This window comes from Methylobacterium sp. C33D (genome assembly GCF_053345825.1).
The window spans coordinates 163,474-219,401 of sequence record NZ_JBKFAV010000001.1; the positions used below are offsets into that span (position 1 = coordinate 163,474).

Annotated in this window: 50 protein-coding genes and 1 tRNA gene (1 of these 51 running past the window's edge); 27 read left to right on the forward strand and 24 right to left on the reverse strand. The window is 71.6% G+C overall.

From position 1 onward, the window contains the following. The 3 genes from bchC to ACLBXO_RS00880 all read right to left on the reverse strand — a co-directional run. Nucleotides 1–402, reverse strand: the beginning of a protein-coding gene (bchC, locus tag ACLBXO_RS00870; protein ID WP_447684180.1) for a chlorophyll synthesis pathway protein BchC. Its footprint begins 537 nt before the window's first position; the window shows 402 of its 939 coding nt (coding positions 1–402); it begins with the start codon at nt 400–402; its stop codon lies beyond the left edge, outside the window. 94 nt (nt 403–496) lie between these two features. After that, nucleotides 497–1,624, reverse strand: coding sequence for a methyltransferase (locus ACLBXO_RS00875; RefSeq protein ID WP_447684181.1), 1,128 nt, complete (start codon nt 1,622–1,624; stop codon nt 497–499). 29 nt (nt 1,625–1,653) lie between these two features. Beyond that, a complete protein-coding gene (locus ACLBXO_RS00880) occupies nt 1,654–2,523 on the reverse strand; it encodes a polyprenyl synthetase family protein (RefSeq protein ID WP_447684182.1) in 870 nt (289 codons plus the stop codon). A 106-nt stretch (nt 2,524–2,629) separates the two neighbouring features. On the opposite strand from ACLBXO_RS00880, the gene crtD reads away from it, so the two are divergent. Together crtD and ACLBXO_RS00890 are read left to right on the forward strand one after the other, a co-directional pair. After that, nucleotides 2,630–4,165, forward strand: coding sequence for a 1-hydroxycarotenoid 3,4-desaturase CrtD (crtD, locus tag ACLBXO_RS00885; RefSeq protein ID WP_447684266.1), 1,536 nt, complete (start codon nt 2,630–2,632; stop codon nt 4,163–4,165). Next, entirely contained in the window at nt 4,162–5,022 is an 861-nt protein-coding gene (locus tag ACLBXO_RS00890) for a carotenoid 1,2-hydratase (protein ID WP_447684183.1), read from the forward strand. The genes crtD and ACLBXO_RS00890 overlap by 4 nt, the downstream gene beginning before the upstream one ends. Here the strand turns inward: ACLBXO_RS00890 and ACLBXO_RS00895 are convergent. Continuing rightward, nucleotides 4,982–6,316: a glycosyltransferase family 87 protein gene (locus tag ACLBXO_RS00895; RefSeq protein WP_447684184.1), complete on the reverse strand. Its 1,335-nt coding sequence runs from the start codon at nt 6,314–6,316 to the stop codon at nt 4,982–4,984. The genes ACLBXO_RS00890 and ACLBXO_RS00895 overlap by 41 nt on opposite strands. 148 nt (nt 6,317–6,464) lie before the next feature. On the opposite strand from ACLBXO_RS00895, the gene ACLBXO_RS00900 reads away from it, so the two are divergent. From ACLBXO_RS00900 to ACLBXO_RS00935, 8 genes are read left to right on the forward strand one after another with little or no spacing between them, the layout of a single operon-like run. Next, a complete protein-coding gene (locus tag ACLBXO_RS00900; protein ID WP_447684185.1) occupies nt 6,465–7,715 on the forward strand; it encodes a glycosyltransferase family protein in 1,251 nt (416 codons plus the stop codon). Beyond that, nucleotides 7,712–8,992, forward strand: coding sequence for a glycosyltransferase family 4 protein (locus ACLBXO_RS00905; RefSeq protein ID WP_447684186.1), 1,281 nt, complete (start codon nt 7,712–7,714; stop codon nt 8,990–8,992). Before ACLBXO_RS00900 ends, ACLBXO_RS00905 begins: the two co-directional genes overlap by 4 nt. Beyond that, nucleotides 8,980–10,932, forward strand: a complete 1,953-nt coding sequence (locus ACLBXO_RS00910) for a glycosyltransferase (protein WP_447684187.1) — start codon at nt 8,980–8,982, stop codon at nt 10,930–10,932. The genes ACLBXO_RS00905 and ACLBXO_RS00910 overlap by 13 nt, the downstream gene beginning before the upstream one ends. Beyond that, nucleotides 10,929–12,770 carry an ABC transporter ATP-binding protein gene (locus tag ACLBXO_RS00915; RefSeq protein WP_447684188.1) on the forward strand — a complete coding sequence of 614 codons (1,842 nt, stop codon included), beginning with the start codon at nt 10,929–10,931 and terminating at the stop codon, nt 12,768–12,770. The genes ACLBXO_RS00910 and ACLBXO_RS00915 overlap by 4 nt, the downstream gene beginning before the upstream one ends. Continuing rightward, nucleotides 12,770–13,636: a hypothetical protein gene (locus ACLBXO_RS00920; RefSeq protein WP_447684189.1), complete on the forward strand. Its 867-nt coding sequence runs from the start codon at nt 12,770–12,772 to the stop codon at nt 13,634–13,636. The genes ACLBXO_RS00915 and ACLBXO_RS00920 overlap by 1 nt, the downstream gene beginning before the upstream one ends. After that, nucleotides 13,633–15,600 carry an ABC transporter substrate-binding protein gene (locus ACLBXO_RS00925; protein WP_447684190.1) on the forward strand — a complete coding sequence of 656 codons (1,968 nt, stop codon included), beginning with the start codon at nt 13,633–13,635 and terminating at the stop codon, nt 15,598–15,600. Before ACLBXO_RS00920 ends, ACLBXO_RS00925 begins: the two co-directional genes overlap by 4 nt. Beyond that, nucleotides 15,597–16,613 (forward strand): ABC transporter permease, encoded by a 1,017-nt coding sequence (locus ACLBXO_RS00930; protein WP_331317950.1) that lies wholly within the window; start codon nt 15,597–15,599, stop codon nt 16,611–16,613. Before ACLBXO_RS00925 ends, ACLBXO_RS00930 begins: the two co-directional genes overlap by 4 nt. Before the next feature lie 11 nt (nt 16,614–16,624). Then, on the forward strand, nt 16,625–17,773 hold the full coding sequence (locus tag ACLBXO_RS00935; protein WP_331317949.1) for an ABC transporter permease: 1,149 nt from the start codon (nt 16,625–16,627) through the stop codon (nt 17,771–17,773). A 52-nt stretch (nt 17,774–17,825) separates the two neighbouring features. Here the strand turns inward: ACLBXO_RS00935 and ACLBXO_RS00940 are convergent, their stop codons facing one another. Both ACLBXO_RS00940 and ACLBXO_RS00945 read right to left on the reverse strand, forming a co-directional pair. Beyond that, entirely contained in the window at nt 17,826–19,991 is a 2,166-nt protein-coding gene (locus tag ACLBXO_RS00940; protein ID WP_447684191.1) for a sensor histidine kinase, read from the reverse strand. A 106-nt stretch (nt 19,992–20,097) separates the two neighbouring features. Continuing rightward, a complete protein-coding gene (locus ACLBXO_RS00945; RefSeq protein WP_447684192.1) occupies nt 20,098–20,439 on the reverse strand; it encodes a SelT/SelW/SelH family protein in 342 nt (113 codons plus the stop codon). 259 nt (nt 20,440–20,698) lie between these two features. On the opposite strand from ACLBXO_RS00945, the gene ACLBXO_RS00950 reads away from it, so the two are divergent. Beyond that, nucleotides 20,699–20,773, forward strand: a tRNA-Val gene (locus ACLBXO_RS00950). A gap of 157 nt (nt 20,774–20,930) precedes the next feature. Beyond that, nucleotides 20,931–22,463, forward strand: a complete 1,533-nt coding sequence (locus ACLBXO_RS00955) for an acyl-CoA carboxylase subunit beta (RefSeq protein WP_020091972.1) — start codon at nt 20,931–20,933, stop codon at nt 22,461–22,463. A gap of 35 nt (nt 22,464–22,498) precedes the next feature. On the opposite strand, the gene ACLBXO_RS00960 is transcribed toward ACLBXO_RS00955, so the two are convergent. From ACLBXO_RS00960 to ACLBXO_RS00970, 3 genes are all read right to left on the reverse strand, one after another. Then, nucleotides 22,499–22,960: an ABC transporter ATPase gene (locus ACLBXO_RS00960; protein WP_331317944.1), complete on the reverse strand. Its 462-nt coding sequence runs from the start codon at nt 22,958–22,960 to the stop codon at nt 22,499–22,501. Nucleotides 22,961–23,036: 76 nt separating this feature from the next. Continuing rightward, a complete protein-coding gene (locus tag ACLBXO_RS00965) occupies nt 23,037–23,594 on the reverse strand; it encodes a tellurite resistance TerB family protein (protein ID WP_447684193.1) in 558 nt (185 codons plus the stop codon). A gap of 200 nt (nt 23,595–23,794) precedes the next feature. Continuing rightward, complete coding sequence (locus ACLBXO_RS00970) at nt 23,795–24,709, reverse strand: metallophosphoesterase (RefSeq protein WP_331317940.1); 915 nt, start codon at nt 24,707–24,709, stop codon at nt 23,795–23,797. A 185-nt stretch (nt 24,710–24,894) separates the two neighbouring features. Between ACLBXO_RS00970 and hemC the strand changes: the two genes are divergently transcribed. Next, entirely contained in the window at nt 24,895–25,818 is a 924-nt protein-coding gene (gene hemC, locus ACLBXO_RS00975) for a hydroxymethylbilane synthase (protein ID WP_447684194.1), read from the forward strand. A 238-nt stretch (nt 25,819–26,056) separates the two neighbouring features. Here the strand turns inward: hemC and ACLBXO_RS00980 are convergent, their stop codons facing one another. The 4 genes from ACLBXO_RS00980 to ACLBXO_RS00995 form a co-directional block, all read right to left on the reverse strand. Next, nucleotides 26,057–26,185, reverse strand: a complete 129-nt coding sequence (locus ACLBXO_RS00980) for a hypothetical protein (protein WP_447684195.1) — start codon at nt 26,183–26,185, stop codon at nt 26,057–26,059. A 22-nt stretch (nt 26,186–26,207) separates the two neighbouring features. After that, nucleotides 26,208–27,278 carry a phytoene/squalene synthase family protein gene (locus ACLBXO_RS00985; protein ID WP_447684196.1) on the reverse strand — a complete coding sequence of 357 codons (1,071 nt, stop codon included), beginning with the start codon at nt 27,276–27,278 and terminating at the stop codon, nt 26,208–26,210. Next, nucleotides 27,259–28,782: a phytoene desaturase gene (locus tag ACLBXO_RS00990; RefSeq protein ID WP_447684197.1), complete on the reverse strand. Its 1,524-nt coding sequence runs from the start codon at nt 28,780–28,782 to the stop codon at nt 27,259–27,261. Before ACLBXO_RS00990 ends, ACLBXO_RS00985 begins: the two co-directional genes overlap by 20 nt. Before the next feature lie 75 nt (nt 28,783–28,857). Next, nucleotides 28,858–30,456, reverse strand: a complete 1,599-nt coding sequence (locus ACLBXO_RS00995; protein ID WP_447684198.1) for a hypothetical protein — start codon at nt 30,454–30,456, stop codon at nt 28,858–28,860. 280 nt (nt 30,457–30,736) lie between these two features. Here ACLBXO_RS00995 and fcl point away from each other — a divergent pair, with 280 nt between their 5' ends. The 3 genes from fcl (at nt 30,737) to ACLBXO_RS01010 (ending at nt 33,510) form a co-directional block, all read left to right on the forward strand. Next, on the forward strand, nt 30,737–31,708 hold the full coding sequence (fcl, locus tag ACLBXO_RS01000; RefSeq protein WP_447684199.1) for a GDP-L-fucose synthase: 972 nt from the start codon (nt 30,737–30,739) through the stop codon (nt 31,706–31,708). Nucleotides 31,709–31,785: 77 nt separating this feature from the next. Continuing rightward, a complete protein-coding gene (locus ACLBXO_RS01005) occupies nt 31,786–32,808 on the forward strand; it encodes an SGNH/GDSL hydrolase family protein (protein WP_447684200.1) in 1,023 nt (340 codons plus the stop codon). 3 nt (nt 32,809–32,811) lie between these two features. Beyond that, a complete protein-coding gene (locus ACLBXO_RS01010) occupies nt 32,812–33,510 on the forward strand; it encodes a GDSL-type esterase/lipase family protein (protein ID WP_447684201.1) in 699 nt (232 codons plus the stop codon). On the opposite strand, the gene ilvD is transcribed toward ACLBXO_RS01010, so the two are convergent. Continuing rightward, nucleotides 33,511–35,340, reverse strand: a complete 1,830-nt coding sequence (gene ilvD / locus ACLBXO_RS01015; RefSeq protein WP_447684202.1) for a dihydroxy-acid dehydratase — start codon at nt 35,338–35,340, stop codon at nt 33,511–33,513. Between the two features lie 127 nt (nt 35,341–35,467). Here ilvD and ade point away from each other — a divergent pair, with 127 nt between their 5' ends. Both ade and ACLBXO_RS01025 read left to right on the forward strand, forming a co-directional pair. Then, on the forward strand, nt 35,468–37,189 hold the full coding sequence (gene ade / locus ACLBXO_RS01020; protein WP_447684203.1) for an adenine deaminase: 1,722 nt from the start codon (nt 35,468–35,470) through the stop codon (nt 37,187–37,189). Nucleotides 37,190–37,276: 87 nt separating this feature from the next. Continuing rightward, a complete protein-coding gene (locus ACLBXO_RS01025) occupies nt 37,277–37,702 on the forward strand; it encodes an organic hydroperoxide resistance protein (protein ID WP_331317920.1) in 426 nt (141 codons plus the stop codon). 147 nt (nt 37,703–37,849) lie between these two features. Here the strand turns inward: ACLBXO_RS01025 and ACLBXO_RS01030 are convergent, their stop codons facing one another. The 6 genes from ACLBXO_RS01030 to ACLBXO_RS01055 form a co-directional block, all read right to left on the reverse strand. Next, nucleotides 37,850–38,683: an FAS1-like dehydratase domain-containing protein gene (locus ACLBXO_RS01030; protein ID WP_331317919.1), complete on the reverse strand. Its 834-nt coding sequence runs from the start codon at nt 38,681–38,683 to the stop codon at nt 37,850–37,852. A 1-nt stretch (nt 38,684) separates the two neighbouring features. Further along, nucleotides 38,685–39,833: an acyl-CoA dehydrogenase family protein gene (locus ACLBXO_RS01035; protein WP_447684204.1), complete on the reverse strand. Its 1,149-nt coding sequence runs from the start codon at nt 39,831–39,833 to the stop codon at nt 38,685–38,687. A gap of 9 nt (nt 39,834–39,842) precedes the next feature. After that, nucleotides 39,843–40,592, reverse strand: a complete 750-nt coding sequence (locus ACLBXO_RS01040) for an SDR family oxidoreductase (protein ID WP_447684205.1) — start codon at nt 40,590–40,592, stop codon at nt 39,843–39,845. 34 nt (nt 40,593–40,626) lie between these two features. Continuing rightward, nucleotides 40,627–41,772, reverse strand: coding sequence for a CaiB/BaiF CoA transferase family protein (locus ACLBXO_RS01045; protein WP_447684206.1), 1,146 nt, complete (start codon nt 41,770–41,772; stop codon nt 40,627–40,629). A 233-nt stretch (nt 41,773–42,005) separates the two neighbouring features. Further along, the gene (locus ACLBXO_RS01050; protein WP_447684207.1) at nt 42,006–45,170 is read right to left on the reverse strand and encodes an efflux RND transporter permease subunit; all 3,165 of its coding nucleotides are present in this window, start codon (nt 45,168–45,170) and stop codon (nt 42,006–42,008) included. Nucleotides 45,171–45,231: 61 nt separating this feature from the next. Further along, nucleotides 45,232–46,485, reverse strand: coding sequence for an efflux RND transporter periplasmic adaptor subunit (locus tag ACLBXO_RS01055; RefSeq protein ID WP_447684208.1), 1,254 nt, complete (start codon nt 46,483–46,485; stop codon nt 45,232–45,234). 255 nt (nt 46,486–46,740) lie between these two features. Between ACLBXO_RS01055 and ACLBXO_RS01060 the strand changes: the two genes are divergently transcribed. Both ACLBXO_RS01060 and ACLBXO_RS01065 read left to right on the forward strand, forming a co-directional pair. Then, nucleotides 46,741–46,968, forward strand: coding sequence for an HOOK family protein (locus tag ACLBXO_RS01060; RefSeq protein ID WP_331317913.1), 228 nt, complete (start codon nt 46,741–46,743; stop codon nt 46,966–46,968). Nucleotides 46,969–47,418: 450 nt separating this feature from the next. Next, nucleotides 47,419–47,598 (forward strand): hypothetical protein, encoded by a 180-nt coding sequence (locus tag ACLBXO_RS01065; RefSeq protein WP_447684209.1) that lies wholly within the window; start codon nt 47,419–47,421, stop codon nt 47,596–47,598. On the opposite strand, the gene ACLBXO_RS01070 is transcribed toward ACLBXO_RS01065, so the two are convergent. The 3 genes from ACLBXO_RS01070 to ACLBXO_RS01080 are packed head-to-tail and all read right to left on the reverse strand — an operon-like array spanning nt 47,599 to nt 49,542. After that, nucleotides 47,599–47,814, reverse strand: coding sequence for a hypothetical protein (locus ACLBXO_RS01070; protein WP_447684210.1), 216 nt, complete (start codon nt 47,812–47,814; stop codon nt 47,599–47,601). Then, nucleotides 47,807–48,421 carry a cysteine hydrolase family protein gene (locus ACLBXO_RS01075; protein ID WP_331317910.1) on the reverse strand — a complete coding sequence of 205 codons (615 nt, stop codon included), beginning with the start codon at nt 48,419–48,421 and terminating at the stop codon, nt 47,807–47,809. Before ACLBXO_RS01075 ends, ACLBXO_RS01070 begins: the two co-directional genes overlap by 8 nt. Beyond that, entirely contained in the window at nt 48,418–49,542 is a 1,125-nt protein-coding gene (locus tag ACLBXO_RS01080; protein WP_331317909.1) for a GNAT family N-acetyltransferase, read from the reverse strand. The genes ACLBXO_RS01075 and ACLBXO_RS01080 overlap by 4 nt, the downstream gene beginning before the upstream one ends. A 226-nt stretch (nt 49,543–49,768) precedes the next feature. Between ACLBXO_RS01080 and ACLBXO_RS01085 the strand changes: the two genes are divergently transcribed. The 7 genes from ACLBXO_RS01085 (at nt 49,769) to ureG (ending at nt 55,620) form a co-directional block, all read left to right on the forward strand. Continuing rightward, entirely contained in the window at nt 49,769–50,782 is a 1,014-nt protein-coding gene (locus ACLBXO_RS01085) for a LysR family transcriptional regulator (protein WP_447684211.1), read from the forward strand. 126 nt (nt 50,783–50,908) lie between these two features. Next, nucleotides 50,909–51,529 carry an urease subunit gamma gene (locus tag ACLBXO_RS01090; RefSeq protein ID WP_447684212.1) on the forward strand — a complete coding sequence of 207 codons (621 nt, stop codon included), beginning with the start codon at nt 50,909–50,911 and terminating at the stop codon, nt 51,527–51,529. A gap of 2 nt (nt 51,530–51,531) precedes the next feature. Continuing rightward, nucleotides 51,532–53,259, forward strand: a complete 1,728-nt coding sequence (ureC, locus tag ACLBXO_RS01095) for an urease subunit alpha (protein WP_447684213.1) — start codon at nt 51,532–51,534, stop codon at nt 53,257–53,259. A 32-nt stretch (nt 53,260–53,291) separates the two neighbouring features. Next, complete coding sequence (locus ACLBXO_RS01100; RefSeq protein ID WP_447684214.1) at nt 53,292–53,771, forward strand: DUF29 domain-containing protein; 480 nt, start codon at nt 53,292–53,294, stop codon at nt 53,769–53,771. Between the two features lie 33 nt (nt 53,772–53,804). Next, nucleotides 53,805–54,317, forward strand: a complete 513-nt coding sequence (locus ACLBXO_RS01105; protein WP_331317902.1) for an urease accessory protein UreE — start codon at nt 53,805–53,807, stop codon at nt 54,315–54,317. Then, nucleotides 54,259–54,993, forward strand: a complete 735-nt coding sequence (locus ACLBXO_RS01110; protein WP_447684215.1) for an urease accessory protein UreF — start codon at nt 54,259–54,261, stop codon at nt 54,991–54,993. Before ACLBXO_RS01105 ends, ACLBXO_RS01110 begins: the two co-directional genes overlap by 59 nt. Nucleotides 54,994–55,002: 9 nt before the next feature. After that, nucleotides 55,003–55,620, forward strand: a complete 618-nt coding sequence (gene ureG / locus ACLBXO_RS01115; RefSeq protein WP_273558523.1) for an urease accessory protein UreG — start codon at nt 55,003–55,005, stop codon at nt 55,618–55,620. A 42-nt stretch (nt 55,621–55,662) separates the two neighbouring features. Here the strand turns inward: ureG and ACLBXO_RS01120 are convergent, their stop codons facing one another. Then, a complete protein-coding gene (locus ACLBXO_RS01120) occupies nt 55,663–55,893 on the reverse strand; it encodes a hypothetical protein (RefSeq protein ID WP_331317900.1) in 231 nt (76 codons plus the stop codon). Nucleotides 55,894–55,928: the final 35 nt, after the last annotated feature.

The following is a 55,928-nucleotide window of genomic DNA, read 5'->3' on the forward strand; positions in this document are numbered from 1 at the left end:
CGTCGCAGCGAGGGCCAGGAGACAGGCCTGCTCGCCCAGTGCCTCGTCGACCGGCACGAGGCGCGCGGCGGGGGCGACCAAGTGGGACGCCGCGCCCCCGAACAGGCCGCGGACAGCGCCGAAGCAGCGGGCTCCTGGGATGTAGACGGTCTGACCGACGCGGACCGTGGCGCCGGCATCGGCCGCGACGACGGTTCCGACGGATTCGTAGCCCGGCACCAGCGGGTAGCCCATGCCCGGGAAGGGCGGCATCCGTCCCGACCAGAGCAGGCGCTCGGTGCCGGTGCTGATCCCGCTCCACGACACCGCCACGACCGCGTCAGTGTCGCCGGGCGGCGTCAGGGCCAGGCGCTGGACCGAGAGGTGCTCCGGGTTTTCCAGAATGACGGCCAGAGCGTCCATGGCTGGAAGTGTCCACCCCTTGCCTCGCGACTCTCTCTGGTGCGAAGCCGCTATGTGTCATCCTAGATAGACACAGACCAGCGTCAAGTCACACTTACTTTGCCGCGCTCGATTTTTGGGCTGTCAGTACCCGTGCGAGCAGGGGGCGCCGTGTCGGATGCTCGTGCGTGGTGGTGAAACCGGCGGCGGCCAGCATCGCGCGCAGCTCCTCGGACCGGCGCGGACGACCGGAGCCCATCGCCAGGAGGTAGAAGCCGAAATAGGCGTCGCCGACCGGCTCGGCGCCGGGCGTCCCGGCCATCGGTTCCGCAATCAGGAGCATCCCGTCAGGTGGGAGCGCCGCGTAGACAGCCTTGAGCAGCTCCTGGGCCGGCGCGTCGTCGTGATCGTGGACGATCCGTACCAGGGAGATCGTGTCGGCGCCCGCCGGCAAGCCGCCATGGAAGTCGCCGCCGCGGCAGGTGATCCGCTCGCCGAGGCCGGATTGGCGCAGCCGCGCGGCGGCGCGGTCGGTGACGGCCGGCAGGTCGAACAGGGTCAGACGGGGCGCCGCGTGCCGCGCCGCCACGGCCTGCAGGAAAGCGCCCTCCCCGCCACCGACATCCATGAGGTGCCGGACACGCGACAGATCGCAGGCGTCGAGCACGTCCTCCGCGATCAGCGCCTGCGAGACGCCCATCAGGCCGCTGTAGGGGGCCACGGCCTGCGCATCGCCGGCCGCGCCCGCCGCGTAGGGCCAGTAACCCGCGAGGCGGGTCGGCTGGGCCTGCCCGCGCAGCAGGGCGACCGGGTCCGCGAGGTCGGCGTAGAGCAGCGCGTGATGCTCGATCATGGCGGCGACGCCGGGATTGCCGACGAGCGCGGCGCCCAGGTCGGCGAGCCCGAATCGGTCGCGCGACAGGGCGCGCAGCAGCCCGAGGGACTCGGCGGCGCGCAGCAGGCGTCGGGCCGCGTCCGGCGAGAGGTCGAGCCGCCGTGCCAGCACGTCGACTGTGAGCGGGCCCTCGGCCAGGATCGCGAACAGGTCGAGGCGGACGCAGGCGGTCAGGACCTGTGCGTAGACGAAGCCGGCGCAGAGATCGAACAGCGCGCGCGTGTTGCGCTGCGCGACCCGGCGGGTCAGCGGAAACCCGGCCGCCCAGCGCTGGAAGCGTGGGTTCGCGACGAGGCGGTTGCGCCACGCGAGCCATCTGTCCGCCCAGGCGGGCGGCACCGGCGGCACCGTGCCGGTTCCGGGGAACGATCCGGCGCTCAGGCCATCACCGCCCGCAGGCTCGCGGGCAGGAACAGCCGCGCCTGCGCCTCGATCTCGGCGGTGAGCGCGGCTGCGCCCGGACAGGCCGGGATCGCCGCGACCGCCTCGCGCGTCAGCCGGGACAGGCGTTCCATCGCACCGCCAGTCCCGAGGAGGGCGGCGGCGTTGGGACGGCCCAGCGTCGCGTCTCGCCCGGCCGGCTTGCCGATCTCCTCCTGCCGGCAGGCGACGTCGCGCAGGTCGTCGGCGACCTGATAGGCCTCGCCCAGGCACTCGCCGAGGCGGCGCCAGGGCTCGGGCTCCGCCCCCGCCGCCGCGGCGCCGGCCACGGTGGCGGCGGCGAACAGGGCGCCCGTCTTCGCCTGCTGGTAGTCGCTAAGGCTGATATGCGCCTCCGATTCCCAGGCCTGCCCGGCCGCGATGCCGGACGGCGAACCGGCGGCCCGGCCGAGCAGCCCGACCAGATGACCGAGGCGCGTCGGATGGCCCCCGGCGGACCGCGCGAGGGTCTCGAAGGCGAGGACGATCAGGGCGTCGCCGGTCAGGACGGCGATCGGCTCACCGAAGGCGACGTGGACGGAGGGCTTCTGCCGCCGCATCGGCGCGTCGTCGAAGCACGGCAGGTCGTCGTGGACGAGCGAGGCGCAGTGCAGGAGTTCGATGGCGGCGGCTGCGGCGACGGACCCGGCCGGGTCGTCGTCCCCGCAGGCGCGGGCCACAGAGAGGCACAGGCGCGGCCGGATCCGGTGGCCGCCGGGAAACACCGCGTAGCGGAGGGCCTCCGCCAGAAGGGGCGGCGCGCCGGGCGCCTCCGCGTGCGCAACGGCGCGATCCAGTGCCATCTCGATCCGCCGACCGGACTCCATCGCGTTGCCTCCCGTGTTGTATGCGGTTGTCAGCAACAGGTGTCATTTCTTATTGACACTTTGCAGAGGGGAGATCAATCCCGTGGCGGGGGAGTTCGGAGCGGCCGTGGCGCAGGAGCGCGTCGTCGTGATCGGTGCCGGGATCGGTGGCCTCGCCGCCGCCCTGCGGCTCGCCCATGCCGGTTTCGACACCACCGTCCTCGAGCGCGCGCGGGCTCCCGGCGGGAAGATGCGCGCCGTCCCGGTCGGGGAACGCGCCGTCGAAGCTGGCCCGACCGTCTTCACGATGCGCTGGGTGTTCGAGGAGCTGTTCGCGGAGTGCGACGCGGAGCTCGGAGATCGGGTTGCCCTCGCGCCGGCGCGGCTCCTGGCGCGCCACGCCTGGAGCTTGGACGAGCGTCTCGACCTCTTCGCGGATATCGATGCGTCGGCGGACGCGATCGCGGCCTTCGCGGGAGGGCGCGAGGCGGACGGATACCGGCGCTTCTGCGCCCGCTCGGCCGAGGTCTACCGCACCCTCGAAGGACCCTTCATCCGCGAGGGAAGGACGGGCCCGGCCGGCCTCGCGCAGCGGGTCGGGCTGTCGGGCCTCGGCGATCTCTGGCGGATCCAGCCGTTCACGACCCTCTGGTCGGCCCTCGGCGCGTATTTCCGCGACCCGCGGCTCCTGCAGCTGTTCGGCCGCTACGCCACCTATTGCGGCGCCTCGCCCTTCACCGCCCCGGCGACGCTGATGCTCGTCGCCCACGTCGAGCAGGCCGGCGTCTGGACCGTCGCGGGCGGGCTCAGCGGGCTCGCGCGGGCGGTGGCCGATCTGGCCGCGGAGCGCGGCGCGACCTTCCGCTACGGCGCGGAGGTCGCGCGGATCCTCACGGACGGCGGCCGCGCGACCGGTGTGCGCCTGACCGACGGCGAGACGGTGCGCGCCGATCACGTCGTCTGCAACGCGGACTGCGCAGCCCTCGGTGCGGGCCTGCTCGGGCCCGAGGCCGCCACGGCCGGCGAGCGGCTCGCGCCCGGCGAGCGCTCGCTCTCCGCCGTGACGATCTGCGCTGAGGCGGTGCCGGCGGGTTTCCCGCTTGCGCACCACACGGTGTTCTTCTCGCGCGACTACCGGGCCGAGTTCGACGCGCTCCTGCGCGCCCGTCGCCTGCCCGACGATCCCACCGTCTACGTCTGTGCCCAGGACCGGGACGCGGCGGGTGCCGCGCCGCAAGGCGCGGAACGTCTGCTCCTGCTCGTCAACGCTCCGGCGGATGGCCGGGAGCGACCGCTCACGCCGTCGGAGACCGAGAGATGCGCGAGGACCTTGATCCGCCGGCTGGAGGCCTGCGGCCTCACCCTGGAGTTCACGTCGTCGGCGGTCACGACGACGCCGCGGGACTTCGACGGGCTCTTCCCCGGGACGGGGGGAGCCCTCTACGGACGGGCGGCGCAGGGCTGGGCGACGACCTTCAAGCGCGCGGGCGCGCGGACGGCGCTTCCGGGCCTCTATCTCGCGGGGGGCTCGATCCATCCAGGCCCGGGCGTGCCGATGGCGGCGCAGTCGGGGCGGCTGGCAGCGGCAGCGATCCTGGACGACCGCGATTCGATGGCGCGGTCGCGCGGGGCGGCTACGCGTGGTGGTACGTCGATGCGGTGAGCGATGACGGCCGGCAGGGCCTCACGATCATCGCCTTCATCGGCAGCGTGTTCTCGCCCTACTACGCCTGGAGCGCCGAGAAGGACCCCTTCGCCCACTGCGCCATGAACGTGGTGCTCTACGGCGACCGCGGCCGCTTCGCCATGACCGAGCGACGCGCCGCGAGCCTGTCGCGGAGCGCCGACCACATCGCCGTGGGCCCGAGCGCCATGCACTGGGACGGCACGGCGCTGACGGTGCGGATCGACGAGCGCGGAGCTCCCCTGCCCCGCAGGATCCGCGGCACGGTGCGCCTCGAGCCGCGCGGGTTCACGGCGGGCCCGTTCCATCTCGACCGGGCCGGCCGCCATCGCTGGTGGCCGATGTCGCCGTCCTCGCGGGTCGAGGTCGCGTTCGACCCGCCGGACCTCCGCTGGAGCGGCAGCGGCTACTTCGACACCAACGACGGTGACGAACCGCTGGAGGCCGCGTTCTCGCGGTGGACGTGGTGCCGGGCCGACCTGCCGGACGGCGCGGCGATCCTGTACGACGTCCATCACCGCGACGGCGGCGGCCAGAACCTGTCGCTCCGGTTCTCCGCCGACGGCAGCCGTCGCGAGATCCGGCCGCCGCCCGGCGCCGCGCTTCCGGCGACGCGTTTCTGGCGGATGCCGCGCGAGACCCGCAGCGACGGCGGCCGGTCGCGGGTGCTCGCGACCTACGAGGACACGCCGTTCTACGCCCGCTCGCTGCTCGCCTCGACGCTCGGCGGCGAGCCCGTGCGTGCCATGCACGAGAGCCTGTCGCTCGACCGCTTCCGCAACCCGATGGTGCGGCTCATGCTGCCCTTCCGCATCCCGCGGCCACTGGTTCCGTGAGAGCCGGGGCGTCGATGCTGCCCGAACCGGATCGCTGCCGGTCCGGATAGGCATGCGACGGCCGCACCCGTCGGGCGATGCAGGCGAACGTCGCGAGGCTCAGCACGAGGCCGAGGGGAAAGCCCCCGAGCCCCGCCGCCTCGCGGACCACCGCGAAGAGCGGAACCGCGCAGATCAGGGCCCGCTCGTGGGACCGCAATCCGCCCGCCCGGTGCGCCGCGAGCGCCAGCAACAAGGTGGCCGGTACGAGGGGCGCGAGGTCGTAGACAGGGAGGTAGGGCGACAGCAGCGGCGCGGAGACGACGAGCGCGGCCGCGCGCAGCGTCGGGTCCGTGGGCCGGCACCAGGCGCGGCCGGCGAGGCCGAGCGCCAGCGCGGCGACGATCCCCTGCGCCGTCCAGGCGGCCACCATCGAGCCGCCGAGCAGGCGCACCGCGCCGAACGCGCTGGCATTGAGATCGAGACCCGCCGCCGCGTTCTGGAGGATGATCCGATTCGTGTCGCCGAGCGTGCCGAGGAAGCCGATCCAGGGCGCCGTCCCGAACAGCGCGAGCGATCCGAGGCACAGGGCCAGCACCGTCGACGCGCAGGCGGCCAGACAGTCTCGCCGTCCCGTCACCAGCAGGAGCAGGGGGGCCAGCGCCGCGAAGTGCGGCTTGTAGGCCAGCAGTCCGAAGCACAGCCCGGCGAGCCGCGGGCGGCGATCGACGAGCACCGCGCCCAGGGTCAGCAGCGACGCGGTGAACAGGCCGTTCTGACCGTAGGCGAGGTTGCAGAGCACCAGCGGGTGCGCCAGCGCGACGAGGGTCGCGTCCCACCGGCCGGCCGCGACCCGCATCGCGAGCGCGAACACGGTCAGCGAGAGCGCTGTCCAGAGCAGGTAGGCCGCCTGCAGGTCCAGCTGCCCCACGGCGGCGGCCGGCAAGAGGAACACGGGGGGATAGTGCCAGGCGAATCGGCATTCCTGCCCGCACGCCGCCTTCAGGTTCGCCAGATGGACCGGGAGGTCGTAGGGGTCCTGCGCGCGCCCCTCCAGCGCCGAACGGCCCGCCACCCAGACTGGCACGAAGTCGTTGCCGAGGGGGTCGCCGTACCGGTTGTGCCGCGGCTCCGGACCGGTCCCGTAGACCAGGAGCACCATCGCGAGTCCGAACGGGACCAGCACCCAGGCCGCCCGCTTGCCGAAGGCGAACAGACGGGTATCGCTGCTCAGGAGGGTCGCGAGATCCGACCAGAGCGCGGCGGCGCGCGCTGTCGGTGAGCCCGGCGCGCGGGTCTGGAGGGGCGCAGGCATGACGGAGGAGTTCCGCGTCCGGATTCCGCGGCAGCCTAGGCGCGCGGGGTTCCGGGCCCGTTAACGGAGGTGTTTGCGGCCCGGCCCGGCTTGTGCAAGAGGGCGGCGGCTGCGATCCTCGCGCCGTCAAACCGGGGCGATCACATCGATGCGACTGGACGAGGCGTCATCGGCCCCGCGCGTCCTGATCTACAGCCACGATACCTTCGGGCTCGGGCATCTGCGCCGCTCGCGGGCGATCGCCAACGCGATCGTGGCGTGCAATCGGGGCGCCCGGGCGATGATCGTCTCAGGCTCGCCGGTGGTCGACCGCTTCGCCTTCGCGCCGGGCGTCCGGACGGTCCGGCTGCCGCCGGTGACCAAGTTCGCCGACGGCGGCTATGCCAGCCTGGACGGCGCGACACCGCTGGCGCGCACCGTCGAGCAGCGCGCCGCGATCATCGCCCAGGCCTGCGCCGCGTTCCACCCCGACCTGATCATCGTCGACAAGGAGCCGGCGGGCTTCCACGGCGAGCTGCTGCCGGTGCTGGAGCAGGCCGCCGCCCGCGACATCCGCCTCGTCCTGGGCCTGCGCGACGTCCTCGACGATGCCGACCGGCTCGTCCCCGAATGGGAGCGCAAGGGCGCGGCCGAGACGATGGCGCGGTTCTACGACGAGATCTGGGTTTACGGCCTGAGCCGTATCCACGAGCCCCTGGCGGCGCTGCCGATGGACCCCGAGATGGCAGCCCGCATCGACGGGCGCCTGATCTACACCGGTTATCTCCGCCGGGATCTCCCAGAGCGGCGCGCCGGCCGCGAGGAGCCCCCGATCGCCGCCGGTCCCTTCATCCTGGTGACGCCCGGGGGCGGCGGCGACGGGGCCGCCCTCATCGACTGGGTGATCGCCGCCTACGAGGCCGATTCCGCGATCCCGCTGCCCGCGCTCATCGCCTTCGGCCCCTTCCTCGATGCCGCGACCCGGGACGCGTTCGCGGCGCGCATCCGCCGCCTCGCCGGCCGGATCGCGGCCATCACCTTCGACAGCGAGATCGAGTTCCTGATGCGCAAGGCCGCCGGCGTCGTTGCCATGGGGGGCTACAACACCTTCTGCGAGATCCTGTCGTTCGACCGTCGGGCGATCCTCGTGCCTCGGACCGAGCCGCGGCGGGAGCAGGCGATCCGGGCGCTCGCGGCCGAGCGGCTCGGCCTGACGCGGGTGCTCATGGAGGCGGATGGCCGGGCGCCCGCGCGCATGGCGGCGGCGCTCCGTGACCTGCCGGGACAGGACCCGCCGTCGCGGGTGCTCGTGCCCGGTCTGCTCGACGGCCTCGACGCGGTCGCGCGCCGCGTCCGGGCGCTGACCGCCCGGGGCAGCGTGGACGCCGCCGCCCGCCCTTACCTGCAGGCCTATTCGTGAGCGCCAAGCGCGTCGCCGTGGTGCTGAAGGGCTATCCGCGGCTGTCCGAGACCTTCATCGCGCAGGAGTTGCTGGCCCTGGAGCGGTGCGGCCTCGACCTGGAGATCTGGTCGCTCCGGCGCCCGACCGACCGGGCGCGGCATCCGATGCACGCGCAGATCCGCGCGGCGGCCGCCTACCTGCCCGAATACCTGCGCGACGCGCCGCTGCGGGTGCTCCTCGGGCTGGGCGCCGCGCTCGGGCGGCCGAAGCTGCCCGCGCTCCTGGCGCTGTTCGCCCGCGATCTCCGGCGCGACCCGACCGCGTCGCGGCTGCGGCGCCTCGGGCAGGCCCTGGTCCTCGCCCGCGAATTGCCGGTCGAGGTCGCCCATATCCACGTGCATTTCCTGCACACCCCCGCCAGCGTCGCCCGCTACGCCGCGCTCCTGACCGGGCGTCGGTGGAGCTTCTCGGCGCATGCCAAAGACATCTGGACGACCCCCGACTGGGAGCTGGCCGAGAAGCTGCGCGACGCCGAATGGGGCGTCACCTGCACCCGCGACGGGCTCGCTCGCCTGCAGGTCCTCGCGCCGGGCCGGACCCAGCTCGCCTATCACGGCCTGGATCTCGCGCGCTTTCCCAGCCCGCCGCCGCTGCGCGAGCCGCACGACGGGACGGATCCGGACCGGCCCCTCCGACTCCTCTGCGTCGGTCGGCTCGTCGCCAAGAAGGGGCACGACGATCTCATCGACGCCCTCGCTGCCCTGCCCGCGGACTTGCACTGGCGACTCGACCTGATCGGCGGCGGCGAACTGCGCGCGGCCCTGGAGTCGCGGGCCGGCGCCGCCGGCCTGGCGGAGCGGGTCCGCTTCCGCGGCGCCCTGGCGCAGCCGGCGGTGATCGAGGCCATGCGCGCGGCCGACCTCTTCGTCCTTCCGACGAAGCCCGCCCCCGGCGGCGACCGCGACGGCCTCCCGAACGTGCTGATGGAGGCCGCGAGCCAGGCGCTGCCGATCCTGGCGACGGCCTTCGCCGGCACGCCGGAATTCATCAGCGCCGGTATTCACGGCGTCCTGGTCCCGCCCGGCGATCCCGTGGCGCTCGCCGAGGCGCTCACCCGTCTGGCGGGCGATCCGGACGATCGTCGGCGGCTCGGCACGGCGGCCCTGGCCCGACTCGTGCAGGACTTCTCCGAGGAAGCGGCGGTCGCGCTGATCGCCGGCCGGCTGCGCGCCTCCGCGGGTCTGCCGCAGGGCACGCCCGCCCATCGACCGGAGCTGTCCGCGTGCGCGTCCTGATCGCGGTCACGCATCTGCTCGGGGCGGGGCATCTCACCCGCGCGGCCGCCATCGCCCGCGCCTTCGCGGCGGCCGGCCACGAGACGATGCTGATCTCGGGCGGTGTCCCGGCACCGATGGTCCGCCCGGGCGGCCTGCGCCTCGTGCAACTGCCGCCGCTCCGGATCGCCGGCACGGACTTCTCGACGCTGCTGGACCCCGGCGGACACGTGGCCGGGACGGGCCTGCTCGAGCGGCGCCGCGCTCTCCTGCTCGAGGCTCTCGCAGACTTCGAACCGGACGCGGTCATCACCGAGCTGTTCCCGTTCGGCCGGCGCGCCCTGGCGCCCGAATTCCTCGCCCTGGTGGAGACCGCCCGCGCCCGGCGGCCGCGACCGCTCGTCCTCGCCTCCGTGCGCGACGTCCTCGTGGCCTCTTCGAAGCCGCAGCGCATCGCCGAGTCGCACGCGCGGGTGGCGGACCTCTACGACGCCGTGCTGGTGCACGGCGATCCCGCCCTCATCCCCCTCGAGGTCTCGTGGCCCCTCGACGCGGCGACCGCCGCAGCGGTCCGCTACACCGGCTACGTGGACGAGGGCGCCGTACCCGCGCCAGCCGAGCGCCGCTCGGGCGTGGTGGTCGCTGCCGGATCCGGACCGGCCGGGCTGGTCCTTCTGCGCGCGGCCGCCGGGGCGGCCCGCCTGCGGCCGGATCTCGGCTGGCGGATCCTGGCCGGCCACGGCGTGCCCGAGGCCGCGCTGTCCGATATCGGCGGAGGGCTCGCGCCCGACATCCTCGGGCGCGCCCGGCCGGACTATCGCGCGCTCCTGGCCGGCGCCGCCCTCTCGGTCAGCCAGTGCGGCTACAACACGGCCGTCGATCTGCTCACCACCGGAACACCGGCCGTCCTCGTGCCCTTCGAAGCCGGCGGCGAGACCGAGCAGCGCATGCGCGCCGAGCACCTCGCCGCGCGGGGGCTGGCGCGGGTGCTCCCGGAATCGGAGCTGACGCCCGAGACCCTGGTGCGCGCCATCGAGGCGCCGGGCGCCGTCCCCGCGCCCGGCACTCATGGCATCGATCTCGACGGGGCCGCGCGCACGGTCGCGCAGGTCGAAGCTCTGCACGCAGGCGCACTCTCGCGCCGCGGCCGAACCCTGTCAGCCGATCCGGTCTTCGACGCGGTCCACCGTGCCCTCGACGCCGTCGCGGCGCGGGGCCTGCGCGTACCGCTGTTCTGGCGCGACGACGACGCGGTCGCGGGCGGCCCGGAACTCGACCGGCTCCTCGGTCTCATCGACCGGCACCGCGTCCCGCTCCTCCTCGCCACGATCCCGGCGGGTATCGAGGCCTCGCTCCCGCGACGACTCGAGTCGGCCGTCGGCGTATCGGTCGCCGTCCACGGCCTCGCTCATCACGACCACGCCCCGCCGGGCGAGAAGCGGGCGGAGTTCGGCGCGCATCGCCCGCTCGACACGCTGATCGCCGACGCCGCTGCCGGCCTGCGAATCGCCCGACAGCGGCTGCCGGCGGCGTCGCTGCTGCCGGTCTTCGTGCCGCCGTGGAACCGCATCGTGCCCGATCTCGCCGCCGCCCTGCCGGATCTCGGCTATCGCGGCCTCTCGGCCGTGCCGGGGCCGGCCGTCCCCGGTCTGCGCCGCCTCGACGCCACCCTCGACCCGATCGATTGGCGGGGCACCCGATCCCTGCGCGATCCGCGAGCTCTGCTGCGCGGCCTCGCCGCCGACATCATCCGCGCGCCGGAGAGGCCCGTCGGCCTGCTGACCCACCACCGCGTCCACGACGAGGCCGTCTGGGGCTTCGTCGACGCGCTGGTGACGAGCCTCCTGCGGCATCCGGCGGTACAGGTCGTGGATCTTCCGGAGCACTTCGGCGCGCCCGCGATGGACATGGGGCCGACGCTGTCTAAGTCTCAGGTCTCACAGATCGCGAGGACGGGTTGAGCCCGCTATTGTCCATCCGCGACCTCGCGGTCGCATTCCGCACGGAGAGCGGTCCGTTCGAGGCGTTGCACAGCCTGTCCCTCGACGTCCACCGTGGCCGCACCCTCGCCCTGGTCGGCGAATCAGGCTCGGGCAAGTCGGTGACCGCCCAGGCGATCCTACGGATCCTGCCCCCCGCTGCCGCCATAACCCGCGGCGAGATTCTGTTCCGCGACGGCGAGACCGAGACCGACATCGCGCGGCTCCCGTCCGAGGGGGAGGCGATGCGGGCCATCCGCGGCCAGCGCATCGCCATGATCTTCCAGGAGCCGATGACCTGCCTGTCACCGCTCCACACGGTGGGCGACCAGATCGGGGAGGCGCTGCGGATCCATACCGGGGCGGACCGCAAGGAGGCCGATGCCCGGACCGAGGAGGCGCTGGCCCGTGTCGGCTTCCCCGACCCGCACCGCGCCCTGCGGACCTACCCGTTCGAGCTGTCCGGCGGCCTGCGCCAGCGCGCCATGATCGCGATGGCGCTGATCCTGAGACCCGCGCTCCTCGTCGCCGACGAGCCGACCACCGCCCTCGACGTCACCACCCAGGCCCAGATCCTCGCCCTGCTGGCCCGGCTCCAGGAGGAGACCGGCATGGCGATCCTGCTGATCACCCACGACCTCGGCGTGGTCGCCAACATCGCCCACGACGTGGCCGTCCTCTACCGCGGCCGCCTCGTCGAGGCCGGCCCGCGCGACACGGTGATGCGCGCGCCGGGCCACGCCTATCTCCGCGCGCTCCTCCACGCGGTCCCGCGCTTCGACATGGCGCCCGGCGAGAGGCTGACGCCGATCCGCCCGGCCAAAGCCGAGATCCCGCCCGGCCAGGCTCCCGCGCCCCTGGCCGGGCCGATCCTCCGCGTGGAGGGGGTGAGCAAGAGCTTCACGCTGCGGGCCGGCCGGCTGTGGCAGAAGCCGCGGATCGTCCACGCCGTGTCCGACGTCTCCCTGAGCCTCGCGGCCGGCCAGACGCTGGGCCTCGTCGGCGAGTCCGGGTCGGGCAAGACCACGGTCTCGAAGATGATCATGCGGGCGCTCCGGCCCGATTCCGGGCGGATCCTGTTCGACGACGGCGGCGGCCCGCGGGACGTGCACGGCCTGAGCGGCGACGCCCTCTTCGCCTATCGCCGCACGGTCCAGTTCGTGTTCCAGGACCCCTACGCGTCCCTCGATCCGCGCATGACCGTCCGGCAGATCCTGTCGGAGCCGATGGAGATCCACGGCGTGCCGGCTGCTGAGCGACGGGAGCGATGCCGCGCCTTGATGGCCATGGTCGGCCTGGAGCCCGGCGGTCTCGGCCGCTACCCGCACGCCTTCTCGGGCGGGCAGCGGCAGCGCATCGGCATCGCCCGGGCCCTCGCCCCGAAGCCGCGGTTGCTGGTGCTCGACGAGCCGGTCTCGGCGCTCGACGTCTCGGTCCAGGCGCAGATCCTGAACCTGCTCAAGGATCTCCAGGCCGCCCTGGGCCTCTCCTACCTCATCGTTTCCCACAATCTGGCAGTGATCGACTACATGGCGGACACCATCAGCGTGATGTGCCGGGGCCGTATCGTCGAGGAGGCGCCCCGCGCGGCGCTGTTCCGCCGGCCCGTCCATCCCTACACGCGGGCGCTGCTCGCCGCCGTGCCCGATCCGAGCCTGGACCATCCCCTGGACTTCGCGGCCGTCGCCTCCGAACGCAACGACCCGACCCGCTGGGAGGAGCCCTTCCGCCTCGCGCCCGACGAGGCCGGGGCGATGCGCCCGGTCGAGACCGGCCACCGGGTGCGCTTCGGCTCGGCCCACAGGGCGGAGGCCGCGTGATGCAGGACCGGCCGCCCGTCATGCTGGAGCGCCTGCGCCGGAAGGTGCTGTCGCCGTTCTTCGACCGCCTGGGCTACGACCTCGTCCCGGCCGCCCCCGACTGGACCCACCGGCCGACCTCGCCGCGCGAGGTGGCGACCCTGCTCGAATCGGCCGCCGCCATCCTGGAGCGCGACCTCGCCGCCGCCGGCCTCGTCCCCGACGGCGACGTGCTGGAGCAGGTCCAGGCGTTCTGGGGGCTGATCCCGACCGCGCCCGTCCGGCAGCGGCGCGGAGGCAGCGGCTTCAACGGCGCGCTGCAGCTCTACGTGGCCGTGCGGGCACTGAAACCCGACTTCGTGATCGAATCGGGCGTGTTCCGCGGGCTCACCACCTGGGTGATCCGGCAGGCCCGCCCGCAGGCGCAGATCTTCTGCCACGATCCGGACCTGTCGGGGCTCCAGTACCGCGACCGGCAGGCGCGCTACAGCACCGCGGACTGGTCGACCGCGGACTGGTCCACGCTGGACCCGGCGCGGACGGTGGCGTTCTTCGACGACCACGTCGCCCAGGGCCGGCGGGTCGTGGAGGCGCGGGCCCGCGGGCTGACCCGGCTGCTGTTCGACGACGACGCGGCCGGGCACCGGATCCACGCCCACGGCGGCCCCGCGCATCCGACCATCGCGATGATCACCGGCCCCGAGCGCAGCCCGGAGCCGATCCGCTGGACCCGGAACGGCCGCCACTTCGAGCAGCCCGCCGACGACGCCCTGGTGCGTCAGGCCGCCGGGCTGATCGTCCGGTCCCACGCCTTCGACGACTTGCATCGGGCGACCGGCTACTCGCCCGCGCGGCTCACCTCCGTGACGTTGCGGGGCAGCTCATGAAGGCCTGGGACATCCCGGACGGCACCCCGTCCGCCCTCTCGCTGCGGAGCGGGAACGACAGCACCGTGTCCCGCCGTGCCCTCCTCGCCGGGCTCGGCGCCGCGGCGATCTGGGCGCGCGCGCCGATTCGGGCCTTCGCCGACACCCCGCCGAGCGACGCGCCCGGGCCGCCGACCACCCCCTCCGTGGCCGACCTCGCCGCCCGCGGACGCCGGATCGGCAGCGCGGGCGGCACGATCCGGACCCTGATCGCCAAGGCACGGGACGTCCGCTACCTGTCGGTCTACGGCTACACCCGCCTCGTCGGCTACGATGCCGACCTGAATCTGCGGCCCGATGTGCTGGAGCGCGTCGACGTCCAGGGCGGGCGCTTCACTTTCACGCTCCGCCAGGGCCACCGCTGGTCGGACGGGCACCCGTTCACCGCGGAGGATTTCCGCTACTACTGGGAGGATGTGGCCAACGAGAAGGCGCTGAGCCCCGACGGGCCGCCGGCCTTCTTCCGGGTCGACGGCAAGCTTCCGACGGTCGAATTCCTCGATCCGGTCACCGTCCGCTACAGCTGGGACCGGCCGAATCCGATGTTCCTGCCGGCCCTGGCGGCGCCGCGCGACCCGCTGATCTACCGGCCGTCGCACTACCTGAAGCCCTATCACGCCCGCTACGTCGGCAAGGATGCGGCCGACGCGAAGGCCAAGGCGCTCAAGCTCCGCAGCTGGGCGGCCCTGCACAATCGCCTCGACGACAATTACGAGCTGAACAATCCGGACTGCCCGACCCTGCAGGGCTGGGTGCCGCGGACCCGCTCGCCGGCCACCCGATTCCGGTTCGAGCGCAACCGCAGCTACCACCGGGTCGACACGGCCGGCACGCAGCTCCCCTACGTCGACGCCATCGTGATGGACGTGGCCTCGCAGGGCCTCCTGGTCGCCAAGACCAATGCCGGCGAGGCCGACCTGATGTTCCGCGGCCTGATGATGCCCGACATCCCGAGCCTGAAGGAGGGTGAGGCGGCGCATCGCTATCGCACCAACCTGTGGCCCGTGGCCCGCGGCTCGGAGATCGCGCTCTACCCGAACCTCACCACGACGGATCCGGCGTGGCGGCAGCTCAATCGCGACGTGCGGTACCGGCACGCCCTGTCGCTCGCCGTCGATCGGCGAACGCTGAACAACACGCTCCTGTTCGGCCTGGGCACCGAGGGCAACGACACGATCGTGCCGGAGAGCGCGCTGTTCGAGCCCGAGATGCGGACCCTCAACGCCGCCTACGATCCGGCCCAGGCCGCCAAGCTTCTGGACGAGATCGGGCTGACGGCCCGCGACGGGGCCGGCACGCGGCTGCTCCCGGGCGGTCGCGCCCTGGAGCTCGTGGTGGAGAGCGACGGCGAGGCCGAGATGGTCCTCGACGCGCTGCTGCTCATCACGGAGTTCTGGCGCGAGGTCGGGATCCGCCTGATCACCAAGCCGCAGGAGCGCACGAACCTGCACCGGCGCTCCATCGCCGGCGTGACCGTGATGGTCGCCGCCCAGGGCCTCGATCTCGCTGTCCCGACCGCGATCATGCCGCCGACCGAGCTCAGCCCGGCCCAGCCGGAGCACTATTCCTGGCCGCTGTGGAGCATGAACGTCGAGAGCCGCGGGAAGAGCGGCGAGCCCTGCGACGTCCCGGAGGTCCAGCGCCTCATCGCCCTCGACCGGGAGTGGCGCGACACCGCTGATGCCGGCCGGCAGGCCGCGATCTGGCGGGAGATGCTGATGAACCACGCGCGCAACACCTGGGTGATCGGCACGGTGGCGGGCGCGCTCCAGCCGGTGGTCGGCGCCGATCGCCTGATCAACCTCCCGAAGCGCGCCCTCTATTCCTGGGAGCCCACCGCGATGATCGGCGTGCAGCGCCTCGACGAGCTTTTCTGGGACACGGGCGCCGATGCCGGGGCCGACAAGCGCGCGGAGGCCCGGTGATCGCCCAGATCCTCCGCCGCATCGTCACCATGGCGGTGACGCTGCTGGTCATCTCGGCGCTCGTCTTCGTGATCATCAAGCTGCCGCCGGGCGACTACCTGACCAACCGGATCATGGAGCTGCGGGCCACCGGCGACGCGAGTTCCGTGGCGAAGGCCGAGCTGCTCATCAAGCAGTACGGCCTCGACCGGCCGGTCTGGCAGCAGTACCTGATGTGGATCGGCGTGTTGCCGGGTTCGGTCGGGTTCTCCGGGCTGCTCCAGGGCGACTGGGGCTGGTCGTTCGAGTACGACAAGCCGGTGGCGGACGTCGTCGGCGACGCCCTGTGGCTGACCCTGCTGATCAACCTGACGGCGGTGGTGTTCGTCCACCTCGTGGCGATCCCCGCGGCGATCTACTCGGCCACGCACCGCAACACGCTCGGCGACGCCGTGGTCACCCTGCTGGGATATGTTGGCCTCGCGGTGCCGGGATTCCTGCTCGCCCTGATCCTGCTGTTCTACGCCAATCGGTGGTTCGGGCTGTCGATCGGCGGCCTGTACGATTCGGCTCTCACCAACCAGCCCTGGACCTGGGAGAAGGTGCGCTCGCTGCTGGCGCACCTGATCGTGCCGACGCTGGTGATCGGCCTCGGCGGGACCGCGGCCATGATCCGGCGCATGCGCGCCAACCTGCTCGATGAGCTCGCCAAGCCCTACACGGTCACCGCCCGCGCCAAGGGCCTGCCGCCCCTGCAGGCGCTGCTGAAATACCCGTTCCGGATGTCGCTGAACCCGTTCGTGGCGGATATCGGAAACCTGCTGCCGCACCTCGTCTCGGGATCGGTGCTGGTCTCCCTGGTGCTCAGCCTGCCGACCGTCGGCCCGCTGCTCCTCGACGCCCTGCGCAGCCAGGACCAGTTCATGGCCGGGTTCATCCTGATGTTCGTCGCGGCCCTGACCCTGGTCGGCATGCTGATCTCGGACCTGATCCTGGTCTGGCTCGATCCGCGCATCCGCATGGGCCTGCGATGACCCGCCCCGCGATGACCGACGCGCTCCCCGCATCCGGACACTTCGTCGATCCGGCGCCCTTCGAGCCGGAGGCCCGGGGGGAGAGCCCCGTCGCCACGGCCTCCGCGTGGCGGCTCATCCTGCGCAAGTTCCTGCGCCACCGCTTGGCCGTGGCTTCTGCCCTGATCCTGCTCGCGCTCTACGCGACCGTGCCGTTCGTCGAGCAGCTCGCGCCCTACGGACAGGCCCGCCGGAACGGCGATTTCCTCTACGCGCCGCCGCAGGGCGTTCACCTGTTCCACGAGGGCCGATTCGTCGGACCGTTCGTCTACCCGTACCGCGCCCATCTCGATCTCGACACGTTCCGCCGGGACTACAAGGTCGACGCGTCCGCTCCGCAGCCGCTGCGGTTTCTCTGCCGGGGCGACGGCTACGACTGGCTCGGGCTCGTCCACACGGACCTTCACCTCGTCTGCCCGCCGGACACCGGTACCCTGTTTCTCCTCGGTACCGACAAGCTCGGGCGCGACCTGTTCTCGCGCATGATCTACGGGGCGCGGATCTCGCTCACCATCGGCCTCGTGGGCGTCGCCATCTCGTTCGCGCTCGGGCTCTTCTTCGGCGGCATCGCGGGCTATTTCGGAGGCCTCGTCGACGCCGGGGTCCAACGGCTGATCGAGGTGGTCCGCTCCCTGCCGGAGCTGCCGCTCTGGCTCGCACTGTCGGCGGCGTTGCCGCCGAACTGGAGCCCACTGCTGATCTTCTTCGGCATCACGGTGATCCTCGGGCTGCTGGACTGGCCGGGGCTGGCGCGGGCGGTGCGGGGCAAGCTCCTGGCGCTGCGCGAGGAGGATTTCGTCCAGGCTGCCGAGCTGATGGGCGCCTCGCCCGCACGGGTGATCGGCCGCCACCTGATCCCGAACTTCATGAGCCACCTGATCGCCTCGGCGACTCTGTCGATCCCGACCATGATCCTCGGCGAGACCGCCCTGTCGTTCCTGGGCCTGGGTCTCAGGCCGCCGGTGACCAGCTGGGGCGTGCTGCTCAACGAGGCGCAGAATCTCGCGGCGGTTCAGCTCTACCCCTGGCTGCTCCTGCCGGTCCTGCCCGTGCTGGTGACCGTGCTGGCGTTCAACTTCATGGGCGACGGGCTGCGCGACGCGGCGGATCCGTACCACTGACGGTGGACGCCGCGCCGGGCGGTTCGCACCATGGGCCGCGCGCCGTGCCGGCCTAGCCCGCGAGGGGTAGCGGCGCGATCCGCGTGGGCGCGGCGACGCCCTTGCGCTCGAGGAGGCCCGGGGGCGGGACCGGGGCATCGATCGTGCACACGACGCCGGTCGGCTCGTAGCTCAGCACGACTTCGCCGGCGAGCTCGCGCGCCAGGCTGCGCTCGATCAGGCGCGAGCCGAATCCGGTCCGCGTCGGCTTCTTGACCGGCGGCCCGCCCCGCTCGGACCAGCGGAGCGAGAGTTGCATCTCTTCGAGGCGCCGCACCGTCCAGGAGATCTCGACCGTGCCGCCCTCCGTCGAGAGCGCCCCGTACTTCACCGCGTTCGTGCCGAGCTCGTGCAGGGCCATGGCGATGGACAGCGCGAGCCGCGGCGGCAGCCGTAGGGCCGGTCCCTGAACCTTGAAGCGCGACGCCCGACCGTCGCCGGCCTCCAGCGGCCGGATCGCGTCGGCCACGACGGCTGAGAGTTCCGCACCCTCCCAGCTCTCCCGGGTCAGGACGTCGTGCACCCGTGCCAGGGCGAGGAGGCGCGCCTCGAAGGCGGCGCGCGCCGCATCGGCCTCCGCCCCCTCCAGCCCGCGCAGCGACTGGGCCGCGATCGACTGCACCGTCGCGAGGGTGTTCTTCACCCGGTGGTTCAACTCGTGGATCAGGAGCAGGAGGTGCTCTTCGGCGTTCTTCGTGTCGGTGATGTCGATGTTGCAGCCGGTGTAGCCCAGGAAGTTCTGGGCGTCGTCGAGCCGCGGGACGCCCTCGCACTGGAGCCAGCGCACCGCCCCCGTCCGGTCGATCACCCGCGACTCGGTGCGGAACGGGACCCGGGCCTCGAACGCCTCCGTGAAGGCGGTCCGGAAGCTCTCCAGGTCGTCGGGATGCACGATCTGGTGCCAGCCGTCGTCGTTGAACCGCGCGGCCGGCAATCCGAACAGGTGCTCGAAATGGAGGTTGGCGAAGCTGACCGCGCCGGTCTCGTCGGTCATCCAGATCAGGGCGGGCGCCGAATCGGCCATGTGCCGGAAGCGCGCCTCGGACTCGCTCAGGGCACTGAGGCCGCGCTTGGTCTCGGCCAGCGCCCGGTCGCGCTCCTCCTCGCGGGTGCGCAGCCGCAGCGACGCCTCCGACAGCACGACGCCGAGCCGCTGGATCTCGTGCACCGGCGACGACACGCGCGGGATCGCCTCGCCCCGGGCCAGGGCCGGCCCGGACGCCGCCAGCAAGCGGAGGGGGCGCGAGACCCGCGACCACAGATTCACCGCCAGGAGCGACGAGGTGGCGAGCACCAGAAGGCCGAAGCCCGCGAAGGCCCAGATCCAGCGCCGCACCCGCGCGTCGACGAGGGCCTGCGGGATGCTGGTCGCCACCATCCAGCCGGTGAGCCGCGAGCGCGCCTCGATCACCACCACGGGCTTGTGCTGGCGGTCCTGGCCCTCCCAGACCCCGGGGGTCGACGACTGCACTTGGCGCAGGCTGGCGAGGCGCTGCTTGCCGACGACGGCGTCGGGATCCGGCAGGCGCGCCAGTACGATGCCGGACCTGTCGCTGATTCCCGTCGTCCAACCCGGAACGACCTCGCGCGACAGGATGCCCTGGAGGCGCGACAGCGGGACGGTGAAGCTCAGGATGTAGCCGACTTCCCCGTCGACCATCACCGGTACACCGACCGCGTAGGTGGCCTCGCCCGGCATCGGGCCCGGGACGTAGCCGCTCACCATGGCGCGCTGGGTGCCGCGGGCCAGGTCCTGGTCGAAGGGAAGCGTGACGATCGGCATCGGGGCGCCGCGCGGAACGCCGGTGTTCACCACCTCCTGCCCGTTCGGCCGGCGCAGGAGCACGTCCAGATCGATCGATTCGCGGACGAGGCGCGCCTGGGCGTCGAAGGCCTCGAACTCGCCCTGTCGGATCCGCGGCGAGGTCGCCAGCGTCTGCAGCACCGACACGAGGCCGGCAGTGTCGCGGTCGAGGGACAGGCCGATGCCGCGCACGTTCTCGCGGGCGTCCTGCTCGAACCGCGCCCGCTCGGCCGAGGCGTAGCGCATCAGCAGGATGCCGGTGAACAGCAGGCCCGGACCGATCAGCGCGATCACCAGTGCGACGAGGTAGACCTGGGTGGAGAAGCCGTTCCGCCCGAAGCGGTGAAGCCGCCGCGACAGCCAGGAGCGGCGCACGGGGATCACCGCGGGGACGCCCGCGCCTTCGGCTTGATGGTCCGGACTCAAGCGGGGTCCGTCCCCTGCCCGCGGCGCCCCGCGGGCTCGTCGCCGTTCCCTCGCCTCATGACCGATCGATATGACCGAGATCGCGCGCCGGGTCGAGGTGGTCGCGCACCCGCTGCTTCAGCGCCTTCACATCGGGAAAGCCGCCGTCGCGCACCCGCTCCCACAGGAGCGCGGAGCCCAGCTCGATGCGGAATGTGCCGCCGGTGGCCGGGACCAGGGCGACCTCACCGAGATCGTCGCGGAACGTGGAGAGGAGTTCCTGCGCCATCCAGGCCGCGCGGAGCAGCCAGTTGCACTGCGTGCAGTAGGTGATCGCGACGCGCGGCCGCCCCGGCTCCGCCGCGCCCTCCGCCGTCACGTCGCTGCCGGGCTTCGCGCCCGCTCGCCCCTCGTGCATGCCCGCACAGCGCACCGGGTCGGCGGCCTTGTCAACCTCACGCGTGCACACGATGGCGAGCCTCCCGGTCCGAGAGGGCCGCGCCCGGCCGCGACGCACCGGGATCTCGCAGGGCCAGCGCGCGGTCGCCCGGTCGTCGCCAAACATCTCCGGCCGCGCTTGACGCCGCGGCCTGCCGCGCTCTAGAAGGCCCGCCACCGGGTAGCGACGCCCTCGACGGCGAGCGACGATGGCGTGCGCTCAGGCGGCAAGCCGGTACGGACGGTTAGCACAGCGGTAGTGCGTTCCCTTCACACGGGAAAGGTCGCAGGTTCGATCCCTGCACCGTCCACCATTACTCCCCATCCCCCGAAGGTCTGATCGTGCGGCTCCCCGCGTCGGTTTGCCACCCGAAAAGCGCGTGCTAAGGGCGCTCGATCGGTGAACGCATAAGCTTGGACCCGGCCCGATCCGGGTCGCAGGTCACGGGCAGGGGAAGGGCGGGAACAGCCATGAAGGATATCCTCGACAAGCTCGAAGAGCGGCGGGCGCAGGCCCGGCTCGGCGGCGGTGAGAAGCGCGTCGAGGCCCAGCACAAGCGCGGCAAGCTCACGGCGCGCGAGCGCATCGAACTCCTCCTCGACCACGGGTCGTTCGAGGAGTTCGACATGTTCGTGCAGCACCGCTCCACCGATTTCGGCATGGAGAAGCAGAAGATTCCCGGCGACGGCGTCGTGACCGGCTGGGGCACGATCAACGGCCGCACGGTCTTCCTCTTCTCGAAAGACTTCACGGTGTTCGGCGGCTCCCTCTCGGAGGCGCACGCCCAGAAGATCGTGAAGGTGCAGGACATGGCGCTGAAGATGCGCGCGCCGATCATCGGCATCTTCGACGCCGGCGGCGCGCGCATCCAGGAGGGCGTGGCCGCGCTCGGCGGCTACGGCGAGGTGTTTCGCCGCAATGTCATGGCCTCGGGCGTGATCCCGCAGATCTCGGTGATCATGGGTCCGTGCGCGGGCGGCGACGTCTACTCGCCGGCCATGACCGATTTCATCTTCATGGTGCGCGACACGAGCTACATGTTCGTGACCGGCCCCGACGTGGTGAAGACCGTCACCAACGAGGTCGTGACCGCCGAGGAACTCGGCGGCGCCAAGGTCCACACGACGAAGTCGTCGATCGCCGACGGCTCCTTCGAGAACGACGTCGAGGCGATCCTGCAGATCCGTCGCCTCCTCGACTTCCTGCCGGCCAACAACATCGACGGCGTGCCGGAGCTGGAGAGCTTCGACGACGTCAACCGGATCGACGCGTCCCTCGACACGCTGATCCCCGACAACCCGAACAAGCCCTACGACATGGGCGAGCTGATCCGCCGCGTGGTGGACGAGGGTGACTTCTTCGAGATCCAGTCCGCCTACGCGCGCAACATCATCACCGGCTTCGGCCGGATCGAGGGCCGCACGGTCGGCTTCGTGGCCAACCAGCCGCTGGTGCTCGCGGGCGTGCTCGATTCGGACGCCTCGCGGAAGGCCGCGCGATTCGTGCGCTACTGCGACGCCTTCGGGATCCCGATCGTGACCTTCGTGGACGTGCCGGGCTTCCTGCCGGGTACGGCGCAGGAGTACGGCGGCCTGATCAAGCACGGCGCCAAGCTGCTCTTCGCCTACTCGCAGGCGACGGTGCCGCTGGTCACGATCATCACCCGCAAGGCCTTCGGCGGCGCCTATGACGTCATGGCGTCGAAGCACGTCGGCGCGGACGTGAACTACGCGTGGCCGACGGCGCAGATCGCGGTGATGGGCGCGAAGGGCGCCGTCGAGATCATCTTCCGAAGCGAGATCGGCGATCCGGAGAAGATCGCGGCGCGCACCGGCGAGTACGAGGACCGCTTCCTCTCACCGTTCGTGGCGGCCGAGCGCGGATACATCGACGAGGTGATCATGCCGCACTCGACCCGGCGCCGGATCGCCAAGGCCCTCGGCATGCTCCGCACCAAGAAGATGGAGCAGCCCTGGAAGAAGCACGACAACATCCCGCTCTGAGCGGGCGCGCGGGTCGGCGGCTGCCGCCGCCGGCCTCAGCTGCGGTTGCTGTTCTCGATCACCGCGCACAGCGTCAGAGGGCCCTTGTCGGGCGATACCATCGCCGAACAGGTGACCCGGGCACCGCCGAGGTCGATGTTGCTGTGCCGGAGCTTCGTGGCCGTGGCCTGGGCGCGGTGCGCGGCCTCGGTGATCACGGCGGCATCGATGCCGGTCACCGCGTGACCGGCGTGGCCGAACAGGTCGTAGTATGTGTCGGGAGGGTTGGCGCCGCGAAACTGCGCGCCCACCGAGGACAGGTCCGGCGCGCCGCAAGCCAGCGTCAGGGTCATGTCCGGACCGGCCGTGAAGCTCGCGTAGTCGCTCCGGCGCTCGGACGTCTTGGCCGCCGTCTCGGCCGTGACCTTGTCGACCAGCGCGTCGCACGACTGGGCCCACGCGTTGCCGGAGCCGGCCGAGAGGGCGGTGAAGACGAGGAGAGGCAGAAAGGCGCGCATCTCCGCGAGGTAGCGCTCCAGGCTGGAAATGCGAGCGGCGCGGCGTTCCGGCGCGCCCGACCTCACCCGCTCCGGGTCAGGAGGCGGACTCGCCCCGCTTCTGGACCAGGACAGGGCTTTCGCCGACGAGGAGGCGCCGCTTGAGGCGGGCGATGCCCTCGCGCTGCAACTCGCTGGGCGGCGAGTGCGCGCCGGCCACCTGGGTCAGCATCGCGATCAATTCCCCCCGCTCGGCCGGCGTCAGCGCGTCGCGCAGCAGCGGCGCCAGGGCGTCGGCGGCCTGCGAGAAGGGCAGCCGCGCCTGCGTGTAGCCCCAGGCCCGCTCGAAAGTGGCCGAGATCCGATCCACCTCCAGCGGCGTCTCCATGTATTCGAGGATCCGCGTCTTCTCGCTGGCGGTCAGGGGGCTGCCCGTCCGGACCAGCTGGATCATCAGGATCACCGCCGCCAGGCGCGGGTCGCGGACGCGCTGCAACGGCGTCCCCACGAGGCTCTCGAAGGTCGAGACGGCGCGGCGCTGAAGCCCCTTCGTGTCCCGGTTGACCTCCTGCAGGCCCTTCACGGTCCCGTGCGTCCGCAAGATCCAGAACAGTCCCGCGACGATGATCCCGATGAGGCCGAGCAGGATCGGCATGTGCGTCCCCAGATCGAATCGACGCGGGACGCTCTCACGCACCTCTCGGTGTGTCAAACCGTCATCAATGCCTGCGGATTACCGTCGTGAATCGCGGGATCGGGATCGGCGGCGGGACATCCATTGCGCGCGACCTGGATCTACTTCGCCGACGCGGCGGCCGGCGGCGTTCGTGCGGCGCTTCCTCGACCATCGGATGATCAGCTGGCGGCCGCGTCCGATGTGCCGAGTTCGAGGAGGACGATCTCCGGGGGGACGCCCATCCGGACCGGGATGCGGCTCATCCCGAAGCCGCCCGAGACGATCATGTGGCGGCCGTCCTGGATGACGTGGCCGTAGGAATAATCGTGCCCGCGCACCTTGCGGATGGCGGGCGCGTGGCCGAACAGCCGGACCTGACCACCGTGGGTGTGGCCGGCGAGGGTCAGGGAGACGCGGTCGGGCACCGAGACGAAGATGTCAGGCTCGTGGGCCATCAGGATCACCGGCGCCGAGTCCGTGACCGCCCGCAGCGTTCCGGGCAGGTCGGCGAGGCTGAACGAGCTCCACGCGTTGAAGAACGGCTGCTGGTCACCGAGCCCGGCCAGCCAGAAGGGTCGCCCGTCCTTCGCGAGGCGCACGGCCTGATTCTCCAGCACCGGTATGCCCTGCGCCTCCAGCAGGCGCCGGACCGCCGGAACGCCTCGGCCGGCCCGCTGGACCGCGTGGTCGTCCCACCAGTCGTGGTTGCCGAGGATTGCGTGCGTGCCGAGAGGCGACTTCAGCTCGGTCATCATCCGGGCGAACTGGTCGAGCGGCAGCTTGCGCCACGCGATGCGCCCGGCCGGGTAGTCGCCGAGCAGCAGGACCAGATCGGGCTCGAGTGCGTTGGTGGCCGCCACGATCTCCGCCACCCGGTCGAACGGCATGTACGGCTCGCAGATGTGGAAATCGGCCAGCACCGCCACCCGAAGGCGGAGCGCCGGGTCCCAGCGCGGCAGGGTCGGCGCGTAGGACGTGACCACCAGCCGGTGCAGCGGCTCGACGTCGAAGGCGTAGACGCCCGTCGCGGCGGTGAGACCGGCACCCACGCCGAGCCCGGTCAGGAACTGCCGTCGGCTCGGCATGATCAGCATCGTGATGAGACCTGTTGGTTCTAAAGCCCACCGGCGTCCCGCTAGGCGCGCAGTCCGGCGAAAGCGGGGCGGGACCGGCTTCACGGCGGCGAGACACTGGCCGGAAACCGGTCGGCGGACCGTGGCCTGCCGCCGCGCTCGGTCTATAAGACAGTGTCTCGTCCAGCGAAATGATCCGGAACCAGATGTTGAACCGCCCCCTGCGCATCGGCACCCGCGGCTCTCCGATGGCGCTCGCGCAGACCGGGATGGTGCGCGACCGGATCGTGGCGGCCAATCCGGGCCTCGAGACCGAGCTGGTGGTCGTGACGACCGTGGCCGACAAGATCCTGGATCGGCCCCTGTCGGAGATCGGTGGCAAGGGCCTGTTCACCAAGGAGCTCGAGCAGGCCCTGTTCGCCGGCGAGGTCGACGTCGCCGTGCACTCCATGAAGGACGTGGAGACCTGGCTCCCCGACGGTCTCACCATCGCCTGCATCCTCGCGCGCGACGACCCGCGGGACGCGTTCCTGTCGCCGCACGCCGACGGCTTGGCGGGGCTGCCGGCGGGCGCCCGAGTCGGGACCTCGTCGCTCCGTCGCGGCGCGCAGGTGCTGATGCGGCGGCCCGATCTGCGGGTGGTGCCGCTGCGGGGCAATGCCAATACCCGGATGCGCAAGCTCGAGGCCGGCGAATGCGACGCGACGCTCCTCGCCCTGGCGGGCCTGCAGCGCCTCGGCCTGGAGAGCATGGCGCGCAGCGTCCTGTCGGTCGAGGAGATGCTGCCGGCGGTGGCGCAGGGCGCCCTCGGCATCGAGTGCCGCACGGACGACGCGGTGATCCGCGAGCTCCTGGCGCCCGTCGCCTGCGCGCCGACCGCCATCGCGGTGTCGGCCGAGCGGGCGCTGCTCGCGGAACTCGACGGCTCGTGCCGGACGCCCATCGCCGCGCTCGCGCAGATCGACGGGGACGACCTGCGGATCGACGGGCTGCTGTTCCTGCCCGACGGAAGCCGCCACTGGGCCGCGTCCCGGCAGGGGAGTGTCGCTGAGGCGGAGCGGATCGGCCGCGAGGCTGGCGCGGCGCTCAAGGCGGCGGCCGGCGATACCTATACTCGCCATCTCCAGTGAGTCCCGGCCGATACCGCCCGTGACTGTGGTCGACGTCGTCACGCACGCCGTCACCGTCGGCTCCCCCTGCCTCGCCATGTCCGGAGTGCGAGACCGCGACGCGGAGGCTATGCGGAAGGTCGCTGGGTATCCGGCGGCCGACCGCGCGGTCGCGGTGGATGAGGGCGGCAGCGTCGCAGGCGATCGGCCGGCGGATCCTTCACCAATCGGGGGCTCTCCGCCTCGTCGGCGCGGCGCTTCAATCCGTGTTGCCGTCCCGATCGCGGCGGATGCTGCGGCGGACCGCGATGAGCTGCCAGATCCCGATACCCAGCGCCAGGGCGAAGACGAGGCCGATATCGAAGGCGGCGAACAGCCCGTCACGCACCGGTGAGTCTCCGGCGCGTTGGTCAGGACGGCGCGGAGCGGCCGAACGCCTCGCGCTCGCGCATCCGTTCGATCAGGTCGAGCACGTGCACGACCCGGCCGCCCACGTCCCACCAGGGCCGCAGTGCCGGTCGCTCGCGCGCCGGCAGGAACGGTTCGGCTTTCACCGCCTCGATCAGGAACGCCGTCTCGGCGAGGGGCCCCGTGCCGAGACCGGACGCGTCCGCGGGCGTGCGGATCGCGCGGGCGATCAGGACGAGTTTCCGCCCGGTCGTGACCCGGGCGCGGTGACGGACCGAATCGTAGCCCCGCGCCGCCAAGACCCGGCCGATCTCGGCATAGATCAGTCCCGCCGCTCGGATCGCGGGCCGGCAGCCGCGGGGCAGCACCGCGATCCCGGCCTCGGCGCGGGTGTAGAGGCTGTCGGCCTCGGCGAGGAGACGGGCCACGACGCCGGCCAGCGCCGGGCTCGACCGCGGATCGGCCAGGAACGCGTCCGGATCGAGGCCGGCCTCCCGCATCCAGTCCAGCGGAAGGTAGAGGCGGCCCATCCGCGCGTCCTCGCCGACGTCGCGCGCGATGTTGGTGAGCTGCATCGCCGCGCCGAGGTCGCAGGCCCGGGCCAGCGCGTCGGCATCGCGGGTGCCCATGATCAGGGCCATCATCGCCCCGACCGAGCCCGCCACCCGGGCGGCGTAGGCGTGGAGCGCGCTGAGGTCGGCGTAGCGCCGGCCCTCGGCATCCCACGCGAAGCCCTCGATTAGCGCGCGCGGCAGCGCCTCCGGGATCGCGTGGGCCGCGACGATCGCCGCGAAGGCGCGGTCCGCCGGGGCATCGGCGGGACGGCCGGCATAGGCTTGGGCGATCCGGGCCTCGAGACGCGCCACCGCGCTGCGCCGGTCGGCCGGACTCGCGGCATCGTCGACGAGGTCGTCGGAGAGCCGGCAGAAGGCGTAGAGCCCGTAGGCCGCCTCGCGCATGTCGGCCGGAAGAAGCTGGCCGGCCGCGAAGAAGCTCTTCGAGCCGGCCCGGATCGCCACCCGGCAGGTGGTGCGGTCGGCCGCGGCGGCGAATTCAGGCGGTAACGCGGGCATCGGGGACCACGCTGTCGAGGATGCGGGCGGAGGAGAGCACCCCCGGGAGGCCCGCACCCGGATGCGTGCCGGCCCCGACGAGGTAGAGATTGCGGATCGCGTTCGACCGGTTGTGCGGACGGAACCAGGCCGATTGCGTCAGCACCGGCTCCAGGCCGAACCCCGATCCCCGATAGCTCAGGAAGTCGTCCTGGAAATCCAGCGGCGTCGTCACCTTCGAGGTCACGAGGTCTTCCGTCAGGCCGGGCATCACGCTCGCTTCCAGCATGGCGGCGATCCGGCGCCGATACGGTTCGGCGAGGGACTGCCAATCCTGGCCGCCGGCGAGGTTGGGAACCGGGGCCAGCACGTAGAAGGCGTCGCAACCCGGCGGGGCCAGGCTCGGATCGGTCGCGGTCGGCCGGTGCAGGTACAGGCTCGCGTCCTCGGCCAGCACCTTGCGGTCGAAGATGTCGGCGAGCAGGCCGCGGTATCGGGGCCCGAGCAGGATCGTGTGGTGATCCACCGCCGGGTAGCGCCGCTTTGTGCCGAAGTACCAGACGAACAGCCCCATCGAGGAGCGCGCGCGCTGGAGGCGCCGCGCGCTCCAGCGCTGCGCCTCCGGCAGCAGGCGCGCGTGCGTCACGGCCGAGTCGGCGTTGGACACCACGAGGTCGGCCGCGATCGTCTCGCCGCTCGTCAGGTCGACGCCCGTGGCCGTCCCCCCCTCCACGCGGATTCGCGCGACCTCGACGCCGAGGCGCAGGCGGCCGCCCTGCGACCGGACCAATCGCACCAGCCCGTCGACCAGCTGACCCGTGCCGCCCATCGCGAAGTGGACCCCCCAGCGCCGCTCGAGGTCGGCGATCAGGCAGTAGATGGCGCTGGCCCGGAACGGGTTGCCGCCGATCAGCAGCGGGTGGAAGCTGAACACGGTGCGCAGCCGCTCGTCGCGGATGAAGCGGGACACCACGTCGTGCACCGAGCGGTGTCCCGAGAGGCGCACCAGGTCGGGCGCGATCTTCAGCATCGCGCCGACGCTGCCGAACGGCACGTGACCGAGCTGCTCGAAGCCGATCCGGCACACGGCGCGGCTGTGCGCCATGAAGCGCTCGTAGCCCGCGACGTCGTCCGGCGCGAAGCGCGCCACCTCGGCGCGCATGCGGTCGAGGTCGCCGCTGTAGGCGAAGGACGAACCGTCGGCGAAGCGGATCCGGTAGAACGGATCCATCGGCACCAGCGTCACGTCGTCGGCGAGCCTGCGGCCGGCCAGCTGCCAGAGTTCCTCGAAGAGTTGCGGCGCCGTGACGATGGTCGGCCCGGCATCGAAGGTGAAGCCGTCCTGCCGGTGGACGCGGGCCCGTCCCCCGGGCTGCGCGAGTCGCTCCAGCACGGTGACCCGATAGCCGCGCGCGCCCAGCCGGACCGCCGCGGCGAGGCCGCCGAAGCCCGAGCCGACCACGACGGCGTGCGGGCGCCGATCGATCTCTTGCGCAACCCGGTGGTCGACCGCGAGTGTCAGCATTAGTTGACACTATCGCGGTCCTTTCCCGGCGCGCAAGACCGAAAACAGGCGCGGCCGTGACGAGATGCAGGGCGTTCAGAACTCGCCCGCGAGGCCGGCGCGGACGCCCACGGCGTTGTCGCCGCCGTAGGCCACGCCGGCGGTCACGGCGATCGGAACGCAGCAAGTCGGCAACCGGTGCGCCACGGCGAGTCCGCCGGCCCACTCGCCCCGATAGGTCGCCCCATTGGTGGCCCAGGTCGTCTTGCCCGGCGCCGACGGCATCGGCGCGGTCGCCATCGCGATGGCCATGGCGACGCCCTGGCGGGCCTCCTTGCGGGTCTGGATCGCGTAGCGCTGTACCGAGTCGGTCTTGGCTTCCAGGTTGTTGACCTGCGCCTGCACCGAATCGATCCGGTTGCCGAGTCCGGCGATCGTCGAGGGTCCGTAGGCCGAGGCCGCGAGGTTGCCGTTGGCGTCCGTGGTCACGAAGGCCGTGGCTCCGCTCTGGGCGGCGGCGCTCGCCTGCGAGGCGATGCCGGCAAGCCTGTAGGTGTTCGCGGAATTGCCGATCGCGACTTGGTTGGCCTGGGTCGTCTTGACGTTGGCGCCGATCGCGACCGTGTTGGCCTGGTTGGCGGCCGCCCCGTTGCCGAGCGCGACGCTGTTGTTGCCGGCCGCCGAGGCGGCCGCACCGACGGCGGTCGAGCCGGTCCCGGTCGCGCCGGCGACGAAGCCCAGGGCGGTGCTGCCGGCTCCGGACGCCGCGGAAGCCGTGCCGATCGCCGTTCCGCCGAGCCCCTGCGCGCTGGCCGCGTAGCCGAGGGCGACGCTGCCGGTGTTGGCCGCGCTGGCGCCCGTACCGACCGCGGTCGAGGCCGTCCCGGCCGCGCTCGAACCGTAGCCCACAGCCAGCGCGTCGCTGCCGACGGCGATCGGCGCGGCCTGATTGCTGGTGTTGTTGGCGGCGACGCCCGTGACGCTCGTGAGCTGTGACAGCCGCAGTTCGTTGATGACGGTCTGCCCCTGGGACTGCGTCACGTTGCCGGTGATGATGTAGATGCCCTGATTGGACCCCCCTCCGGTCCCCCCGCCACCGGTACCACCACCCGCTCCGCCCCCGCCCGTCCCGCCGCATGTACCGCAGCCGCCCGTTCCGGTCCCTCCCGCGGTACCCAGGGTCAGACCGGTGCCGAGCAGCCCGTCGCCCGGCCCAGTCGTGCCGACCAGGACGCCGGTCCCGAGCACGCCACCGCTGGTGGTCCCGACATTGAGGCTGGTTCCGAGGACGCCGCTTCCGGGAGCGGTGGTGCCGACCGTCACGCCCGTGCCGAGCACGCTGCCGCCGGTCGTGGTCCCGACACTCACACCGGTCCCCAACACGCCGGTGCCGGGATCCGTAGTGCCGACCGTGACGCCGGTGCCGAGGAGTCCCCCGCTCGTCGTGCCGACGTTGAGGCCCGTCCCCAGGACGCCGCTGCCGGTACTGCTCGTGCCGACAGTCAACCCGGTGCCAAGTATGCTATTCGTGGTTGTATCCAGCGCGCCGCGGAGGAGCTGTGCCTGGGCGGGTGACGCCAGGGCTGTGCAGAGCAGAAGCCCGGCCGTGATCGGGATCGCCCGGGTCGCGCCCGGGCGAAAGACAGCGAGCATCGCAGTCCGCGGCACGGCCGGGACGACGGTCAAGGGACGCATCTGGAACTCCATCGCTGCGTGGCCGGGGGGCGATTCCGAACCGGCCCTGCAATCCGTCGGTCGGTGAGCAGGAACGGAATGCAGCTTCTGGTAGAATTATTAACGGTAACTTTCAGTTGTATTGGAGTCGTTCGTTTCCCGTACAATGACGCGGTTCGCGGAGGCCGGCGTGCACCCCGTGGCCCGCCTCAGAAAACGCGTGTTTGCGCGGCGATATCGCGCCGCAAAGGGGCTATTAGGGGCTCGGAAATCCGAGCTTTCGGCAGGGAACGGACGTGTGATGGACGGTCGGGGTCAGACCATTTTCGTGGCGGGCCATCGGGGCATGGTGGGCTCGGCGATCGTGCGTCGCCTGCGCGCTCTCGGTCACGAGCGGATCCTCACGGCCGACCGCCGGACCCTGGATCTCCTGGATCAGGCGGCGGTCCGGCGCTTCTTCGCCGAGAACCGCGTCGATCAGGTCTACCTCGCCGCCGCGCGCGTCGGCGGGATCCACGCCAACAACGCCTACCCGGCCGAGTTCATCCACGAGAACCTGCTGATCCAGTCGAACCTGATCGACGCCGCGCACACGCACGGCGTCGACCGGCTGCTGTTCCTCGGCTCGTCCTGCATCTACCCGAAGCTCGCCCCGCAGCCGATGCGCGAGGACGCCCTGCTGACCGGGCTGCTGGAGCCGACCAACGAGCCCTACGCGATCGCCAAGATCGCGGGGATCAAGATGTGCGAGAGCTACAACCGCCAGTACGGGCGCCGCTATCGCAGCGTGATGCCGACGAACCTCTACGGGCCGAACGACAACTTCCATCCCGAGAACGCCCACGTGCTGCCGGCGCTGATGCGCCGCTTCCACGAGGCGAAGCGGGCGGGTCTGGCGAAGGTCACGGTCTGGGGCACCGGCCGGGCGATGCGCGAGTTCCTGCACGTCGACGACATGGCGCGGGCGAGCGTCTACGTGATGGAGATGGACGACGCGGTCTACGCCGCGAACACGCGCCCCGACCTGTCGCACATCAACGTCGGGACCGGCGAGGATTGCACCATCCGGCAGCTCGCCGAGGCGCTGGCGCGGGTGGTCGGCTACGCGGGCGAACTGGCGTTCGACGCGACCAAGCCCGACGGCACGCCGCGCAAGCTGATGGACGTGTCGCGGCTGAAGGCGATGGGCTGGCGGCCGGAGATCGCCCTCGAGGACGGCCTGCGCCAGACCTACGGCTGGTTCCTGGAGAACCACGCCACGCTGCGGAGCTGAGCGGGCCCACCGTCCCGCCGCTCGGTCGACCAACCATCGCACAGCCACCGGGCCCGCGCCCGGGGAGGAGACGGACCATGGCCCACCGGCCGCCCGACGGCAGCGCGGACGCGCGACGGCGGAAGTTCCTGCAGAGCTTCCAGAACTTCGACGCGAACAGCCGGTTTCCCGCGCCCTACGCGCATTTCGCCGGCAAGCCGCTGACGGAGGCGTCCGGTCAGGGCTGGCGCTACGACGCGCTCGGGTATCGCAACGACGCGCACGCTGACGCGCGGCCGCCCTCCGAGACGCTGCGGGTCTTCGTCGTCGGCGACAGCACGCTGATCGACGGCCAGGTCTTCGCCGACACCGTGCCCGGGCGGCTGGAGACCGGGCTGAAGCACGCGCACGGGCCGGGCGCGCGGGTCTACAATTTCGGGGCGGTCTCGGCCTGCCTGAACCAGATGATCGCCCTGATCACGACGCGGCTGATGGACCTGCAGCCCGACGTCATCCTGATCGTCGGCGGGGCGACCGACATCTTCCAGCCCTGGAGCTTCGATCCGCGGGCGGGCGTCCCCTACAATCACTTCGCGAACGAGAGCCTGTACGACTACTTCTTCGACTCGAGGAAGTCGGCCGACGACGCGGAGACCCTGTCGTATGACGGCTTGCAGGCGATGATCTTCAACCGCCTCGAGAACCTGCGCGCGCTGACGAACTGGCAGTCCGACATCTGGGAATGGGAAGTGGTGCGGCAGTTCGAGCTTGCGCTCAGGCGCCTCGCGCGGCTCGCGCCCGGGATCGGCGCGCCGGTGCGGTTTCTCCTGCAGCCGACAGTCGTCCGCAAGCAGACGCTCGCGGGCGCGGAGGCCGGCGCCGCGTCCGGCGCGTTCCTCGCCTATCTCGACCGGCAGTACGGGCGTTTCGAGAGTGTGTTGGGACGGCTGGACGCCGCCGACAAAACCTTCGCGGCGCGGGACCTGAGCCGCCTGTTCGAGGCCGACACCCGTGCCCTGTTCACCGACATCGTCCACGTGACCTCGGAGGGGCGCCAGGCGATGGCCGACCGTCTCCAGGCGGAGGTGGTCGAGACGGCCGGGGCGGCGACGGCCGCCTGAGCCATGGCCGAACCGATCGTCTTCGTCGGCGACTCGATCACGGAGCTCTGGGGCTTCCACCGGGCCGGTACCTTCGAGGCCTACGACCTCATCCCCCGCGGCGGCTCCGGCCAGACGGCGCGCTGGATCACCATGCGGTTCGCCCGCGATCTCGCGGAGACCGGCGCCCGGGGCGTGCATCTCCTGTGCGGCGTCAACGATATCGGCCGCAACGAGGGCGTCTTCGTCCCGGTCGAGGAGATCTGCCGGACGCTCGCCGGCATGCTCGACGAGGCCCGCGCCCTGGGCGTGAGGGCCTGGATCGGTTCGCTCACGCCGGTTGACGGCATCCCGTGGAACCCGGAGGTGCGGGACGCGCCCGCCATGATCGCGGCGGTCAACGCTTGGCTCCGGAACCACGCCCACGAGCACGGCGCGATCTTCATCGATTACCACGCCGTGCTGGTGTCCGAGACCGGCGGGCTCCGGCCGGACTACGGGACGGACGGGCTCCACCTGAGCCCGGCCGGATACGCGGCGATCGAGCCTCTGATGCTCCGGGCGCTCGGTCGCATCCCGGATGCCGCCCCCGCGCCCGCCCTGTCGGTGAAGGGTGCGTCAGCGAAGGTGACGCGGTCCGCCCGCGCGCGCCTCATCGGCGTCGCGGTGGCGGCGGCGGCCCTCATGGCCGCCATAGCCGCCCTGGTCCTCGAACTCCGCTGATCAGACCCGGCGCACCGCGCCGTGCGCCGCGCTCGTCGTGAGCATCGCGTAGGCGCGCAGGGCCGCGCTCACCTTCCGCTTGCGCGGCTTCGCCGGCTGCCAGCCCGCCGCCTCCTGGGCGACCCGCCGCTGGTCGAGCTCCGCCACGTCCACGTCGAGGTGGATGCTGCGGTTCGGGATGTCGATGGCGATCCGGTCGCCGTCGCGCACGAGGCCGATCAGGCCGCCCTCGGCCGCCTCGGGCGAGACGTGCCCGATGGACAGGCCCGACGACCCGCCGGAGAACCGCCCGTCGGTGACGAGAGCGCAGGACTTACCCAGCCCCTTCGATTTCAGGTAGCTCGTCGGGTAGAGCATCTCCTGCATGCCGGGGCCTCCCCGCGGTCCCTCGTAGCGGATCAGCACGACCTCGCCGGCCGTTACCTTGCCGTTGAGGATGCCGTCGACGGCCGCGTCCTGGCTCTCGAACACGCGGGCGGTGCCCGTGAAGGTCAGGATCGCGGCGTCGACGCCCGCGGTCTTCACGATGCAGCCCTGCTCGGCCAGGTTCCCGTAGAGCACGGCGAGGCCGCCATCCTGCGAATAGGCGTGGGCCGCGTCGCGGATCACGCCGCCCTCCCTATCGAGGTCGAGTTCATCGAAGCGGGATTCCTGGCTGAACGCCACCTGGGTCGGCACGCCGCCGGGGGCCGCGCGATAGAAGTCCTGCACCGAGGTGGACGGTTCGCCGCGCACGTCCCAGCGGGCGAGCGCCGCGCCGAGCGTCCCGGCCGAGACGTTGCCGACGCCGGTGTCGATCAGGCCGGCCCTGTCGAGCTCGCCGAGGATGCCCATGATGCCGCCGGCCCGGTGGACGTCCTCCATGTGGACGTTGGCCACCGCCGGAGCGACCTTGCACAGCACCGGCACCCGCCGGGACAGCCGGTCGATATCGGCCATGGTGAAGGGCACCTCGCCCTCGTGGGCGGCGGCCAGAAGGTGCAGCACCGTGTTCGTCGAGCCACCCATGGCGATGTCGAGCGTCATGGCGTTCTCGAACGCCTGGAAGCTCGCGACCGCGCGCGGCAGCACGCTGGCGTCGTCCTGCTCGTAGTGGCGGCGGGCCAGATCGACGATCAGGTGGCCGGCCTCGACGAACAGGCGCCTGCGGTCGGCGTGAGTGGCGAGCACCGAGCCGTTGCCCGGCAGAGCGAGGCCGAGGGCCTCGGTGAGGCAGTTCATCGAGTTCGCCGTGAACATGCCCGAGCAGGAACCGCAGGTCGGGCAGGCGGAGCGCTCGATGACGGCGACGTCCTCGTCGGAGATTCGGTCGTCGGCCGCCGCGATCATCGCGTCGACGAGGTCGACCTTCTTCGCGATGCCCGGCAGCTGGACCTTGCCGGCCTCCATCGGGCCGCCCGAGACGAACACCGTCGGGATGTTGAGGCGCAAAGTCGCCATCAGCATGCCGGGGGTGATCTTGTCGCAGTTCGATATGCACACCATCGCGTCGGCGCAGTGCGCGTTGACCATGTACTCGACGGAATCGGCGATCAGCTCGCGGGACGGCAGCGAGTACAGCATCCCGTCGTGGCCCATGGCGATACCGTCATCGACCGCGATGGTGTTGAACTCCTTGGCGACGCCGCCGGCCGCCTCGATCTCACGCGCGACGAGCTGGCCGAGGTCCTTCAGGTGGACGTGGCCCGGAACGAACTGCGTGAAGGAGTTCACCACCGCGATGATCGGCTTGCCGAAATCGGAATCCTTCATGCCGGTGGCGCGCCAGAGGCCGCGGGCGCCGGCCATGTTGCGGCCGTGGGTGGTGGTGCGGGAGCGATAGGCAGGCATCGAGAGCTTCGACCAGTTCAAAGACGAGCGGCTTCTGCGCCCGCGCCCGCGCATCCGCAAGCGTCGCCGAGGGGCTGGCACCCGTGGCATGCTTCTGGCGGATGGCAGGACGGAGGGGCGACTCGCGATGACACAGGCAGATTTCCTCCGGCGGGCCATCGCGCAGGGTCAGGGACGGGCCGAGGCCGACCTCGTCCTGAAGGGCGGCCGCTTCCTCGACCTCGTCACCGGCGACCTCGTGGCTTCCGACATCGCGATCTGCGGCGACCGGATCGTCGGGACCTTCGGGCAGTACCGCGGCGCCCGAGAGATCGACTTCTCCGGCCAGGTCGTCGTCCCGGGCTTCATCGACACGCATTTCCACGTCGAGTCGTCCCTGATGCCGCCGCAGGAATACGAGCGGTGCGTCCTGCCGCACGGCGTCACCACCGGCATCTGCGACCCGCACGAGATGGCCAACGTGCTCGGCACCGACGCCTTCACGTGGTTCCTGGAATCCTCCGAGACGCTGGCGATTGACCTGCGGGTGCAGCTCTCGTCCTGCGTCCCGGCCACCGATCATCTAGAGACCTCCGGCGCCCGGATCGAGGCTCAGGATCTCCTGCCCTTCGCGACGCACCCGAAGGTGATCGGCCTCGCCGAGTTCATGAACTTCCCGGGCGTGCTGGCGGCCGATGCGGGCGTCCTGGACAAGCTCGCGGCCTTCCAGGGGCGGCACATCGACGGCCACGCGCCGCTCCTGCGCGGCCTCGGCCTCAACGGCTACATCGCGGCGGGCATCCGCACGGAGCACGAGGCGACCTCGCCCGCGGAGGCCAGCGAGAAGCTCTCGAAGGGCATGACCGTGCTGATCCGCGAGGGCTCGGTCTGCAAGGACCTGCATGCCCTCGCGCCCATCCTGACCGAGCGGACGGCGCCGTTCGTGGCCTTCTGCACCGACGACCGGAACCCTCTCGACATCGCCGAGGAGGGGCACCTCGACTTCGTCATCCGCACGGCCATCGCCCTCGGCGTGCCGCCACTGGCCGTCTACCGTGCAGCCTCCTGGTCTGCGGCCCGCGCCTTCGGGCTGCACGACCGGGGCCTCGTCGCGCCCGGCCAGCGCGCTGACCTCGTCGTGCTCGACGATCTCGCCGCCTGTGCCGTGTCGCAAGTCATCAGTGCGGGCCGGCCGGTGAACGCGGCGCTCTTCGACGCGCGCGCGTCGATCGAGCCGATCGGCCGCCGGAGCGTGCGGGCGCGGCACGTGACGGCCGCCGATTTCGCCGCTCCGGGCTCCGGGCCGTCGACGCCGGTGATCGGCGTCGTGCCCGGCAAGATCATCACCCTGCGGCACGACCTGACGCTGCCCTATTCCGGCGGCGAGCGCCGGATCGACCTGGACCAGGACGTCATCAAGGTCGCGGTGGTCGAGCGGCACGGCCGGACACAGCCGGGCGCGCGCGGCGTCGGGGTCGCGTTCGTGAAGGGGTTCGGCCTCAAGCGCGGCGCCATCGCCTCTTCGGTCGGGCACGACAGCCACAACATCACGGTGGTCGGGGCGGACGATGCCGACATGGCCGTGGCGGTGAACCGGCTCGGCGCGATCGAGGGTGGCTTCGTGGTGGTCGAGGGCGGCCGCGTGCTGGCCGAGATCGCGCTGCCGGTCGCCGGCCTGATGAGCCTCATGCCGTTCGACGCCATCCGTCGGTCGCTCGTAACGTTGCGCGACGCGGCGCGAAGTCTGGAGGTCGTCCTCCCGGAACCCTTCCTGCAGGTCGCCTTCCTGCCCCTGCCGGTGATTCCCCACCTGAAGATCACCGATCGGGGCCTCGTCGATGTCGACCGTTTCGCGCTGATCGACCCTTGAAATTAGATTGTGCGCAATCTATTTGGGGGCTGTGCGGAAGCGCGCCGGCACCTACATGCCGGCGGCATCCCCAAACCGGAGAGTTCCATGCCCGTAGACGTGAAGTATCGCACCAGCGCCACTGCCACCGGCGGCCGCGACGGCGCCGCCCGGACAGCCGACGGCAGCTTCGAGGTCAAGCTCTCGACCCCGAAGGAACTCGGTGGCGCGGGCGGTCCGGGCGCGAACCCGGAGCAGCTCTTCGCGTCCGGCTACTCGGCCTGCTTCCTGGGCGCCATGAAGGCCGTTGCGCCGTCGCTGCAGCTGAAGGTTCCGGCCGATACCACCGTCACCGCCGATGTCGGCATCGGCCCGCGCTCCGAGGGTGGCTTCGGCATCACCGCCGACCTGACCGTCAGCCTTCCGGGCCTCGACCGCGCCGACGCGCAGAAGCTCGTCGACGCCGCGCATCAGGTCTGCCCGTACTCCAACGCGACCCGCGGCAACGTCAACGTCGGCCTGAAGCTGGCCTGAGCCACCTTTGCTCGGGTCGCGCGGACGCGCGGCCCACCGCTGCGCGGCTCGTGGACATGTCCGGGCGCCGCTGCGACGATCCTGAAACGGTGAGGCGCGGACCGCCCTCGACGTCCTCTCGGATCAGGATTGCGGGCTCGCGGCTCCTCATGCGTCGCCGCGGGCCCGCATGCAGACGCGGCTCGCCGCGTCGACGGTCACACCCTCGAATCCCGCTCCGCTGATCCGCCCGCAGATGCGGAAGGTCTGGTTCGCCGTCATCGGTGAGACCCCGCGATAAGCGAATGTCCGCGGAACCTGTCCCAGGAGCGTCGCGGCGAGGTTCATCAGCAGCGTGGCCTGCATCGGTCCGTGGACCACGAGGTCGGCGTAGCCCTCCACCTGCGTCGCGTAGGGCTGATCATAGTGGAAGCGATGTCCGTTGAAGGTCATCGCCGAGTACCGGAACAGCAGCGTCGGCGTCGCCGGCATTGCCCAGACCGCGGTGTAGGCGTCGGGATCGTCGCGCTCGGGCGCAACTCTCGTCCCAGTCTCAGCCCCGGCCGCCTCGCGATAGACGATATCCTGTCGTTCGTGGATCGCGACGCCCCGTCCGGTCGAGACCGCGTGATCGACGGTGACGAAGCACAGGCTACCGCTCCGTCCACTCTTGAAGGCGACGTCGCGCACGGTCTCAGTGCGCGTGACCGCGTCCCCCGCGCGCAGGTCCGAGACCGTCTCGATCTGGCCGCCCGCCCACATCCGGCGGGGGAGCGGGACGGGTGGCAGGAACCCGCCCTTGGTTGCGTGGCCGTCCGGGCCGAGGGACTCGGCCGGCGGGGTCTCGGGCGCGAGACACCAGTGCAGGGCCGGCGGCGCGATCCCGTCGGCGACCGGCGCCAGATGCGGCGCGAAGGTCGCGCGAAACTCGGCGAGGAGGCGCGGGGTGACGAGATCGGACGCCTCCCGCGTCCGGCCGATCCAGGCGCTGAGATCGGTCATGTCAGTACGAGCGCGGCAGGCCGAGCACGTGCTCGGACAGGTAGGCGAGGATCAGGTTCGTGGAGATCGGCGCGACCTGGTAGAGGCGCGTCTCGCGGAACTTGCGCTCCACGTCGTACTCCTCGGCGAATCCGAAGCCGCCATGGGTCTGGATGCAGGCGTTCGCCGCCTCGAAGGACGCGTCGGCGGCGAGCATCTTGGCCATGTTGGCCTCGGCCCCGGGATTGGCCCCGCCCTCGTAGAGCGTCAGCGCCTCGCGGACCATGAGTTCGGCCGCGCGCATGTTCGCGTAGGCCTTCGCGATCGGGAACTGGATGCCCTGGTTGGCGCCGATCGGGCGGCCGAAGACGGCCCGCTCGCCGGCATAGGCGCGGGCCCTGTCGATGAACCACTTGGCGTCGCCGACGCATTCGGCCGCTATCAGGATCCGCTCGGCGTTCATGCCGGACAGGATGTAGCGGAAGCCCCTGCCCTCCTCGCCGATGAGGTTCTGCGCCGGAACGCGGAGATTGTCGAAGAAGACCTCCGTCGTGGCGTGGTTCATCATCGTGCGGATCGGCCGGATCGTCAGGCCGTTGCCCTTCGCCGCGCGCATGTCGACGAGGAGCACCGACAGCCCGTCCGTGCGCTTCATGCCCTCGGCCCTCGGCGTGGTGCGGGCGAGGAGCAGCATCAGGTCCGAGTGCTCGGCGCGGCTGGTCCAGATCTTCTGGCCGTTGACGACGTAGTGGTCGCCTTCCAGGCGCGCCGTCGTCTTCAGGCTGCCCGTGTCGGTGCCGGAGGTCGGCTCGGTCACGCCGAAGGCCTGGAGCCGCAGGCGGCCCTCCGCGATGCCCGGCAGGTACGCGGCCTTCTGCGCCGCGGAGCCGTGCCGCAGCAGCGTGCCCATCGTGTACATCTGGGCGTGGCAGGCGCCGCCGTTGCAGCCCGCCCGCTGCACCTCCTCGAGGATCGCGGCGGCCGCCGAGAGCGGAAGGCCGGAGCCGCCGTACTCTTCGGGGATCAGCACCGACAGGTAGCCGCTCTCGGTCAGCGCGTTCACGAACTCGGTCGGGTAGGCCATGTCCCGGTCGAGCGCCCGCCAGTACGGGCCCGGGAAGCCGGCGCAGAGCCTGGCGACCGCCTCGCGGATCTCGGTATAGGCTTCCATAGGGACTCCTCAGGCCGTGCGGCCGCCGTCGACGGGCAGGTCGACGCCGGTGATGAACGCCGCCTCGTCGGAGGCGAGGAACAGGGCCGCCGCGGCGATGTCGCTCGCCTCAGACAGGCGCCCGAGCGGGATCGTGGCGATGAAGCGGTCGCGGTTCTCGGGGGTGTCGAGGACGCCCATGAAGTGCTCGAGGAGCCCCGTCGCTCCCATGACCGGGCAGAGGGCGTTCACCCGGATCTTCCAGGGCGCCAGTTCCAGGGCCAGCGACTTGGAGGCGAGGCTCGCCGCGCCCTTGGAGGCGTTGTACCACGTCAGCCCCGGGCGCGGCCGCAAGGCCGCCGTCGAGCTGACGTTCAGGATCGCGCCGCCGCCCGCGTCGCGCATCAGCGGGGCGACTTCCCGAACGTAGTGGAAGATCGACTTCACGTTGACCCGGAAGACCCGGTCGAAATCCTCCTCCGTCACCTCCATCAGCGGCTTGTTGCGGTGGGTGGTTCCGGCGTTGTTGACGAGGATGCTCGGCACGCCGAAGCGCTGACGCGTCTCGGCGACGCTGGCGGCGACGTCGGCGGCCAGCCCGACATCGGCGGCGATCGCGATGGCGTTGTCGCCGAGCGCCGCCGCGACGCGCTCGGCAGCAGCGCGGTCGATGTCGACGCAGGCGACCTTGGCGCCCTCCGCGGCGAACCGCTGGGCGATCCCGGCCCCGAAGCCGCTGCCGGCCCCGGTCACGAGCGCGATCTTGCCGTCGAGTCTCATCGTCTCCTCCCGGTCGTTCCGATCTGCTGACAGATCACTGTCCTCGAGCCCGGCGCCCGAATTCCTCGCGGATCCGCGTCCCGTGCTCGTCGATCGCCGGGACCGGGCCGAGGGCGCGGACCGCGCCGTCGATCAGCACCGGCGGCGCCACGATCCGGGCCGGCCCCGACGGCGTCCGGACCTCCGCGCGTATCAGCGCCGGGTGGGTGGCGAGGTCCGCCAGCGTGTTGACAAAACCGTAGGCGGTGCCCGCCGCCTTCAGCCGCGCGGCGGCCTCGTCGCGGGACAGCCGCACCAGCGCGCCGCCGACGCGCAGGTCGACCGCGGCGCGGTTGGCCACCCGGGCTGTGTTGGACGCGAAGCCCTCGGCCCGGGCGAGCTCCGGCTCCCCGAGCACGCCGGCGCAGAAGCTCGCCCACTCGCGCTCGTTCTGGATCGAGATCAGCACGAGGCTGCCGTCGGCGGTGGGGAAGGCCCCGTAGGGGCAGATCGAGGGGTGCGCGAGGCCGACCCGCCGCGGGGCCTCGCCGGTCCCCTCGAAGTAGAGCAGCGGCACGTTCATCCAGTCGGCGGCGCCGCTGAACAGGCTGACCTCCAGGGCGCAGCCCTGCCCGGTGATCCCGCGGGCGATCAGCGCCTCGAGAACCGCGGCGTGGGCGTCCATCCCGCAGGCGACGTCGCAGACGGAGACGCCGACGCGACCGGGTCCCGCCGGGTGGCCGGTGATCCCGGCGAGCCCGCTCTCGGCCTGGACCAGCAGGTCGTAGGCCTTCATGTCGCTGTAGGCGTTGCCGGCGCCGTAGCCGGAGATGTCGACGGTGATCAGCCGCGGGTAGCGCGCGCGCAGCTCCGCCGAGCCGAACCCCGCCCGGGCCGCCGCGCCGGGGGCGAGGTTCTGCACGAACACGTCGGCCTGCGCGAGGATCGCGTGCAGGAGACGGGCATCTCCCGGATCCTTGATGTCGGCGACGAGGCTCTCCTTGCCGCGGTTGAGCCAGACGAAGTAGCTCGCGAGGCCGTTGACCGCCCCGTCGTAGCCGCGGGCGAAATCACCCTCCGGCCGCTCGATCTTGATGACCCGGGCCCCGGCATCGGCGAGCCGCGAGGTGCAGTAGGGCGCGGCGACGGCCTGCTCCAGGGCGAGCACGGTCAGCCCTCGCAGCGGCAGGTTCTGGCTCATCCCCATCCTTCGGCGTCCCGCGGTCTCAGAGGGCCGGCGCCGAGGGAACTGGAACGGCGAGGAGCCCCGCCAAGCGGGCGGCAGTGACAGGGCTGCCCGGCCGTCGGCTTCGGGACGCCGCTCCCGCGACGCTCAGCGTCTCCGCGAGCGCAGCGAAGCGATCCAGGACAGCGCGACCTCGGCGAGCGCGGCGCATCTGGATGGCTTCGCTGCGCTCGCAAGGACGGTCGGCCTCACTCCGCCGCGCGCAGCGCCGGCGGGCCGCGAACCTCCTCCACCGGCTCGGGATCGTCGAGGGCCGCGTCCACCGCCCGCGGCTTGTCGCGGAACGAGAAGCGGTGCGCCAGCCGGTCGAGGTAGATGTAGATCACCGGCGTGGTGAAGAGCGTCAGCACCTGGCTCACCGCGAGGCCGCCCACCATGGCGTAGCCGAGCGGCTGCCGGATCTCCGAGCCGGTCCCGGTGGCGACCATCAGCGGGATGCCGCCGAGCAGGGCCGCCATCGTGGTCATCAGGATCGGCCGGAAGCGCAGCAGCGCGGCCTTCCGGATCGCGACCTCGGGCGAGAGGCCCTCCTCGCGCTCGGCGACGATGGCGAAGTCGACCAGCATGATGCCGTTCTTCTTCACGATGCCGATGAGGAGGATGATGCCGATCAGCGCGATCAGGCTGAAGTCGAATCCCGCCCACATCAGCACCGCGAGCGCGCCGACGCCCGCCGAGGGCAACGTCGACAGGATCGTGATCGGGTGGATGAAGCTCTCGTAGAGGATGCCGAGGATCAGGTAGACCACGAACAGGGCCGCAAGGATCAGAAGCGGCACCGTCGAGAGTGATTGCTGGAAGGCCTGGGCGGTGCCCTGGAAGCCGCTGACCACGGTCGGCGGGACCTGCAGCTCGCGCATCGCCCGGCCGATCGCCTCCGTGGCCTGCCCGAGGGCGACGTCGGGGGCGAGGTTGAAGCTGATCGTCACCGCCGGGAACTGACCCTGGTGGTTCACCGCCAGCGGCGCCACCGGGTCCGTCGTCCAGCGGGCGAAGGCCGCGAGCGGCACCTGCCCGCCGCCGATCGGTGCCTTGATGTAGATCTTGTCGAGACTCTCGACGCTGCCCTGGAGCGCCGGCAGCACCTCCAGCACCACGTGGTAGCTGTTCAGCTGCGTGAAGTACTGCGCGATCTGGCGCTGGCCGAACGCGTCGTAGAGCGTGTCGTCGATCAGCTGGGGCGTGATGCCGTAGCGCGAGGCGGCGTCGCGGTCGATCGACAGCGTCAGGGTCGTGCCGCGGGTCTGCTGGTCGGTGGCGACGTCGCGCAGCTCCGGCAGCGTCTTCATCTTGTCGAGGATGCGCGGCGCCCAGGTGTTCAGCTCGGCGAGGTCCGGATCCTGGAGGGTGTACTCGAACTGCGTCCGCGAGGTGCGGCCGCCGGTGCGCACGTCCTGGGTCGCCTGGATGAAGGTCCGGATGCCCTCGACGCGTTCCAGCTTGGGGCGCAGCCGGCCGATCACCTGGAAGGCGTTGACGTCGCGCTCGTCGCGGGGCTTGAGCGTGATGTACATGCGCCCGGAATTGAGCGCCTGGCCGTTGCCGCCGAGCGACATGCCGACGGTGGCGACCGCGGGATCGGCCTGGACGATGGCGCCGACCTTCTCCTGCAGCGCCTTCATGGCCGAGAACGAGATGTCCTGGCCCGCCTCGGTGACGCCGATCATGAAACCGGTGTCCTGCTGCGGGAAGAAGCCCTTCGGGATGGCGACGAACAGGTAGCCGGTCAGCGCCAGGGTGGCGAAGAAGACCAGCAGCGTGACGCGGCGGAAGCGCAGGGCGACGTCGAGGGCGTCGGCGTAGACCGCCAGCAGCCAGTCGAAGGCGGCCTCGCTCACGCGGTAGAGGCGGCCGTGGCGCTCGGCATCGTGGGCCTTCAGCAACCGCGAGGCCATCATCGGGGTCAGGGTCAGGGAGACGAAGGCCGAGACCGCGATGGTCATCGACAGAACCACGGCGAACTCGCGGAACAGCCGTCCGATGATGCCGCCCATCAGCAGGAGCGGGATCAGCACGGCGATCAGCGACACCGAGATCGACACGATGGTGAAGCCGATCTCGCCCGCGCCCTTGAAGGCGGCCTCCATGGGCCGCATCCCCTCCTCGACGTAGCGGCTGATATTCTCCAGCACGACGATGGCGTCGTCGACCACGAATCCCACCGAGATGGTGAGCGCCATCAGCGAGAGGTTGTCGAGGGTGTAGCCCGCCATCCACATCAGCGCGCAGGCGCCGAGCAGCGCGAGGGGCACGGTCACGCTCGGGATCACGGTCGCCCAGAAGCTGCGCAGGAAGACGAAGATCACCCCGACGACCAGCACGATCGTCAGCAGCAGGGTGAACTGCACGTCCTCGACCGAGGCGCGGATGGTCTGCGTGCGGTCGCTCAGGATACCGACCTTGATGGCGGCCGGCAGGGTGGCGGTCAGGCGCGGCAGCTGGGCCTTGATGCTGTCGACCGTGTCGATGACGTTGGCGCCGGGCTGCTTGAACACGACGAGGAAGATGCCGCGCTTGCCGTTGGTCCAGCCGGCCTGCTTGGTGTCCTCGGGGCCGGCGACGGCCTGCCCGATGTCGCGGACGCGCAGCGGCGCGCCGTCGCGATAGGCGACGATGACGTCCTTCCAGTTGTGGGCCGCGGTGAGCTGGTCGTTGGCGTAGATGGTGTAGCTGTGGCTGCCGCCGTCGATGCTGCCCTTCGGGTTGTTGACCGTGGTGAGGGTGAGCTGCGCGCGCACGTCCTCCAGCGACAGCCCCTTGGCCACGAGCTTGGCCGGGTCGATCTGGATCCGCACGGCGGGCTTCTGCTGGCCGCCGATGAAGACCTGGGCGACGCCCGAGATCTGGCTGATGCGCTGGGCGAGCTGCACGTCGACCGCGTCGTCGACGTCGATCAGCGGCATGCTGTCGGAGGTGGCCGAGAGCAGCAGGATCGGCGAATCGGCCGGGTTGACCTTGCGGTAGGTCGGCGGAGTCGGGAGGTTCTTCGGGAGCTGGCCGCTGGCGGCGTTGATCGCCGCCTGAATGTCGCTCGCCGCGCCGTCGATGTTGCGGTTGAGATCGAACTGGACCGTGACCGTCGAGATCCCGAGGGAACTCGTCGAGGTCATCTGCGACACGCCCGGGATCTGCGAGAACTGCCGCTCCAGGGGCTGCGCCACCGACGAGGCCATCGTCTCCGGGCTGGCACCGGGCAGCTGCGCGGTCACCTGGATGGTCGGGAAATCCACCTGCGGCAGCGGCGCCACGCCGAGCAGCGGGTAGGCCACCACCCCGAGGAACAGGATGCCGACCATGATGAGCGTGGTCGCCACCGGGAACCGGATGAACGGTGCCGAGATGCCGCCCTTCATGGCCGGGCCTTCCGCGGAGACGCGCCCGCCGTCATGCGTGCCGTCGTGCGTGCCGCGCGCCTCACTGGACCGCCTCCGCCTGCGCGGTGTGGGCGGCGTGCGGATCGGCCACGAGGCTGCCGTCCTGGACCTTGTACTGCCCGGCGACGATCACCCGCTCGCCGGGGCGGAGGTCGCCGCTGAGGACGCGCGTCCGCCCGGAATCCGAGCGACCCGCCTTCAGCGCGCGCTGATGGGCCCGGTTGGCATCGTCCACCACGAAGGCGAACAGCCCGTCGGGACCGTGCTGGATCGCGTTGTCCGGCACCGTCGTGGCGACCGCGACCGTGCCGACCCGCATCTTGGTGGAGACCGACAGGCCGGGCCACAGGGCGTGGTTCCTGTTCTCGTAGACGGCCTTCAGGCGGATCGTGCCCGTCGCCGTGTCGACTTGGTTGTTGAACAGGGCGAGCTTGCCGTCGGCGAGCTTGGTCAGCCCGTCGGACGTCCAGGCCTCCACCGGCACGTCGCCGGCCTTGAGGGCCGCGGTGATCGCGGGCAGCTGATCCTCCGGCGCCGTGAACACCACGAAGATCGGCTCGACCTGGGTGATCGTCACGATCGGAGTCTGGCCGGCCGCGTTGACGATGTTGCCGATATCGACTTGCCGGAAGCCCGTGACCCCGTCGATCGGCGCGCGGATCGTGGCGTAGCCGAGCTGCGTCGTGGCGTTGTCGATGGCCGCCTGGTCGGACGCCACCTGCGCGGTGAGCTGGGCGACCAGGGCCGTCTGCGTCTCGGTCTGCTGCCGGGAGGCGAAGGCGCCCAGCCCGGTGTAGCGGACGAGGTCCGCCTTCGCGTTGCCGAGGTTGGCCGTGTCCTGCTCCTTCTTGGCCTTCGCCTGATCCAGCGCCGCCTGGTACGGCCGCGGGTCGATCTGCACCAGCACGTCGCCCTTGCGGACGGTCTGTCCCTCGCGGAACGCGACCTGCTGGATCTCGCCGTCGACGCGCGTGCGCACCTGCACGGTGTTGTACGCCTGGACCGTGCCGAGACCGTTCGACACGAGGGCGAACGGCCCCTGCTCGACCGTGCCGAGGGTGACGGGCACCGGCAGCGGAGCCGCCGTCCTGGACTTCACCGGAGGCTGGTTCAGGCGCGTGTAGCCGTAGGCGCCGCCGCCCGCGACGGCGAGCAGCAGGAGGATCAGCCCGGCCGCGCCGGAGCGCTTCTTCGCCAGTCCGGCGACGGCGCGTGGCGCGTCGCCGTGGCTCCGGTCCGCGACCGTCTCGTCCGCGCGAGACCCGTCGCGGCCGTGCACGTCCTCACTCAGCATGCGCCGATATCCGCCCGTTGATCCGACCGCTTCGCGGACCGGGATAATTTTGCATTCAATAGCATACAATGACCGCGCCGGACATCGCGGGACCCCGCGGATCGCGGCAATGTTCCGCGCGCGGAAAGCGTGCTACCGCCGCGGATGAAGGGCGGCGTCGCTCCGTCGGATGCCCTGTCCGGACGGCCCGGGCCCGGTCCGGGCGCGCGGGATGACCGTCGAGGCCGCGCCGAGGATGTGAGACCGGGACGCCGCATGGCCTCGACGCTGGAACTGGACGGCCTGAACGAACTGCGCGACGCGCTGATCGAGGAGCGGCAGATCATCGTCGCGTCGGTGCGCAGGCTGCGCGACGCGCGGCGGCAGAAGGGCACCTTCGTTCTGGGCGACGGCGCGGAAGCCGGGCCGCGGCTGGTCGCCGTGCAGGAGCAGATCGAAGTGGTCGAGTCCATCATCGCCGCGCTGACGCAATCCCGGGCCTGACGCAGCCGGCCTCGGATCTCGGAAGAGCTGACCCGGTACACGCGCGCGGGCCGCTGCCGATCCGACTTGGCACAGTTCGGTGTCCGGGATGTTTCTGCGGCTTCCGCTGCCCGGATGACGGAACGGACACTTGTCTGGCGGCGGCAACTCGGGACCGGGCGCGATTTTACAGTAAAAGGTTGAGAATATTATCGATCTCGATAGGTCAAGGGCGGACGGATGGTCGTCCTTTGCTGTATACATGGCTGCGCTGCGTGACGCCGTCGCGGCCGTCACGGTCGACCGGCGCTCGCCGCGCGACGCCGCGGGCGCGGGATCAGTGTGCCGGCTTTAGATCGAGCCCGCCGTGACGATCGCCGCGGGTTGTACAAGATCTGCCCATCTTTCGGGCTGGACGATCGCGTCGCTGTCCTGTTAGCGGACCGCAACTCAAGGCGCGGGACTTCGAACATGGACGCCTTCGATCACGCCGAGATGGCGCGCGACGCCGACGCGACCATCGCAACGCCTCACGAGAGCGATCTGCTGGCGCTCTGGCGCGCGCTCGACGCCGAGAGGAGCGCGCGCGACGAGCGGACCGCGCGCCTGCGCGCGATGCGCCTCATCGGCGGCGAGGACGGGACCGACTGATCACGCGGGGTCGGGCTCACCGTCCGGCAGCCGGCTCGCCAGCATGAACCCGACGGCCATCGCCATGGCCTCGGCCTGCGCGATCAGCGCCGGCTCGCCGGCCTCGCGCGCCGCTTGCAGCAGCTCGATCGCGTGCCGGCCGAGGCGCAGGTCCACATCCTCGTCGCCGGCTGGGACCCGGTCCGGAATCCCGTGATTCTGGCTTCGGTCAGTCATTGGCGTGCGTGGGTCTCGTAGCGGTGGGCATGGGCTCGAACGGCGCCGTGGCCGCGATCCAGGATTGCGTGTCCGTGACGTCGCCGAACACCCGCATCACCGCGCTCACCGACCGGTGGATCTCGTCGGCCGAGATGCCGTCGAGGTCGTGGCTCGCGGAGGCGTCGGACAGGAAGGTCACGTCCTGTCCTCGGTGGAAGCCGTCGACCGCGGTGGCGAGGCAGGACGACTCGCCGGCGAAGCCCGCGATGACGAGCGGCGGGGAGCCGCGCTCCATCGCGTCCGCGAAGGCGGGGCTGGCGTAGCAGGACGGGCGATCCCGGTCGAAGATCATGTCGCAGCCGTGCGGCTCGAAACCCTCGATCCAGCGGACGAAGCGGCTGCCCGCCTGGAACAGGGGCGCGCCGACCCAGCGGACGTAGACCACCTGCATGCCGCTCGCGCGGGCATGCGCGAGCGCGCGGCGGCAGTTCGTGAGCGCGGGCTCGATCCCCGCCAGGGCGAGCGGTCGGCCCGCGACCTCGTATTCCCGCTGCATGTCCACGAGCACCAGGACCGGGACGCTGCGCGGCCGGCGATACAGCGCCGGGTTGATCGGCCGGTTCATCGCGCAACGACCGCCCGGTCGACGGAGGGGCGGGTCACGGCGCGGCTCCGCGAGCGGTCGAGAGCGCCCGCGCGGTGCCAGCGCCCCTCCGGCCGGATGATGACGTAGGGGTCGGCGCCGAGGCCGATGGCCTGCGGGTGCGGCTCCGCCTCCATCAGCATCTCGACGTAGTCGAAATCCGAGAAGACCAGCTCCTGCGCGCCCTCGAAGACGCGGAAGCCGAAGCGGCTCCAGAAGCCGACGAGGCGCTTCTGGGCGTGGCCGTAGAGCCGGCGGTAGCCCTTGACCCGGGCGAGCTCGATCCCGGCGCGGACCAGCGCGAAGGACAGGCGCGTGTTGCGGAACTCGGCCCGGACCGCGAGGCGCTCGATCTTGGCGAACTCGGCGAAGAACCGGAGGCGCAGGCAGCCCGCCGGCTCGTCGCCGACGTAGCCGATCAGGTGCGTCGCCGAGAGGTCGTTGCCGTCGAACTCCTCCTCGTACGGGCAGGCCTGTTCCGCCATGTAGACGGCGGCCCGCAGGGCGATCACGCGGGACAGATCCTCCATGTTCCGCGCGACCGCGACGCTGACCCCTTTCCCGCCCGGCCGGTGGCTGTCGTACGAAGGCGCCGGCTCCCCCTTCGGCGCGCGGGCGAAGTGGTACAGGGCACCGCGGGCGGAGGTCTGCGCCGTGAAGCCGAGCGTCGTCAGGAGGTCGGCCCCCTCGGGGGTGGCCGCGCGGGCGTAGAAGTCGACGCCCCGGTAGGTCGGGCTCGACAGACGATCGAAGACGAGGCCGACGCCGCCGGAGAGGCGCCGCCGCGCGTAGACGGCCCAGACGTAGATCCCGGCCGGGCGTTCGTGCTGGCCGGCCAGCAGCGCGGCGGGCGGATCGGACGCGTCGAGCGTCCCGGCCTCGAGCGCGGCCACGCCCGCGGCGTTCAGCATCAGGCAGGCGACGAAGCCCTCGCCCCGCGGATCCGCAGCGTCGAATCTGTGGCGCTGGGCGATCGCCAGCACCGCGTCGGGATTGATCGACATCACCCGCTGGACGGTGCGCAGGGGCGCGAGGTCGGGCAGATCCGCGCGCGCCGCCGCGATCAGGCGCCCCAGATCGTCCGGTGTCGGCGTGAAGATCACGAGGTGGCGGGCAATCCGGCCGACCTCGAGGGCATTCAGAGCGTGCCGCGGCGGCGGAGAGACTGGCGCTGTAGCGAGTTGATCCGCGTCCTTCGCGACGAACTGCGCGCGAGCTATGTGCACCGTCATCGGATGACCTGTCATTCGGGTACGGATTGACGGTCCAGCACTTCGCATCTAGCGCTCTGGCTGTATGTGCAAAATTTGAAACAGGGGTGTTCCGTCGATGGAACAGGCGGAGGCGAGCCGGGACCCGATGCCCGACTGGCAGAGCATCCGGGTCTTCCTGGCGCTCCAGCGGTCCGGCAGCTTCCGCTCGGCGGCGACGAAGCTCGGCCTGTCGGTGAACTCGGTGCGGCGCCGGATCGACGACCTCGAGGATCTGATCGGCGCGCCGCTGCTGACCCGCCACGTCGACGGAATCCGCCTCACCGCGGAGGGCCACGCGATCCTCGAGGCCGCCGGCCGCATGGAGGCCGCGGCCTTCAGTCTGGTGCGCACCGGCGAGGGCGCGCCCTTCGCCGAGACCGGCGAGGTGCGGATCGCCGTGACGGAGGGGCTGGGAGCCTTCTGGCTCGCGCCGCGGCTCGTCGAGTTCCAGCGCGCCAACCCGCGCCTGACCGTCGACCTGCGCTGCGCGATGGAATCCGCCGACGTCCTGCGGCTGGAGGCCGACGTCGCCATCCAGCTGACGCGACCGACCAGCCCGAACCTGCGCGTCGTCAAGCTCGGCCGGATTCACATGGTGCCGTACGCGGCGCGCAGCTACGAGGAGACCTACGGGCTTCCGGCTCGGCCCGAGGATCTCGCGCGCCACCGGATCGTGGTCCAGGACGGCGAGCAGACCATCGCCCTCGCGGACTACGTGCGCACGGTGCCGGGCTTCCCCGCGAAGGTGCCGGTCACCCTCAAGGTCAACGTCAGCAGCGCGTATTACTGGGCCATCGCCAAGGGGGCCGGCATCGGCCTGTTGCCGACCTACGCCAGCGCGATCGGCGCGCAGGTGATTCCGGTGGACAATCTGGGCCGCTCCAGCGTCGACATCTGGCTGACCTACCACCCGGACGCCGAGCGGATCACCCGGGTGCGGCGGACGATCGACTGGATCCGGTCCTCCTTCGATCCGAAGCGCTATCCCTGGTTCCGGGACGCGTTCATCCACCCCCGCGACCTGCCGGGCGCCGTGAAGGGCGCGCCGCTGCCCGACCTGTTCGCCGGCTTCGTCGCCATGACGCCGTGACGGCGCCGCACCGTCGCGGTCGGGCGGCGACGCCCGGTGGTCCGGGTCCTGCAACGGAGGCCGCCAGCCCTTGACCGCGCCGCGCGCATGATCCTTGCTCCGGCCGCCGCGACGACGAGGTTGCCCGTGCTGCTGACGCCCCGTGAGAAGGACAAGTTGCTCATCGCCATGGCGGCGCAGGTGGCGCGCAATCGCCTCGCCCGCGGCGTTAAGCTCAATCATCCGGAAGCGGTGGCGCTGATCACCGACTTCGTGGTCGAGGGCGCCCGGGACGGCCGCACCGTGGCCGACCTGATGCGGGCCGGCGCCACCGTGCTGACCGCCGATCAGGTCATGGAGGGCGTCCCCGAGATGATTCACGACATCCAGGTGGAGGCGACCTTCCCGGACGGCACCAAGCTCGTGACCGTGCACCACCCGATCCGCGGTGCGGCCTCGTCCGACGTCCCCGGCGCGGTGACGACGCTGCCGGGCGAGATCGTGTTCAACCCCGGCGCCGAGCGGACCGTGATCGAGGTGGCCAATGTCGGCGACCGTCCGATCCAGGTCGGCTCGCACTACCACTTCTTCGAGGTCAATCCGGGCCTCGTGTTCCCGCGCGAGGAGGCCCGCGGCAAGCGCCTCGACATCGCGCCGGGCACCGCCGTGCGCTTCGAGCCCGGATCGACGCGGGAGGTGGCGCTGGTGCCGCTCTCCGGCGCGCGCACGGTCTACGGGTTCCGCGGCGACGTGATGGGCAAGCTCTGACCATGGCCAACACGCCCAAGCCCGCCAGCCTGCCGCGCTCGGCCTACGCCGACATGTTCGGCCCGACCGTCGGCGACCGCATCCGGCTCGCGGACACGAGCCTGGAGATCACGGTCGAGCGCGACTTCACCACCTACGGCGAGGAGGTGAAGTTCGGCGGCGGCAAGGTCATCCGCGACGGCATGGGCCAGAGCCAGGCCACGAACGCCGACGGCGCCGTCGACACCGTGATCACCAACGCGGTGGTCCTCGACCACTGGGGCATCGTGAAGTGCGATGTCGGCATCGTGCGCGGGCGGATCTTCCGGCTCGGCAAGGCCGGCAATCCGGACGTGCAGCCCGGGGTCGACATCGTGGTCGGGCCGGGCACCGAGGTCATCGCCGGCGAGGGCAAGATCCTGACGGCGGGCGGCTTCGACAGCCACATCCACTTCATCTGCCCGCAGCAGATCGAGGAGGCGCTCTGCTCTGGCATCACCACGATGCTCGGCGGCGGCACCGGCCCGGCGCACGGCACCTTCGCCACCACCTGCACGCCCGGCCCCTGGCACATCGCCCGGATGATCGAGGCGGCGGACGCGTTCCCGATGAACCTCGCCTTCGCCGGCAAGGGCAACGCGTCCCGTCCGGAGAGCCTCGTCGAGATGGTGCGGGCGGGCGCCTGCGCGCTGAAGCTGCACGAGGACTGGGGCACCACGCCCGCGGCGATCGACACCTGCCTGTCGGTGGCGGACGCCCACGACATCCAGGTCATGATCCACACCGACACGCTCAACGAGTCGGGCTTCGTCGAGGACACGATCGCGGCGTTCAAGGGCCGGACCATCCACGCCTTCCACACCGAGGGTGCGGGCGGCGGCCACGCGCCGGACATCATCAAGGTGGCCGGGCTGCCGAACGTGCTGCCGTCGTCCACCAACCCGACGCGGCCCTACACGTGGAACACGATCGACGAGCACCTCGACATGCTCATGGTCTGCCACCACCTCGACCCGTCGATCCCCGAGGATCTCGCCTTCGCGGAGAGCCGGATCCGGCGCGAGACGATCGCGGCCGAGGACATCCTGCACGACATCGGCGCGCTCTCGATGATGTCCTCCGACAGCCAGGCGATGGGCCGGGTCGGCGAGGTCATCATCCGGACGTGGCAGACCGCCGACAAGATGAAGCGCCAGCGGGGCGCCCTGCCGGGCGACGCGTCCGGCACCGACAACCTGCGGGCGCGCCGCTACGTCGCCAAGTACACGATCAACCCGGCCATCGCGCACGGCATCTCCCGGCACATCGGCTCGGTGGAGCCCGGCAAGCTCGCCGACCTCGTGCTGTGGAATCCGGCCTTCTTCGGCGTGAAGCCCGACCTCGTGCTGAAGGGCGGCAGCATCGCGGCCGCGCCCATGGGCGACCCCAACGCCTCGATCCCGACGCCGCAGCCGGTGCATTACCGGCCGATGTTCGGCGCCTACGGCCGGGCGCCCTTCGCCACCGCCCTCACCTTCGTCTCCCGGGCGGCGGTGGAGGACGGCCTGCGGGAGCGGCTGGGCGTGCAGAAGGAGCTGGTCGCCGTTGAGAACGTCCGCGGCGGCATCTCGAAGAAGAGCATGGTGCTGAACGACGCCACGCCGGTCATCGAGGTCGATCCGGAGACCTACGACGTGCGCGCCGACGGCGAGCTTCTGGTCTGCGAGCCGGCCGAGGTGCTGCCGATGGCGCAGCGCTACTTCCTGTTCTGAGATAGGATGGGTCCGGTGGCAGGAGAGCCGCGATGACGAAGATCGCCCAGCTTCCGGCGAGGGAAGACCTCTACACGACCGATCTCTGCCTCTGGACCGAGGAGCAGGCAGCCATGCTCCGGGCCGGGCGCTGGCCGGATCTGGACAGCGCCAACATCGCCGAGGAGATCGAGAGCTTGGGCGGATCCCAGAAATCCGAGATCCGGAGCCGTCTTGCCATCCTGCTGCTGCACCTGCTGAAGTGGGAATTCCAGCCGGAAGAGCGGAAGTACGGCTGGCGCGCGACCATCCTCGAGCAGCGCATCCGGATCGATGACCTGATCGACGTGAGCCCCAGCCTCCAATCCTGGCCGGATGCGGTGCTCGCGAAGGCCTATTCCGTCGCTGTCCTCGGGGCGGCGAGCGAGACCGGCTTGCCCGGATCCGTCTTTCCGAAATCCTGTCCCTACGCGATCGAGCAGATCCGTGAGCTCGGCTTCTATCCGGGCGCGCCGGAGACGGACGTTGTCTGACCGCGCCCGAGAACCCCGCCCGATCCGTCGACCATGATCCGCGCCACCCGCATCCTCCGCCGCGACGCCCTGTCGGGCGGCGAGATCGTCGACCGCGTCGTCCTCGATCACGGCGACCGCCACCGGCGCCGCGTCGCCATGCGCGGCGCCGGGGGCTTGAGCTTCCTGTTGGACCTCCCGGAGCCGACCGTGCTGGAGGACGGCGACGCCCTGGTCCTGCAGGACGGACGCCTCGTCTGGGTCGAGGCCGCGCCGGAGCGCCTGCTCGAGATCCGGGCCGCCGGCGATCACGCCCTCAAGCGCCTGATCTGGCACATCGGCAACCGGCACATCGCCGCCGAGATCGGCCCGGACGCGGTCTGGATCGCGCACGACCACGTTCTCGCCGAGATGGTCCGGGGCCTCGGCGGCACCGCCGAGCCGGTGGTGCGCCCGTTCCGGCCCGAGGGCGGCGCCTATTCGGGCGGCCACGGGCACGACCACGGACATGACCACGGGCACGACCACCCGCATGGCGGTCACCAGCACCACCATGCCGCGGGCTGACGCCCTGGAGGCGCTGCGCCTGATGGCGTGGCTGTCGCCCGGCTACCCGGTCGGGGCCTACGCCTACTCGCACGGGCTCGAATGGGCGGTCGAAGCGGGCGACGTCCGCGACGAGGCGGGCCTGACCGCGTGGCTCCAGGACGTCTGCGAGCGCGGCGCCCTGCGCAACGACCTGATCCTGGCCGCCCACGCCCACGCGGCGGCGCTGTCCGCGGACGGCGCCGCGCTGATCGCCGTCAACGACCTCGCCCTGGCCCTGGCGCCGTCGCGCGAGCTGCACCTGGAGACGAGCCAGCAGGGCCGGAGTTTCCTCGACGCGACGCGCGGCGCGTGGCCCTGCGAAGCCCTCGACGCCCTGGCCGGGCATCTGCCGGGGCCGGTCGCCTACCCGGTCGCGGTCGGCCTCGCGGCCGGCGCGCACGGCATGGATCCGGGGCCCGTGCTCGCAGCCTACGGCCTCGCCTTCCTCCAGAACCTCGTCTCCGCGGCCCTCCGGGCGGCGCCCGTGGGTCAGGCCGCCGGCACGCGGGTCGTGGCCGCCCTCGCGCCGCGCCTCGCCGGGCTCGCCGAGGCGGCCGCCGTGGCGGATCTCGACGCCCTCGGTGCCGCCACCGTCCGCCTGGATCTCGGCTCCTTCCGCCACGAAACCCAGTATTCCCGCATCTTCCGATCCTGAGCCCGCAGCATGACCTCCACGAACGGCCCCCTCCGCGTCGGCATCGGCGGCCCTGTCGGTTCCGGCAAGACCGCCCTGATGGAGCAGCTCTGCAAGCGCTTCCGCGACCGCTACGAGATCTGCGCCATCACCAACGACATCTACACGAAGGAGGACGCGCGGATCCTCACCGTCGCCGGCGCCCTGCCGGAGGAGCGCATCCTGGGCGTCGAGACCGGGGGGTGCCCGCACACCGCGATCCGCGAGGATGCCTCGATCAATCTCGCCGCCGTCGCCGAGATGAACCGGCGCTTCCCGAAACTCGACCTCGTGCTGATCGAGTCCGGCGGCGACAACCTCGCGGCGACGTTCTCGCCGGAACTCGCCGACATCACCCTCTACGTCATCGACGTGGCCGGGGGCGAGAAGATCCCCCGCAAGGGCGGTCCGGGCATCACCCGGTCCGACCTGCTGATCGTCAACAAGACCGACCTCGCGCCGCTCGTCGGCGCGGACCTGTCGGTGATGGAGTCCGACACGCAGCGGATGCGCGGCACACGGCCCTACGTCTTCGCGTCCCTGCGCGAGGGCGCCGGCGCGGACGCGGTGGCGCGCTTCGTCGAGGAGGCGGGCGGCCTCGGCCGGTGAGACGGCGCGCCGGTCCGAGGGGCCGCCGCGTCGCGGTGCGACCTAGCGCCCGGCCTCGGCCGAGCGCGCGCGGACCGACGGCGTGCTCGGCGTGCCCATGAGCGCGTCCAGGCGGCTCATCCGCGCGTTGAAATCGTTCAGAACGGTCTGGCGCGCCTTGATCGCGGCGCTGGGCTGCGCCTTGGCGGGGGTGTGCCGGGGGCGGGCCTCCGCGCGGACTGCCGGAACGGCGAGGAGCGCGGCCAGCGCCGCGATGGTCAGAGTGCGGGTCATCCGTGAAATCCCTCGGCGCCCGCCGTGTCGAACGG

Coding starts and splice junctions, on each gene's coding strand:
- ACLBXO_RS00880 (WP_447684182.1), bottom strand. CDS start 2,523: ATGGAGTCCGGTCGGCGGATCGAGATGGCACTGGATCGCGCCGTTGCG.
- ACLBXO_RS00895 (WP_447684184.1), bottom strand. CDS start 6,316: ATGCCTGCGCCCCTCCAGACCCGCGCGCCGGGCTCACCGACAGCGCGC.
- ACLBXO_RS00900 (WP_447684185.1), top strand. CDS start 6,465: ATGCGACTGGACGAGGCGTCATCGGCCCCGCGCGTCCTGATCTACAGC.
- ACLBXO_RS00920 (WP_447684189.1), top strand. CDS start 12,770: ATGCAGGACCGGCCGCCCGTCATGCTGGAGCGCCTGCGCCGGAAGGTG.
- ACLBXO_RS00925 (WP_447684190.1), top strand. CDS start 13,633: ATGAAGGCCTGGGACATCCCGGACGGCACCCCGTCCGCCCTCTCGCTG.
- ACLBXO_RS00935 (WP_331317949.1), top strand. CDS start 16,625: ATGACCGACGCGCTCCCCGCATCCGGACACTTCGTCGATCCGGCGCCC.
- ACLBXO_RS00945 (WP_447684192.1), bottom strand. CDS start 20,439: ATGCACGAGGGGCGAGCGGGCGCGAAGCCCGGCAGCGACGTGACGGCG.
- ACLBXO_RS00955 (WP_020091972.1), top strand. CDS start 20,931: ATGAAGGATATCCTCGACAAGCTCGAAGAGCGGCGGGCGCAGGCCCGG.
- ACLBXO_RS00960 (WP_331317944.1), bottom strand. CDS start 22,960: ATGCGCGCCTTTCTGCCTCTCCTCGTCTTCACCGCCCTCTCGGCCGGC.
- ACLBXO_RS00965 (WP_447684193.1), bottom strand. CDS start 23,594: ATGCCGATCCTGCTCGGCCTCATCGGGATCATCGTCGCGGGACTGTTC.
- ACLBXO_RS00970 (WP_331317940.1), bottom strand. CDS start 24,709: ATGCTGATCATGCCGAGCCGACGGCAGTTCCTGACCGGGCTCGGCGTG.
- hemC (WP_447684194.1), top strand. CDS start 24,895: ATGTTGAACCGCCCCCTGCGCATCGGCACCCGCGGCTCTCCGATGGCG.
- ACLBXO_RS00985 (WP_447684196.1), bottom strand. CDS start 27,278: ATGCCCGCGTTACCGCCTGAATTCGCCGCCGCGGCCGACCGCACCACC.
- ACLBXO_RS00990 (WP_447684197.1), bottom strand. CDS start 28,782: ATGCTGACACTCGCGGTCGACCACCGGGTTGCGCAAGAGATCGATCGG.
- ACLBXO_RS00995 (WP_447684198.1), bottom strand. CDS start 30,456: ATGCGTCCCTTGACCGTCGTCCCGGCCGTGCCGCGGACTGCGATGCTC.
- fcl (WP_447684199.1), top strand. CDS start 30,737: ATGGACGGTCGGGGTCAGACCATTTTCGTGGCGGGCCATCGGGGCATG.
- ACLBXO_RS01005 (WP_447684200.1), top strand. CDS start 31,786: ATGGCCCACCGGCCGCCCGACGGCAGCGCGGACGCGCGACGGCGGAAG.
- ACLBXO_RS01010 (WP_447684201.1), top strand. CDS start 32,812: ATGGCCGAACCGATCGTCTTCGTCGGCGACTCGATCACGGAGCTCTGG.
- ilvD (WP_447684202.1), bottom strand. CDS start 35,340: ATGCCTGCCTATCGCTCCCGCACCACCACCCACGGCCGCAACATGGCC.
- ade (WP_447684203.1), top strand. CDS start 35,468: ATGACACAGGCAGATTTCCTCCGGCGGGCCATCGCGCAGGGTCAGGGA.
- ACLBXO_RS01025 (WP_331317920.1), top strand. CDS start 37,277: ATGCCCGTAGACGTGAAGTATCGCACCAGCGCCACTGCCACCGGCGGC.
- ACLBXO_RS01030 (WP_331317919.1), bottom strand. CDS start 38,683: ATGACCGATCTCAGCGCCTGGATCGGCCGGACGCGGGAGGCGTCCGAT.
- ACLBXO_RS01035 (WP_447684204.1), bottom strand. CDS start 39,833: ATGGAAGCCTATACCGAGATCCGCGAGGCGGTCGCCAGGCTCTGCGCC.
- ACLBXO_RS01040 (WP_447684205.1), bottom strand. CDS start 40,592: ATGAGACTCGACGGCAAGATCGCGCTCGTGACCGGGGCCGGCAGCGGC.
- ACLBXO_RS01045 (WP_447684206.1), bottom strand. CDS start 41,772: ATGAGCCAGAACCTGCCGCTGCGAGGGCTGACCGTGCTCGCCCTGGAG.
- ACLBXO_RS01050 (WP_447684207.1), bottom strand. CDS start 45,170: ATGAAGGGCGGCATCTCGGCACCGTTCATCCGGTTCCCGGTGGCGACC.
- ACLBXO_RS01055 (WP_447684208.1), bottom strand. CDS start 46,485: ATGCTGAGTGAGGACGTGCACGGCCGCGACGGGTCTCGCGCGGACGAG.
- ACLBXO_RS01060 (WP_331317913.1), top strand. CDS start 46,741: ATGGCCTCGACGCTGGAACTGGACGGCCTGAACGAACTGCGCGACGCG.
- ACLBXO_RS01065 (WP_447684209.1), top strand. CDS start 47,419: ATGGACGCCTTCGATCACGCCGAGATGGCGCGCGACGCCGACGCGACC.
- ACLBXO_RS01070 (WP_447684210.1), bottom strand. CDS start 47,814: ATGACTGACCGAAGCCAGAATCACGGGATTCCGGACCGGGTCCCAGCC.
- ACLBXO_RS01075 (WP_331317910.1), bottom strand. CDS start 48,421: ATGAACCGGCCGATCAACCCGGCGCTGTATCGCCGGCCGCGCAGCGTC.
- ACLBXO_RS01085 (WP_447684211.1), top strand. CDS start 49,769: ATGGAACAGGCGGAGGCGAGCCGGGACCCGATGCCCGACTGGCAGAGC.
- ureC (WP_447684213.1), top strand. CDS start 51,532: ATGGCCAACACGCCCAAGCCCGCCAGCCTGCCGCGCTCGGCCTACGCC.
- ACLBXO_RS01100 (WP_447684214.1), top strand. CDS start 53,292: ATGACGAAGATCGCCCAGCTTCCGGCGAGGGAAGACCTCTACACGACC.
- ACLBXO_RS01105 (WP_331317902.1), top strand. CDS start 53,805: ATGATCCGCGCCACCCGCATCCTCCGCCGCGACGCCCTGTCGGGCGGC.
- ACLBXO_RS01110 (WP_447684215.1), top strand. CDS start 54,259: ATGACCACGGGCACGACCACCCGCATGGCGGTCACCAGCACCACCATG.
- ureG (WP_273558523.1), top strand. CDS start 55,003: ATGACCTCCACGAACGGCCCCCTCCGCGTCGGCATCGGCGGCCCTGTC.
- ACLBXO_RS01120 (WP_331317900.1), bottom strand. CDS start 55,893: ATGACCCGCACTCTGACCATCGCGGCGCTGGCCGCGCTCCTCGCCGTT.